Here is a 57,671-nt window from a genome sequence, read left to right on the forward strand (position 1 = left end):
CTTCTGCCTGTGGTTCAAGCGCCTGCAGGCTGAGCGCTTCAAGACCAAGCCCAATGCTGATGAGCCCATCGTGTTGACGGTGCGGGAACTGAATCAGCTGCTGGCCGGTTTCGACCTCTGGGGGAACCAGCCACACAAGGTGCTGACCCCGCGTTTTGTGAGCTGAGCCGGTATAATCCGGCGCCATGAAATCTGGCGCCGACAACCTTCCCGACGATCCCGTCCTACTCAAGGCCCTGGTTCTGCAATTGCAGGAGCAGGTCGCTCTGCTGCGCCACAAACTGTTCTCGCCAAAGTCCGAGCGCAGCCCCGAGGATGCCGACTCCCCGCAACTGGCCATGTTCAACGAGGCTGAAGAGCTGCTCGAAGAGCCTGCTGGCGGATCGATTGAGACCGAGGTCGAAGAAGTTGTCGCCCCCGTGAAACGACGTGGCAAGCGCAAGCCTCTTCCAGCCGAGCTGCCGCGCGTGGAAATCGTCCACGAACTACCTGAGCACGAGCGCACCTGTGCCTGCGGCGCCTGCAAGCAGGCCATCGGCGAAGAGACCAGCGAGCAATTGGAGATCATCCCGATGCAGGTACGGGTGATCCGCCATATCCGCAAGACCTACGCCTGCAAGGCCTGCGAAAGCGCCCCGGTCACGGCCGACAAGCCAGCCCAACTGATCGAGAAAAGCCTGGCCAGCCCCAGCGTGCTGGCCATGCTGCTGACCACCAAGTACGCCGATGGCATCCCGCTGTATCGTTTCGAGAAGATGCTCAGTCGCCATGGTATCGACATCCCCCGCCAGACGCTGGCGCGCTGGGTGATCCAGTCCGGCGAACAGTTGCAGCCCCTGCTCAACATCATGCGCGACCAGTTGCTGGGCTACCCGGTGTTGCACTGCGACGAAACCCGGCTGCAGGTATTGCATGAACCCGGGCGAGATCCCTCGGCGCAGTCCTGGATGTGGGTGCAGAGCGGCGGCCCGCCGGAGAAACCCGTCGTCCTGTTCGACTACAGCACCAGCCGTGCGCAGGACGTGCCGTTGCGCCTGCTCGAAGGCTATCGCGGCTACCTGATGACCGATGACTACGCCGGCTACAACACCGTGGCCGCGCAAGAGGGGATCGAGCGCTTGGCCTGCTGGGCCCACGCCCGACGCAAGTTCATCGACGCGCAGAAGGTGCAGCCCAAGGGCAAGATCGGACGCGCCGACATAGCCTTGAACCTGATCAACAAGCTCTACGGCATCGAGCGCGATCACAAGGACAGCGGCGACCTGGAACGCCATGCCGTACGACAGCAGCGCAGCCTGCTGGTCCTGGAGCAGCTCAAAGCCTGGCTGGACAAGACTCAGCCGCAGGTCGCCGTCCAGAACGCCCTGGGCAAAGCGGTGAACTACCTGGCCAGCAACTGGAACCGGCTCGTGCGCTATGTCGAAGGCGGGCATCTGCCCATCGACAACAACCGTGCCGAGAACGCCATTCGCCCCTTCGTGATCGGCCGCAAGAATTGGCTATTCAGCGACACACCCAAGGGCGCCACGGCCAGCGCGCAGATTTACAGCCTGATCGAAACCGCGAAAGCCAACGGGCAGGAGCCCTATGCCTGGCTGCGCTACATCCTCGAACGCGTGCCGCTGGCCAATAGCATCGAAGACTTCGAAGCCCTGCTGCCGTGGAACTGCCCACCGACAAACGCATCCTGATCACGGCAACTCGTCAAAGGAAGACGGGGTTTATGGAGCGGATACGTTGAACCTGGGATTGGCAAATCGATAAGTGCACGGAGTGTGCATTTGTAAAGTACATGAATCAGTTGCTTGCCCGCTGCCCGGCAAGGTCGGGAAGATAGAGATTGTTTGAGTTTGGATAAACCGATCGTCCGAATTTGAAGCTAATTTTGCTCATGCTTCTTGCTGTGGCTCGTCAATTAAATTTGATCTGGATCAAATTTGCAGAAGATATAACCCGTTATTTGCCGTGTGTCTGGTTTTGATAGTTTTTGTGGGGATAAGCCGGTTTGTGTGGGCGTGGTCTGATTATTATCCGCTCGTCATTTTTTACAGGGTGTATCGGTCGGTCGTGTCCTGCTGTTTTATAGTGCTGGGTCAGGAACATATCGATCACTGGTGTTGGCGGCGCTCCCTTTGAATATAGCCTTTCCGGCTGACTTTGGAGGGCGGCTTAGTATTGCCTTCAATAAGCGGAAGAGATCTTTTTGGGTCGCGGTGTCATGTTTTTGCAGTTGGTCTATCGGTTCGAATATTGCGTCTCGTTGCTGTTTGGTAATGTTTATTTGGATCTGCATAGTTTTCATTTTTTGATCTTCATCAAAATGTTTTTTTGGGTTGAGGTTGAAATGGATTTACAAGCAGGTGGGATGCGTGGCTCTGATGGCTTGATGGTTTTTGTCTGGTATCTCCGCGCCGAATCTTGTTTGTTGGTTTGGTTGTTCCAGGTCGCGTTGAATGTTAATTGCGATTACGTATGGGGATCGATTGTCGACTAACTAACTAACTAATTAATAAGCAAGTCGGAGGTTCTGATGTCCATTAAAAAATGTTTGCTGGCCCTGGCGATTGGTGGAGTGCTGTCGGCGTCCACCGTTCTTATTCCTGACTATATCTCCAGTGATTCCAGCGCTATCGCGAGTGAGAAAGGCGGGAAAGGCGGTGATCACGGCGGCAAGGGCGATCACGGTGGAAAGGGTGATCACGGCGGCAAGGGCGATCACGGCGGAAAAGGTGATCACGGTGGACGCGGCGATCATGGCGGAAAAGGTGATCACGGTGGTCGCGGCGATCACGGTGGAAAAGGTGGACACGGTGGACAAGGTGGACACGGTGGTTATGGCGGCGGGCGTGGCTAGCGACCTCATGGCCTGAAGGCGCTCCCCCGGGACCATGGAGGTGAGGGGAAGCGTTCTCGGGCGAGGATCAGCACTCGTCAAGGCAAAAGGCCCGAATTCGTTCGGGCCTCGTGCTTCTTGTCTTCAGCAAAGGAAACGGCGCGTTCATCCGCGCCGCGTCAGCACCTCGACCGCCCCCTGCACCTTGTTGGTGTACCAGATCACCCGGCTCACGCCCCGTGTAATAGCCACATAGGCCAGGCGCAGGCTCTCGTCCTGCATGGCCTGGTCGTAGCTGTTACGGAAGAAGCCCGAGTAGGCGTAGAGCGCATTGCGCAGCGGGTGTTTCTCCGGGGGCATGCAGTCGTCGACGATGATTGCCACTTCCGCCTGCAACCCCTTGGCCCGATGAATGCTGTAGGCCCGTACCGGCAGCGTCGAATCCAGTTGCGCCTGGATTTGCCGCAACGGTTCATTGCGCCGGCTCAGTACCAGCACGGCATTGCGGTCGGCACTGGCGCGGCTGGCGACGTGTGTGCACTGCGCCTGGATCTCCTTCACCAGTTCCGGCAGGCGCGCCTTGAGGTCGAAGCGGGTCACCAGCTTCACCCCATGGTCGCCCGGTTGCATGGCCTTGAACGCCTTGCTCGCTTTGGTTTGCTTGAAGGCCACGCCGTCCAGCACCGCCTCGCCGTCGCGCAGCACCGGCTCGATGGAGCGGTAGTTGGTTTCCAGCATCAGCACGGTGCTTTTCTTCGTCTTGCCCTTGCTGGGGAAGTGTTTGTCGAAGTCCATGAACAGCTCAGGCGAGCTGCCGCGCCAGCCGTAGATGGACTGCCAGTCGTCGCCGATGGCCATCAGGCTGACTGCCTCGCCGCGGCGCGCCAGGCTGCGATGCAAGGCCTGCAGCCACTGGACGATCTGCGGCGAGATGTCCTGAAACTCGTCGATCAGCAAATGGCAGAAGGGCATCAGGGCCTCGTTGGGCACGCTGTCGCCTTCGGCCAGGACTTCACCCAGGCGCTGGAAAGCGGCGTTGAAGGTCATCAACCCCTGCTCCCTGAGCCGCTCGTCGAAGTACTTCCAGAATTGCACCTGGGCTTCGACGAAGGTGCGCTCTCGTGGGGAGCAACTGAGCTCGCGTGGATTCAGCTGGTCGAGGCGTATGCCGATGCTCTCCATGAACCCGGCCTGCGCATGGAAGGCTTCGAACAGCGGTAGCGAGGTGAACTCGCCGGCCAGTTTGAAGCCATCCAGCGGCGCCTTGGGAATTTGCGGCGGCTGCCCTTCGGCGGGGGCGGGCAGGGGCGGCAGGTCCAGCAGGCTGTGTACCCGCTCGCGGAAGGCGGCGTCCGCCGTGTAGCACGCCTGATAGGCCTGTTGCAGCAGGCGCTGCTGGGCGGGGCGCAGGCGACCGGCGAGCAGCGGGTTGTCCAGCTCGCCCGTCGTGGCTTCGTCCAGTTGCTCGAACCAGCGCGGGTTGCCCAGCAGCTCCTTGGCCAGGGTGCCCATGGCGGAGTGAAACGTGCGCACGCACTGGCGCGCCTGGGCCGCGTCGAAGGGGAATTGCCAGAAGGCCAGGACCCTCAGCAATTGCTCGCGCAACTGGGCGCAGGAGGCGTTGGTAAATGAAATGACGGTCAGCTTCTCCGGCGCCACGCCCATATGGCACAGCATGAACACCACCCGCAGCACCAGGGTGGTGGACTTGCCGGAACCCGCGCCGGCGAAGATGCGGGTGAGCGGGGCGCGGCCGAGGATCATCGCCCATTGTTCGTCGGAGGGCGCGCTCACCACCCCGGCCGCCACTGCCTGGGCAACCCGTGCGCGCATGGCCTCTGCCTGCGCATCCGTCACCTTCATTCTGGCGCCGCTGTAGATACCGTCGTCATTGGCTGGGCGCGGTTTGGCGGGGCCGTCGCCAGCGGCGGTCTTGCGGGTGCCACCGGCCTTGGCTTTAGCGGCGGTGGCGGGTTTCTTGGCCCGAGGTTTCGGCTTTCTGAGCTGGGCGACCGCTTCGTTCTCGGCGCGCAGGTATTCAGTGGTTCGTGGGAAGTAACGCGCCAAGGCCCCCGACAGCAGCGACTTGTAGCGTTTCACAGCAGACAGCATGGGTTGATCCCTGTAACCACGACAAAGCGCGGAATCATAAGCGCTTTTGCGCGAAGACTGGATGATGGCGGATTGCTGTCGGCCAGGCCGGGGCGGCAGGGACTCCCGCACGGGGGATGGCTCGTCCCTGTCAAATTCGCTCACCCAGGTTGATGCCTTTCGACATTGCCGCCACCGGCCCCCGGCGCGACCATCCCGGCACTCCAACAAAAACAACCTGGGAGGCCACCCGATGCGCGATTACTTCACCGCTGCCCGCGAATTCGATTACGCCAGCGCCGCTTCTACCGCCCTGGCCGGGGAGCTCGACGCGCTCAACGCCTGTGTCGAATGCTGCGACCGCCATGCCGATTCGGGGCGCGTCGCCCTGGTCTGGGAGGGGCGCACCGGTGAACGCGCCACCTGGACCTTCGCCCAGCTCAAGGAAGCCGCCGCGCGCTTCGCCAATTTCCTGCAGGCCCGTGGCGTGCGCCCCGGGGACTGCGTTTCGGGCTTGCTGCCGCGTACCCCGGAACTCCTGATCACCATTCTCGGCACCTGGCGTGCCGGTGCCGTCTACCAGCCGCTGTTCACCGCCTTCGGGCCCAAGGCCATCGAGCACCGCGTCCAGGGTGCCGGCTCGAAGCTGGTGGTGACTGACCTGGCCAACCGTTCCAAGCTGGACGAGGTAGAGGGCGCACCGCCGGTACTGACTGTGGGCGAGGATTTCTGGCGCGAGCTGGGGCTTCAGCCGGACAGCTTCGAGCCGGTGCTGCGCAAGGCGTCCGATCCCTTCCTGCTGATGTTCACCTCTGGCACCACCGGCTTGGCAAAGCCGTTGTCCGTACCGCTCAAGGCCATCGTCGCCTTCGTCAGCTACATGCGTGATGCGGTGGACCTGCGCCCCGAGGACCGATTCTGGAACCTTGCCGATCCGGGCTGGGCCTACGGCCTCTACTACGCGGTGACCGGTCCGCTCGCCATGGGTCATGCCACCACCTTCTACGAAGGCGGGTTCACCGTTGAAAGTACCTGCCGCATCATCCGCGAGTACGGCATCACCAACCTGGCCGGCTCGCCGACCGCCTACCGCCTGCTGCTGGCTGCACGCGACGAGGTAGAGGGCGCCATCAAGGGCAGCCTGCGCGCCGTCAGCAGTGCCGGCGAGCCCCTCACGCCAGAGGTGATCCGCTGGTTCGCCGAAGGCCTGGGTTGCCCCATCCATGACCACTATGGGCAGACCGAGCTGGGCATGGTGCTGTGCAACCACCATGCGCTGGAGCACCCGGTGCGCCTGGGGGCAGCCGGCTTCGCCATGCCCGGTCACCGCGTGGTGGTGCTGGACGAGCAGCACCGCGAGCTGCCCTGCGGCCAGCCCGGCATCCTCGCCCTGGACATGCCGCGCTCGCCGCTGTTCTGGTTCCCCGGCTATCAGGGCATGGCCACCAAGGCGTTCGTCGGTGACTACTATCTGAGTGGTGACACCGTGGAGCTGAACGAGGACGGCAGCATCAGCTTCGTCGGCCGTTCCGACGACGTGATCACCACGTCCGGCTATCGGGTCGGCCCCTTCGATGTGGAGAGCGCGCTGATCGAGCATCCGGCGGTGATCGAGGCCGCGGTGATCGGCAAACCCGATCCGGAGCGCACCGAACTGGTCAAGGCCTTCGTCGTGCTGCACGCCGGCCACACCGCCGACGCCGCCCTGGCCGAGGCGCTGCAGCAATACGTGCGCAAGCGCCTGTCCGCCCATTCCTATCCGCGCGAGATCGAGTTCGTCGCGGAATTGCCCAAGACCCCGAGCGGCAAGATCCAGCGCTTCCTCCTGCGCAACCAGGAGATCGCCAAGGCCCAAGCGGCCGCCGCTCACTGATCCGAAGGAGTCGTAAACGTGCGTATCGAGAATTCCGTTTTCCTGGTGACCGGCGGTAGCTCCGGCCTTGGTCTGGCCACCGCCCGCGAGCTGGTGGGGCAGGGCGGCAAGGTGGTACTGGTGGACATCAACGCCGATGCCGGCGCCGCCCGTGCCGAAGAACTGGGTGCCAACGCCCGCTTCGTCAAGGCAGACATTACCCGTGATGAGGACGCCCGCGCGGCCGTGACCGCCGCCGTCGAGGCCTTTGGTGGCCTGCACGGGCTGGTCAATTGCGCTGGTGTCGCTCCGGCCGAGAAGGTCATCGGCCGCAACGGCGCGCATGCCCTGGACAGCTTCGCCCGGACGATCAGCATCAACCTGGTGGGCAGCTTCAACATGCTGCGCCTGGCCGCAGAAGCCATGGCCCAGGGCGAGCCGAATCAGGAAGGTGAGCGCGGCGTGATCATCAACACCGCCTCGGTCGCGGCCTTCGACGGGCAGATCGGCCAGGCGGCCTATTCCGCGTCGAAGAGCGGCGTGGTCGGCATGACCCTGCCAATCGCCCGCGAACTGGCGCGCCACGGTATTCGCGTGATGTGCATCGCGCCCGGCATCTTCGAAACCCCGATGATGGCCGGCATGCCCCAGGAAGTGCGGGATTCCCTCGGCGCAGCGGTACCGTTCCCACCGCGCCTGGGTCGCCCCTCCGAGTACGCCGCGCTGGTCCGCCATATCGTCGAGAACACCATGCTCAACGGTGAAGTCATCCGCCTCGACGGCGCCATTCGCATGGCTGCCAAGTAAGGAGAACGCCATGACCCAGAAAACCGATCCGATCGTTATCGTCAGTGCCGTGCGCACGCCCATGGGCGGCTTCCTCGGCGACTTCAAGGACGTGACTGCAGCGCAATTGGGCGCCGCTGCCAACCGCGCCGCGCTGGAACGCGTCGGCGTGCAAGGCGACGTCGTGGACGAAGTCATCATGGGCTGCGTGCTGCAGGCCGGCCAGGGCCAGGCCCCGGCACGGCAATCCGCGCTTGGTGCGGGCCTGCCGCAGGGCGTGGCCTGCTCCACGGTGAACAAAATGTGCGGCTCGGGCATGAAGTCCGTGATGCTGGCCCATGACCTGCTGCTCGCCGGCAGCGCCGACGTGGTGCTGGCCGGCGGCATGGAGAGCATGTCCAATGCACCGTACCTGCTGGAGCGTGCGCGCAGCGGCTACCGCATGGGCCACGGCAAGGTGCTGGACCACATGTTCCTCGACGGCCTGGAAGACGCCTACGACAAGGGCCGCCTGATGGGTACCTTCGCCGAGGACTGCGCCCAGGCCTATGGCTTCACCCGCGAACAGCAGGATGCCTTTGCCATCACCTCGCTGACCCGCGCCCAGAAGGCCATGGCCGACGGCCGCTTCACTGCCGAGATCGTGCCGGTGGAAGCCACGTCTGGCCGCGAAAGAGTGACCATCAGCCAGGACGAGCAACCGCCCAAGGCGCGCCTGGACAAGATCCCCACCCTGAAGCCGGCTTTCCGCGAGGGCGGCACCGTCACCGCGGCCAACGCCAGCTCCATTTCCGATGGCGCCGCGTCGCTGCTGCTGATGCGCCTGTCCGAGGCGGAAAAGCGCGGCCTGACCCCGCTGGCGCGTATCGCGGGTCATGCCTCCTTTGCCCATGCGCCGAACCTCTTCACCACGGCGCCGGTGGGTTCCATCCAGCGCCTTCTGGCCCGCACCGGCTGGGGCCTGAATGAGGTGGACTTGTTTGAAGTGAACGAAGCCTTTGCCGTGGTGCCCATGGTCGCCATGCGTGACCTGGACATCTCCCACGACAAGCTCAACGTCCACGGCGGCGCCTGCGCCCTGGGCCACCCCATCGGCGCATCCGGCGCCCGTGTGCTGGTGACCCTGCTCAGCGCCCTGACCCAGTACGACCTGAAGCGTGGCGTGGCGTCGCTGTGCATCGGTGGTGGTGAGGCGACTGCTGTCGCCATCGAGCGCATGAGCTGAGGAACGCGCAATGATCCCGAACGAAGACGAAATCCAGATCCGCGACATGGCCCGGCAGTTCGCTCAGGAACGGCTGAAACCCTTCGCCGCCGACTGGGACCGCGAGCACCGCTTCCCGGCCGAGGCCATCCGCGAAATGGCCCAGTTGGGCTTTCTCGGCATGCTGGTGCCGGAGGAGTGGGGCGGCGCGGCCACCGGCCACCTGGCCTACGCCATGGCCTTGGAGGAGATCGCTGCCGGTGATGGCGCCTGCTCCACCATCATGAGCGTGCACAACTCGGTGGGCTGCATGCCCATCCTCAAGTACGGCAGCCAGGAGCAGAAGGAACGCTTCCTGCGCCCGCTGGCCACGGGCGAGATGATCGGTGCCTTCGCCCTCACCGAGCCCCAGGCGGGTTCCGATGCCAGCGACCTGCGCACCCGTGCCCGCCGCGACGGCGACCACTATGTGCTGAACGGCGCCAAGCAGTTCATTACGTCGGGCAGCCATGCGGGGATGGTGATCGTCTTCGCCGTGACCGACCCGCAGGCCGGCAAGAAGGGCATCAGCGCCTTTATCGTGCCCACCGAAACGCCCGGTTATCAGGTCGTTCGGGTCGAGGAAAAACTCGGCCAGCACGCGTCGGACACCTGCCAGATCCAGCTGGACGAGGTGCGCATTCCGGCGTCCCTGCGCCTGGGCGAGGAGGGCGAGGGCTACCGCATCGCGCTGTCCAACCTGGAAGGCGGGCGCATCGGCATTGCCGCGCAGTCCATCGGCATGGCCCGCGCGGCCTTCGAAGCCGCACGTGATTACGCCCACGAGCGCAAGACCTTCGGCAAGGCGATCATCGAGCACCAGGCGGTGGCCTTCCGCCTGGCCGATATGGCCACCCAGATCGCCGTGGCGCGGCAGATGGTCCACCACGCCGCCAGCCTGCGTGAAGCCGGCATGCCCTGCCTGACCGAAGCCTCCATGGCCAAGCTGTTCGCCTCGGAAATGGCCGAGAAGGTGTGTTCGGCAGCCATCCAGACCCTGGGCGGCTACGGCTACCTGAAGGACTTCCCGGTGGAGCGGATCTACCGCGATGTGCGCGTGTGCCAGATATACGAAGGCACCTCCGACGTGCAGCGCATGGTGATCGCCCGCAGTCTCTGAGCTTTGGGGCAGCTGCGCTGCCCTTGGCGAATGAATTCGCCCCTACAAGGTTCCAGGGCGGGTTCATTCGCCAACCAGGCCGCAGGACTGGCCTACAAACATCTCCAGGAATTCGATATGACCTACCAGACCCTGCTGGTGGAGCAGGCCGGCGCTGTCGGCCTGGTCACCCTCAATCGCCCTGAGGCGCTGAACGCCATCAACACCCAGCTCATCGACGAGCTGAACCAGGTGCTCGACGGTTTTGAGCGTGACGCTGCCATCGGCTGCGTGCTTATCACCGGTTCCGCCAAGGCCTTCGCCGCGGGCGCCGATGTGAAGGAAATGGCCGGCCTGTGCTTTCCCGGCACTTACCTCGATGACTTCCTCGGCCGCTGGGATCGCGTGGCCCAACGGCGCAAGCCGATCATTGCCGCCGTGGCCGGCCACGCGCTGGGGGGCGGGTTCGAACTGGCGCTGATGTGCGATTTCATCATTGCCGCAGACACCGCGCGATTCGGATTGCCGGAAGTGAAGCTGGGCGTGATTCCGGGAGCCGGCGGCATTCAGCGCCTGACCCGCCTGGTGGGCCGTGCCAAGGCCATGGAAATGCTCCTGAGCGGCCGCAGCATGGACGCCACCGAGGCAGAACGCTGTGGCGTGGTGGCGCGGGTGGTGCCGGCGGCTGAATTGCTGGATGAGGCGATGGACAGCGCCAGCCGCATCGCCGCGCAATCGCGCACTGCGGTGATGATGCTCAAGGAGTGCGTCAACCGCGTGGACGAAGGCTCGCTGGCGGAGGGGCTGCGCTTCGAGCGGCGGCTGTTCCAGGCGGTGTTCGCCACGCCGGACCAGAAGGAAGGCATGGGCGCCTTCATCGAGAAGCGCAAGCCGGAGTTTGGTCGGTAGCCCCGGACGAATGTCGCGCTTGTAGGGACGATTTCAATCGCCAGGCAGATCGAAGACCTGCTCCGCAATGTTGAAGGGGGCAGCTTGGCTGCCCTAGGCGAATGAGTTCGCCCCTACAGGTCACTACGCCCGCTCTTTCTGCTCCTTCATTTCCTTCTGCTCCTGTGCCGTCACCTGCTGGCAGATTTCGATGATCTGCTCGCGCATCCAGCGGTTGGCCGGGTCCTGGTCGGTGCTTTCGTGCCAGTAGAGGTGGGTTTCCAGGGACGGCACGTCATGCACCGGGAGGTCCACATAGTGCAGGTCCTGGCGGCGGGCGAAGCGCTCCGGGACGGTGATGGCCAGGTCGGTGCCGTGCAACACGGTGGAGGCCATCAGGTAGTGCTGCGAACGCAGGGTCACCTTGCGTTGGATGCCCATCTTGCCGAGTGACAGGTCCACGTAGCCCAGGCCGCTGCGACGGCTGGAAATGTGGATGTGGGACAGCGACAGGTACTCGTCCAGGGTGATCTTTTCCTTGGCCAGCGGATGACCGCGGCGCATGGCGCAGACGTAGCGGTCCTCCATCAGTTTCACGTGGCGCACTTGCGGGTCGGTGTTGAGCGGGGCGTCCACGGCGAAGTCCAGGCGGCCGGCGGCCAGTTCCTTGGTGGTTTCGCGGCGCTTGGCCAGGAAGCTCTCGATCTGCACGGTTGGCGCCAGGCGGCGCAGGCGCTGGAACAGCGGCGGCAGGATCACCGTTTCGGTGAGGTCGGTCATGCTGATGCGGTAGGTCTTGTTCGCCTGGGCCGGGTTGAAGGTGCGGCTTTCCTGCACCGAGACCCGCAGCAACTGCAGGGCGTTGCGCACCGGGCCGATGATGTTCTGCGCCATGGGCGTGGGCACCATGCCTTGGGCGGTGCGCACGAAAAGGGGATCGTTGAAGGTTTCCCGCAGGCGGGCGAGGGCGTTGGAGACGGCGGGCTGGGTGATGCCGACGATCTGGCCGGCGCGGGTCAGGTTGGCCTCGGTATAGATGGCGTCGAAGACGATGAAGAGGTTGAGGTCTACCTTGTTCAGATTCATGCCGGGCGTGCTCCTCGAAGTTGTTTTTATCAGCGGATCATATATCGGTGATGAATGTTCATAGATGCCGAAAATAGACTAGGGAAATCTTACGCCCTGTTCTAGCATCCTTACCAGACCTCACCAAACAGCCCGTAAAAGGTAGCCCCGCATGGATTTCGCCTATTCCCCGAAGGTCCAGGAACTGCGTGAACGCGTCACCGCATTCATGGACGCCTATGTCTATCCGGCCGAGCCGGTATTCGAGCAGCAGGTCGCCGAAGGCGACCGCTGGCAGCCCACCGCGATCATGGAAGAGCTGAAAGCCAAGGCAAGGGCGGAAGGACTGTGGAACCTGTTCCTGCCGGAGTCCGAGTACGGCGCTGGCCTCACCAACATGGAATACGCGCCCCTGGCCGAGATCATGGGCCGCTCCCTGCTGGGCCCGGAGCCGTTCAACTGCTCCGCGCCGGATACCGGCAACATGGAAGTGCTGGTGCGCTACGCCAATGAAGAACAGAAGCGTCAATGGCTGGAGCCTCTGCTGCGTGGCGAGATCCGTTCGGCCTTCGCCATGACCGAGCCGGGCGTGGCTTCGTCCGATGCCACCAACATGGAAGCCCGCGCGGTGCGCCAGGGTGACGAGTGGGTCATCAACGGCCGCAAATGGTGGACGTCGGGCGCTTGCGATCCGCGCTGCAAGATCCTCATCTTCATGGGCTTGTCCAACCCGGACGCGCCGCGCCACCAGCAGCACTCGATGATCCTGGTTCCCATGGACACCCCCGGCGTGAAGGTCCTGCGCCCGCTGCCGGTATTCGGCTACGACGACGCACCTCACGGCCATGCCGAGGTGCTCTTCGAAGACGTGCGCGTGCCCTACGAGAACGTGCTGCTGGGTGAGGGTCGCGGCTTCGAGATCGCCCAGGGTCGTCTCGGCCCGGGCCGCATCCACCACTGCATGCGCTCCATCGGCATGGCTGAGCGCGCCCTGGAACTGATGTGCAAACGCGCCGTCAGCCGCACTGCCTTCGGTCGCCCGCTGGCGCGTCTGGGTGGCAACATCGACAAGATCGCCGACTCGCGGATGGAAATCGACATGGCCCGCCTGCTGACCCTGAAGGCGGCCTACATGATGGACAACGTGGGTAACAAGGTAGCCAAGAGCGAAATCGCGCAGATCAAGGTGGTGGCACCCAACGTCGCCCTGCGCGTGATCGACCGCGCCATCCAGATCCACGGCGGTGCCGGTGTTTCCAACGACTTCCCGCTGGCCTACATGTACGCCATGCAGCGCACCCTGCGCCTGGCCGACGGCCCGGATGAAGTGCACCGCGCGGCTATCGGCAAGTATGAAGTCGGCAAGTACGTACCCAAGGAAATGCTGCGCAGCGGTCAGTGATCGCCCGCAACGAAGAAGGCCCGCATTGCGCGGGCCTTCTTCGTTTCTCTGTTTCGTAGTTCGGGGTGGGGTAGCCCGGATGCAATCCGGGCTGCGGGCTATTCCTTCTTGGGACCATCCCCCTCGCGCAGCCAACCCATCCGCAGGTGCAACTGTGCCGCGAAGGTGCGCGCGGCCAGTTCCTCCTGAAAGGTCAGGCCGCGTTGCCCCAGGCGTACCCGCCAGTAGGTCCGGCCGCCTTTCTCGAAGGGCTCGATGCGCACTTCATCCATGTTTCTCCAGGTCTCCCGTTTTCTGGGCCGGGCGGTCGCGGGTTTTCAACAGGGACAGGAGCACGCCGCCGGCAAGGAGGCCGAAGGTTACGCCAAGGGACAGCAGCGGGGGAATCTTGCCGATGAAGCCGTGCAGGAAAATCTTGCCGCCAATGAAGATCAGCACCAGGGCCAGGGCGTACTTCAAGTAGACGAAGCGGTGCATCAGTGCCGCCAGGGCGAAGTAGAGGGCGCGCAGGCCGAGGATGGCGAAGATGTTCGAGGTGTAGACGATGAACGGGTCCTGGGTGATCGCGAAGATCGCCGGGACGCTGTCCACCGCGAACACCAGGTCGGCCAGTTCGATCAACACCAGGGCCAGGAACAGCGGGGTAGCGTAGAGCAGGGCCTTGCTCTCGCCGGCTTTCTTCAGGCGTACGAAGAAGTGCGCGCCGTGCAGGTCGTCGGTAACGCGGATATGACGGCGGACAAATTTGAGTACTGGATTGTTGGCCAGATCCGGGTGGGCTTCCTGGCGGGCGAAGAGCATCTTCACGCCAGTAAACAGCAGGAAGGCGCCGAACACGTAGAGGATCCAGTCGAACTCCTTCACCAGGGCGCTACCCAGGCCGATCATGATGGCGCGCAGCACCACCACCCCGAGGATGCCCCAGAACAGCACGCGGTGCTGGTAGCGGCGGGGGATGGCGAAGAAGCCGAAGATCATCGCCATGACGAAGACGTTGTCCATGGACAGCGACTGTTCGACCAAAAAGCCGGTGTAGAACTCCAGCGCACTCTGCGCGCCCAGCTCGAACCAGACCCAGACACCGAACAGCACGCCGACGCTGAAGTAGCCGCCGTAGAGCAGCAGGCTTTCGCGCATCTCGATTTCGTGCTGGTCGCGGTGAAGCACCCCGAGGTCGAAGACCAGCAAGGCAAGGACTATTGCGAGGAAGACAAGCCACAACCAGGTGGCGGTGCCGAGGAAGTCGGCGGTGAGAAATGCATGTAGAGCTGCCATGAGCCCCTCCTTCTGTCGTAGTTGAAGAAGTGACTCCGACATGGCGGCTGGCAAGCCGTCAGAGGGGCCCGGCGTCACAAAAGGAAGCCTAACCGTTGGTCGGGCAACGTAGATACGGGGCCGCTGTAACAAATCTTTGCCCTGTCTTTGGTCGAAATTTCCCAATACGCATGAGAAGTATCCGAATTTACATTTGTAAATAATTCTTATTCGATGGTAATTTCTGCATCCGCCGTCAGATGCGTTCCCGCCTGCACGGCCGCCAGGCGCCAGCCAAGGGCGCCGCACACAGCAGAAAAATAGAAAGCCAGTGGTTAGCCGGCTAACCAAGCAGACAGACCATTCAAGGGGTTTGAGAGTGCAACAGCAAAATGCGTTCAACGCGGCGAATACGGCTGGGGATGCCGTTGCCGCACGGCTCAAGCGTCATCCGTTGTCCGTGGCGATCCTGGGGGTGACCCTGGCATTGCAGGCGGGTGGGGCGCTTGCCGAAGAGCAGCAGAACGGCAATGGATCGCTGGAACTGGTGGCGACGTCCATCACCGACAACCGTCTGGGTGAAGCCACTGAAGGCACGGGTTCCTACACCACCGGTTCGACACGCACCGCCACCAAGCTATCGCTGTCGCCTCGCGAGACCCCGCAATCGGTCAGCGTCATCACTCGCCAGCAGATGGATGACCAGGGCCTCACCAGCATCGGTGACGTGCTTTCGAAAACACCGGGTATCACCGTCAACAAGCTGGATAGCAGCCGCGCCAGCTTCAAATCACGCGGCTTCGAGATCGACAACTTCCAGATCGATGGCATCCCCGCGGCCTTCCGCTTCGGCAATGGCATCGACCAGGCCGACATGGTCATCTACGACCGCGTGGAAGTGCTGAAGGGCTCCACCGGCCTGCTCAGCGGCTTCGGCAGCCCCTCGGCCACCGTCAACCTAGTGCGCAAGCGCCCGACCAAGGAACTCTCCGGCTACGTTTCCGCCGGTGCTGGCAGCTGGGACACCTACCGCACCGAGTTCGACATCGGTGGTTCGTTGACTCCCCAGGGCAATGTGCGTGGCCGCTTCGTTACCGCCTATGAAGACGGCCAGTCCTTCATGGACCACCTGTCCGAAACGAAGCAGGTCTTCTACGGCATCCTTGAAACCGACATCACCGAAGACACCTTGCTGAGTGCCGGCCTGAGCCGCCAGACCAACCGTCCGGAAGGCTCCTCCTGGGGGGCTTCGACCCCACTGGTGGACAGCAACGGTAACGAGTTCACCCTGTCCCGTTCGTTCAATCCGGGCACCAAGTGGAGCCAGTGGGACAACACCGCCGACAACGCCTTCGTGACCCTGGAACAGCGCCTCGCACACGACTGGATCGTAAAGGCTTCCATCAGCCGCACCGAGACCGATGCACCCATCACCCTGGGCTCCGCCGCCAGCGGCAACCCGAACCCGGTGGATGGCTCCGGCATGTTCATCTGGCGCGGCAAGTACCGCTACGAAACTGCCCAGAATGCATATGACCTCTACGCCAGCGGCCCCTTCCAGCTGCTCGGCCGCGAGCATGAGCTGGTGGTCGGCCTGTCGCACCGCGATATCGAATCCAAGTCCACCAACTGGCCCTTCTTCTTCGACAGCGTACCGACCATCAATGGCTGGACCGGTGACTTCCCTGAGCCGGCCTGGGGCAATCCGACCTCCAAGCAGGACGACGAGCTGAAAGAGTCCGCCGCCTACCTGACCGGCCGCTTCAAGCCCACCGATGATCTGTCGATCATCCTGGGCAGCCGCGTCTCCAACTGGGAACTGGACAGCACCGGTACCGACCTCAGCACCGGCCAGAGCGCCAAGCTGCAGGAGCTGCAGGAAAACGGCGTGGTGGTGCCCTATGCCGGCGTGGTCTACGACCTGAACGACACCTACTCGGTCTATGCCAGCTACACCAGCATCTTCAAGCCCCACGAGAGCGAACAGGATGCCAGCGGCACGGCCATCGAGCCGGAAGAGGGCGATGCCTACGAGTTGGGCCTGAAGGCAGAGTTCTTCGATGGTCGCCTGAACGCCAGCGCAGCCGTGTTCGAGGTCAAGCAGGACAACCTGCCGGAGCAGATCGGCTTCGATGCGGTCAACAACAAGTCCATCTACCGCGCCGTGCAGGGCGCCAAGACCAAGGGCTTCGAGCTCGAGGTCGCTGGCGAGCTGATGCCGGACTGGCAGGTGCAGGGTGGCTACACCCACCGCATTACCCGTGACGGTGATCACGACAAGATCTCCACCACCGAGCCGGAAGACATGTTCCGCCTGTCCACCAGCTACCGCCTGCCGGGCCAGTTCAACAAGCTGACCATCGGTGGCTCCGCCAGCTGGCAGAGCAAGATCTGGAAGGACGTGTGGAACCCGGCGACCAACGCCAGTGACTTCGAGTACACCCAGGAGAGCTACTGGCTGCTGGATGCGATGGCGAAGTACCAGGTCACCGAGCAGGTGTCGGTCACCCTCAACGCCAACAACCTCACCGACGAGAAGTACTTCAGCAACCTGGGCTTCTACGAAGGTGGTTTCTACGGCGATCCGCGCAACTACATGCTGACCACCCGATTCGACTTCTGATACGGCAAGGCCCCGCTCCCGAAAGGGGCGGGGCCTCCCCTGCTCCGTAGGATGGGTTGAGGTACGAAACCCATCGGCGGGGCTATCCGCCGGCTCAATACACCCAGACTTCCACCCGACGGTTGCGAATCCGTCCTTCCTCGGCCGTGTTGGCCGCTACTGGCAGCTCGTCGCCGAGGCCCGCGACGTCGCGTAGGCTCACGCCACCCTTGGCCAACTCCCGACGCACCGCCATGGCCCGCAGCTTGGACAGCAGCTCGGCACGTTGCGGGTCAGCCTTGGGATCGCCAAAGCCCACCAGAACCGCCTTCTGTTCCAGCTTGTTGGATTGCTTCAGGTAATCCAGCACCCGCTGCACGTCGCGCAGGGCCTTGTTGTCGAGGTTGGCGCTGCCTTCCTGGAAACGGAAGTTCACCGACAAGCGCTGGGCATGGGTGGCCAGGTCGCGGTAACGCTCGGGCATATCCTGCTGCGCCTGGACCTTGATCGCCTGGACCTGCTGGGCGACGAAACCGGTCTGGTCAACGATCGCCTGGCCGCGCGGGCTCTGGGCGAAATGCACCAGGGCCTGGGCCCAGCGGTTCTGTTCGCCCGGCTTGATATAGATGAACAGCCGGCGCGACAGCGGATAGTCCTCGGTGGCGATCAGTTCAACGCTGGGCGGCATCGCCTGGGAGTCGCCGTCGGCAATCGCCAGTGCGCGGGCCTGATTGATCGAGGCCAGGCCGACGAAGCCGATCCCCTGCGGGTCGCCACTGACAGCGGCAGACAGCTTGTCGTTGGATTCAAAGCGCTGGGCGGTACTGGCCAGGCTTTTGCCCTGGCGGGCCAGTACCAGTTCCTTGAAGGTGTCGTAGGTGCCGGACTGGTCATCGCGGGCATAGAGGTGAATGGCACCGCCCTTGCCGCCGAGTTCTTCCCAGGTCTTCGCTTCGCCAGCGAACACGGCGGCCAGCTGTGCGGTAGTGAGGGTGCGCAACGGGTTGTCCGGGTGCAGGATGATGGCCAGGCCGTCGATGGCGATCACCTGTTCGGCGTACTGGCTGCGCAGGTCACCGAAGGTGGACAGGTCCTTGGCTTCGGCGTCCTTGATCGGGCGCGAAGATGCGGCCAGGTCAGCGCTGCCCTCCTTGAGTGCGGTGAAGCCGGTGGACGAGCCATGGGCGGCCAGTTCCACGCGGATTTCCTTGCCCTGGGCATCGTGGCCGAGGATGTGCACTTCGTTTTCCCGATCCCCCGGCGTCTGGTGAATCGCGCGCATCCCTTCCTCTTCCAGCATCCCCTTGACCAGCGCCGGCCCCAACTTGGCGCCGATGGTGTTGGAGCCCTGGATACGCAGGACGGTCTCGGGCTCGGCGGCGAACACCGACCAGGGAAAGGCATAGCAGACGAAACCGAGCAGCAACATGCTGAGGGCACGGCCCCACAGGTCCTTGTCGCTGGCGGTCATGGCGCGCGGCATGGGCAGACACCTTGTTTCTAGGGAGTGGAAGGAGCCGCGAGATTAAGTCAGCCGGGTGACGGAGATATGACAGGAAGGCTCTGGCATGGGGCTTTGCTGTATACGGCGAAATTTCGCCTGAAGCGACGTGGCCGCTCCTACAGCTCAATAAGCCCGGTCCTGCTAGCCGGAAAAATGCAAAGGGGTAGGGTAGCCCGCTGCTTGAAATGCCCCGCCGGGGTGTTTCAAGCCGGCGCTTAAGCGCATCCCCTAATTGTTCGAGGAGTGTTGTGATGAGTGGTTGGTTCGAGCTGCGCAAGAATACGGGTGGCACCTGGCGCCTGCGTTTGAAGGCAGCCGATGCGCAGACCCTGCTGGATACCGGTGTCTATGAGGACCGTGGCGTCGCGGAGGCGACCATGGCCCTGTTCCGCGAGAACTGCGTGCATGAGGAGCGTTTCGTACGGCGCATCGATTCCAGCGGCAAGAACTACTTCAAGCTGCGCGCGGCCAACAAGGACATCATCGCCCGGAGCCACCTCTACGACTCCGAGCATGCCCTGCAGCGCGCTATCGAAACCATCATGCGAGTGGGTGCGACCCAGATGGTGAAAGAGGCCTGAGCGAACAGGCGATGAAAGAAGAAAGGCCCATCATCGATGGGCCTTTTTCGTGCTTGTGGCTGAGCGATGCGAAGCCCAACGCGCTTTCCGCACCAACCTGAGGCACCGGCGGCGTCCTGCGGGTTCGCTGACTCGAATCATCCGAGGCAGAGCCGATGACCCCGAACCGAGATGAACGACAGCACTCAACGGATGGAGCGGCGAAGCTGTTCGATGATCCGGCGAGCGCGGTTGGCGCCAGCGTCGACATGAATGTCGATCATGGGAAGCGCGCCGAAGCGACACATGTTCCGGTACTGCGCCTCGATCACGACCTTGTCTTCGTCAAACGTCAGCATGGTTTGCTCGACGACTTTGGCCTTGACTGTCTCCGGATCGCTTTTCGGATTAGTGGCAATGGTCCAGAAGTAGTGGCTGGTGGTTTCAGTTTCCGGCGTCACGCCGTGGAAGCCGCGCATGTGGAAACCGCCCCGATCCGGGTCATCCAGAGCCTCCGTATTCACATCCACCGCACCAGTCCAGATGCGCAGGTGGCTGACATGGAATTCAATCTCCTGCCACCGATCCACATTGCCCTTGAAGGGATAGGCCGCGCTATAGGTGGGGGGCGGAACGGAGTCCGGCATGTGGCGAACCACGCGGACCATTTCCCCGTTGTCTTCCACCTTCATCTGCGCATTCATGTGAATGCTGGCATTGCCACCGATGGTGCGCAGATGGACATAGCCCAGGTGGCTGAGGTCCATCAGGTTGTCATGGATGAGTTGGTAGGGGGCGTCGTAGTGGTAGACGTCGCCGTCGAACAGGTACTTGCCGCTGCTGTGAACGTCATAGATCGGAGGTTCGCACGTGGGCTCCGGATGAGCCTCGCTGCCGAACCAGATCCACACGATCTGGTCCTGCTCGCGAACGTGGTAAGCCGGTACCCTGGCCTTGCCGGGAATCTTTTCCTGGCCGGGAATCTCAAGGCACTTGCCTTCGCTGTTGAACAGCAGCCCGTGGTAACCGCAACGTACGCCGCGTTCTTCCAGGGTGCCATTGGACAAGGGCAATGCCCGATGGCAGCAGCGGTCTTCCAACGCTGCGACCTTGCCATCGGCGGTGCGGAATAGCACCACCGGCCTATTCAGCAGGGTCCGGCCAAGCGGCTGGTCCTTCAGTTCCCATCCCAGCGCCGCCACGTACCACTGATCCAGTGGGAAACAGGGGATAGATGGGGGCGCAATCTCACAGGCGAGCGGTTCAGCATTGGATGCACTCATGGTGGCCTCCAGGGTTCATGGTTGTTGTTTTTTTGGGGGGGTAGAGTTCGAAGCTGCAGATACCTTCTGCTTCATGGATTTTTCGGCTCACGCGAACCTGGAGCATGACTCAGCCCTCCACACTGAAGTGGCGTTTGAAAGAAGACGTTGAAGACCCGGGGGTGGGTAGTGACTCAGCCCGAGGCTGAGACGGGGAGAGCAAAAGTGCGGAAGTGTAGAGAGGGGTAGGCGTAATCCAGGTGGTTCATGACGAGGGCCTGATAATTATTTTTGTGAGGTTCTACGGCGGCATATCATGCGGACACCTGCCCGCGCCGTTTCGTTGAAGGTAATCCTCGGAGTAATTGGTTGCGGCGTCAACCAATTTCATCATGCACCTCGTCAGTAAGGCGCTTTGTTCATGCACACCGATTCTCAACTGAACCTTGCCCGCTATGTTCCCGGGCTGATCACCTTCCTCGCCAACAAGCTCGCAACCGGGGCCTCGCAGTGCTATCGCAAGCACTTTGGGGTGGGTGTCGTGGAGTGGCGAATGTTGTCCATGCTTGCTGTAGAGAACGGCATCACGGCCAACCGCATTTGCCAGGTGATTGGGTTGGACAAGAGCGCGGTCAGCCGATCACTTCAAGTGCTGGAGGCAGCGGGGCATGTCAGCAGTCAGGTGGACCCGCAGGACGCTCGGCGCAATACCGTGAGCCTCACCGCGAGTGGGCGGGAACTGCATGATCGAGTACTGAAAGTTGCGCTTGAGCGAGAGCGCCGATTACTGAGCGGATTGTCAGCCGAGGAAGTGGACACGCTCATCGAGCTGCTGGGACGCCTGCATACTCAAGTCGGCAACGTGAACGACTACGACCCTGGCACCGACTGACTTCACAAGGCACGCCCGCTGCCGAATGCCAGGCACGCCTGAGGGTATTACTACGCAATACCCTGGCTTCCCTCCTTCCTTTCCAACGCCGCGCCTAAGTGCCCCGGCGGAGGTTCGATCCTCCGCCGGCGGCTTTGTGCCGTGTCTTTTCTGCGTCTCTCAGGTATCGCGATTGCCGATAGGTCGCATCCCAACAAGCGATTAGTCAGAGCCAGCCCCTCACGTCAACCTTTGCCCGTCGCCTGGTCAATCCCGCCTGGCGATGCCACTCCGGCATTTCTGGCCCTACCGGCCCGGTCTGCCTTGATCCGGCCGGTCGTGGCTCACGAGAAGTTCGCCAACAAGAACAATAAGAGGGTTCGTTCGATGGCTATTCGCAATATCGCCGCTGCGCGGCGTGCGCCCTTCACCCTGACGCTCGCCGCGGCCCTGGTGTATGGCCTTCCCTCCGCCCAAGCATTCGAGATTCAGACCGGCAACCCCGACCTGAGTCTGCGCTGGGACAACACGCTCAAGTACAGCGCCGCCTGGCGCCTGAAGGACCAAAGCAGCAAGCTCACAGAAGGGCAGGTTGCCCGCAACCAGGACGACGGTGATCGCGCCTTCGACAAGGGGCTGATCTCCAACCGGCTCGACATCCTCTCTGAACTGGACATCGGCTACCGCGACTTCGGTGCTCGCGTCAGTGGTGCCGGCTGGTTTGACACCGAATACCAGAACGACAACGACAACGACGACCCGACCCGCGCCAACGCACGCTCGGTGGCCTTCGACGAGTTCACCGACGACACCCGCCACCTGCATGGTGGTGACGCCGAGTTGCTGGACGCCTTTGTCTACTGGAACGGCGCCCTGGCCGACAAGGCGACTTCCGTGCGGGTCGGCCGCCATGGCCTGATCTGGGGTGAAAGCCTGTTTTTCGGTGCCAACGGCATCGCCGGCGGCATGGCGCCGGTGGACGTGGTCAAGGCGGTGTCGGTGCCCAACACCCAGTTCAAGGAAATCACCCGCCCGGTCAACCAGCTTTCCACCACCTTCCAGATGACCGACGACCTGTCCCTCGGCGCGTTCTACCAGTTCGAATGGGAAGAAACCCGTCTGCCCGGTGCCGGCAGTTACTTCTCGGTCAGCGACACCATCGGCGAAGGCAACGAGCGGCTGGTCGTAGGGGCGCCGTTCCCGACCTTCCTGGGTGGCAACCCGGCCAGCCCGGCCGCCTTCTTCCACGGCAATGACAAGGAAGCCAAGAGCTCGGGGCAGGGCGGCCTGCAGCTGCGCTACACCGCCGACACCACCGAGTACGGCCTCTACGCCATCCAGTACCACGACAAGTCGCCGAAGCTGTACCTCAAGCCCAGCGCTACCGGTCCGAACTTCGCCACCGGCAAGATCGGCGAGTACTACTGGGTCTATCCGGAGGAGATCCGCGCCCTGGGTGCGAGCTTCGCCACCACGGTGGAAGAGTTCAGCTTCGCCGGTGAAGCCTCGATGCGCTGGAACATGCCGCTGGTTTCCAATGGGCAGACCGTGCTGCCTGGCGTGGTTGCCGACAACGATGACGATCCGCTCTACGCCGTGGGGCGCACCGCCCACGTCAACCTGAACATGCTGGCGTCCCTCGGCCCGTCGTTCATCTCCAACGAGGCCAGCCTGGTGGGCGAGATCGCCTGGAACCGGCTGCTCAGTGTGACCAAGAACCGCGCCGCGCTGGACCCGGGAGCCACCGACGATGGCGTGGGCATCAAACTGGTCTACAGCCCGACCTATCGGCAGGTGTTCCCCGGCATCGACCTCAGCGTGCCGCTGGGCATCAGCTACTTCCCCATGGGCAAATCGGCGGTGATCAGCAGCTTCGGGCCTGACAACGGCGGCGACTTCAACATCGGCGTCAGCGCCACCTACCTCGACCGGGTGACCTTCGGCCTCACCTACACCCACTACTACGGGCCGGAAGACACCAACCTCGACGCGCTCAACCACTTCACCTTCAAGCAGTCGCTGAAGGACCGGGATTACCTGGCCTTCTCCGTGAAAACCACCTTCTGAGGGACTTGCGCATGACCATCCCGTTCACTCTCAAGACCTTCTGCCTGGCCCTGGTCGGCGCCGCCGCACTGAGCCTGCAACCGGCGCTCGCCAGCACCGCCGCCGACCTCGGCAAAAGCCTGACCCCGCTGGGCGCCGAACGCGCCGGTAACGCCGACGGCAGCATCCCGGCCTGGGACGGCGGCTACACCCGGGTGGATGCCGGCTTCAAGGAAGGCGGCAAGCGCGGCGATCCGTTCGCCGCCGACAAGCCGCTGTTCAGCATCACTGCGAAGAATATGGACCAGTACGCCGACAAGCTCAGCGATGGCGTCAAGGCCATGTTCAAGCGCTACCCCGAGACCTACCGCCTCGACATCTACCCGACCCGCCGTACCGCCGCGGCGCCGCAGTGGGTGTACGACAACACGCTGAAGAACGCGCAGAGCGCCAGGCTGGTGGAGAGCAGCGCCGGCCCGGTGCCGGAAGGGGCCTACGGCGGTATTCCATTCCCGGTGCCAAAGAACGGCACCGAGGCCATGTGGAACCACGTGCTGAACTGGCGCGGCACTTCGGTGGCCATGGATTTCCGCCACTACCTGATGACCGCAGACGGCGCCCAGGTGCTGACCACCGACGGCAAGGCCGTACAGGAGATGCCCTACTACTACCCCGATGGCTCGGCCGCGACGTTCGAAGGCGATTACTGGCTGTTCCGCCTGCTCAACGTAGGGCCGCCGCTGCGGGCCGGCGAGCAGATCATGGGGCGCACCAACCTCAACGGCGACAAGTCCCAGGCCCACGTCTACCTGACTGGTCAGCGTCGCGTGCGCAAGCTGCCCAACGCCTGCTGCGACACCCCGACGCCCGCAACTGCCGGAGTCATGTCGTTCGATGAACTCAGTGTGTTCCAGGGTCGTCTGGATCGTTTCAACTGGAAGTTGGTGGGCAAGCAGGAGATCTACATCCCCTACAACACCAACAAGGTGCAGACGGCTGCCAAGCCCGAGGACCTGTTCGCCAAGCACCACATGAATCCCGACTACGTGCGCTGGGAACTGCACCGCGTCTGGGTGGTGGAGGCGGACCTCGCACCGGGCAAGCGCCACCAGTTGCCCAAGGGGCGCTACTACCTCGACGAAGACACCTGGCAGGCCATGCTCGGTGACCGCTGGGACGCCAACGGCCAGCTCGCCAAGACCCTCTGGTCACTGCCGGCAGTCATGCCTGACCTGCCTGCCGTGGCTCAGCTGTCCTCCGGGTTCTACGACCTGATCTCCGGCACCTGGTTCATCCAGAACCTTTACGCCGGCAAGGACCAGCAATACGCGGTGGTCGATCGCTACAAGGCGGCGGAGTTCTCCCCGGCGGCGATGGCCGGGCGTGGCGTGCGCTGAAGCCTTACCGGGAGGGCGCGCGCCGTCCTCCCGCTTGCGTAATGAGATCGAGGTAGAACATGAACAGATTGCGTCAGGTGGGCGGCCTGCTGTTGGTCCTCGCCCTGCCGATCACCCCCGCGTGCTTCGCCGCTGGCCAGGCCGCCGGGGATGTGCTGGAAAGCCCGGCCATGCGTGTGTCCAATCCTGAGCGTGCGGTCTTCATCGACCTGGCCCGCGCGGGCGACCGCCTGGTGGCCGTGGGTGAACGCGGGCTGGTGCTCCTGTCCGATGACAACGGCCAGCACTGGCGCCAGGCTCAAGTGCCGGTGTCGGTGGGGCTGACCGCCGTGCAGTTCGTCGATGCCCAACAGGGCTGGGCGGTGGGACACGCTGGTGTGATCCTGGCCAGCCGTGACGGCGGGGAAACCTGGCAGTTGCAGCTCGACGGCCGCCGCGCCGCGCAGCTGGAGCTCGATGCCGCACGCCATGAGTTGCCGGCGTCGGCCGATGCCGAGGCTGCAGAGGCACGCGTGCAGACGGCCGGACGTATGGTGGAGGAGGGGGCCGACAAACCGTTCCTCGCCCTGGCCTTCACCGACGCTCAGCATGGCCTGGTGGTGGGTGCCTACGGCCTTGCCTTCCGTACCGAGGACGGCGGCGCCACCTGGCGCTCTGTCGTCGGTGCCATCGACAACCCGATGGGCTTGCACCTTTACGCCGTGGCACAGCGGGGCGAGCGTTGGTTTCTCGCTGGCGAGCAGGGCTACCTGGCGCGCTCGCCGGACGGCGAGCACTTCCAGCAACTGGAAAGCCCCTACAGCGGCACCCTGTTCACCTTGGCGAGCCGCGCCGATGGTGCCCTGCTGATCGGCGGCCTGAAAGGGCATGCCTTCCTCCTGGCGCCGGGTGCCGATAGCGCTGAAGCGCTACCGGTGCTGGCGCCGGTGTCCTTCAGCGATGCCATCCGCCTGGCCGATGACCGCGTGCTGCTGGCCAATCAGGCCGGCGGCCTGTTCACCAGTGCGACGGGCACCATTGCCCCCGCCGCCAAACCCCAGGGCAGACCGGTGTCGGGTGTGATCCAGGCCGCCGACGGCAGCCTGGTCGTCGCCGGCTTCACCGGCTTGTCCCGCCTGGCGTTGCCCGCCGTTTCCGCCTCGGAGTGAGTTCATGAATTCCGCTCGCCAACCCTCGCTGCCCGAGCCGGGCGACTTCGATCCGCGCTCCGGTTCGCTGGTCGAACGCGCCCTGTTCAACCACCGCCATTGGGTGCTGCTGCTGTGCCTGCTGACCACCGTGCTGCTCGGCTGGCAGTCCAGTCGTATCGAACTGAACGCCAGCTTCGAGAAGATGATCCCCACCGGGCATCCCTACATCGCCAACTACCTGGACAACCAGAAGGAACTGTCGGGCCTGGGCAACGCCCTGCGCATCGCCGTGGCCAACCGCAAGGGCGACATCTATGACGCCGACTACCTGAAGACCCTTCAGGCCCTGAGCGACCAGATCTACCTGCTGCCTGGGGTCGACCGCGCCTATATGAAGTCGCTGTGGACGCCGGCCACGCGCTGGGTTTCGGTGACCGAAGAGGGCCTGGATGGTGGGCCGGTGATCCCGGACGAGTACGACGGCAGCGCGACGTCCCTGGCGGAGCTGCGGCGCAATGTGCAGCTGTCCAACGAAATCGGTCAGCTGGTGGCCTTCGACCAGCGCTCCAGCATCATCTACGTGCCGCTGTTGTCGCGTACGCCGGATGGCCAGCCGCTCGACTACGCCACCCTGTCCGAGCAGCTCGACGCCCTGCGGGCGCAGCTCCAGAGCGACAACGTCGACATCCACATCACCGGCTTCGCCAAGAAGGTCGGCGACCTGATCGAGGGCCTGGAGCAGATCCTGCTGTTCTTCGCCGTCGCCATCCTCATCACCACCGCCGTGCTCTACGGCTACACCCGTTGCGTGCGCAGCACCGTACTGGTGGTGCTGTGCTCCCTGGTGGCAGTGGTCTGGCAACTCGGCCTGCTGCCGCTCCTGGGCTACGAGCTGGACCCGTACTCGGTGCTGGTGCCCTTCCTGGTGTTCGCCATCGGCATGAGCCACGGCGCGCAGAAGATGAACGGCATCATGCAGGACATCGGCCGCGGCATGCACCGCGTGGTGGCCGCGCGCTTCACCTTCCGCCGCCTGTTCCTCGCCGGCCTCACCGCGCTGCTGTGCGATGCGGTCGGCTTCGCCGTGCTGATGATCATCCAGATCCAGGTGATCCAGGACCTGGCGATCATCGCCAGCATCGGCGTCGCCGTGCTGATCTTCACCAACCTGATCCTGCTGCCGGTGCTGCTCTCCTACGTCGGCGTCAGTCCGCGCGCTGCCGAGCTGAGCCTCAAGAGCGAGCGCGCGGAGGAGGTCGGTCAGGCCCGTCATCCGTTCTGGCGTTTTCTCGACCTGTTTACCCGCAAGCCCTGGGCCGCCCTTTGCGTCGGCATCAGCCTGGTGATGGCGGTGTTCGGATTCATGGTCAGCCTGCACCTGGCCATCGGCGACCTCGATGCGGGCGCCCCCGAGCTGCGCCCGGACTCGCGCTACAACCAGGACGACGCCTTCATGACCCGCAGCTTTGGTGCCAGCAGCGACCTCTTCGCGATCATGGTGCGCACGCCGGACAACGCCTGCGCGCGCTACGACATCCTGCGCAAGGTGGACGAACTGGACTGGCAGCTGCGCAGCCTGCCGGGGGTGGATTCGACCAATTCGCTGGCGCTGCTCAACCGCCGCATGCTGGTGGGCCTCTCCGAAGGCAGCCCGAAGTGGTACGAGCTGCAGAACAACCAGGCGATGCTCAACATGATCACCGCCAGCGCACCGCGCGGGCTCTACAACGAGTCCTGCAACCTGCTGACACTCTACGTCTACCTCACCGACCACAAGGCCGAGACCTTGACCCGCCTGGTCGAGCACGTCGAAGCCTTCGCCGCCGCCAACGACACCGACGAGGTGAGGTTCCAGCTCGCCGCCGGCAACGCCGGGATCGAGGCGGCCACCAACATCGTGGTCAAGGAAGCCAACCGCGAGATGCTGTTCTGGGTCTACGGCGCGGTGATCCTGCTGTGCCTGGTCACCTTCCGCTCCTGGCGCGCGACCCTCTGCGCGGTGATTCCGCTGATGCTCACCTCGATCCTCTGCGAGGCGCTGATGGTCTGGCTCGGTATCGGCGTCAAGGTCGCCACCCTGCCGGTGATCGCGCTGGGCGTGGGCATCGGCGTCGACTACGCGCTGTACGTGATGAGCATCATGCTCGGCCATCTGCGCCAGGGCAGTAGCCTCTCCGAGGCCTATTACCGTGCGCTGGTCTCCACCGGCAAGGTGGTGATGCTCACTGGCGTCACCCTGGCGATCGGCGTGGGCACCTGGATCCTCTCACCCATCAAGTTCCAGGCCGACATGGGCGTGCTGCTGGCCTTCATGTTCGTCTGGAACATGGTCGGCGCCCTGGTCCTGCTGCCGGCGCTGGCCTACTTCCTGCTGCCTGCCACCCGGCGCCGCGACGCCGCCTCCGACGAGGCGGCGGTGCCGGCGAAACGGAACGCGACCGCCAGCCGCCCGCTGCTGCTGGATGCCATCAATCCCTGAACCGCCACTACAACAACAAGAGCACATCGGCATGACACGACTGATCGAGACCTTGCAAGCCCTCTGGAATGGCTTGCCCGACGCTGTCGGGCACTACGCAGAGGGCGCCTACGGACTGTTGCCGGAGGTGCGCCGTGACCTCCACTGAACGTCAGGCCGGACTGCCGCAATCCCTGCTGCTGCTACTCGGCAGTTGCCTGCCGGTACTGGGTGCGGTGCTCCTGGCACCGGTACTGCCGCGCATGCAGGCGCACTTTGCCGACACGCCGGGCGCCGAGGTGTTGGTGCCCATCAGCCTGACCATCCCGGCCCTGGTGATCGCACTGCTCGCGCCCTTTGCCGGCGTGATCGCCGACCGCCTCGGGCGCAAGCCGCTGCTGCTGGCCTCGATGCTGCTGTACGCCGCCTGCGGTTTGCTGCCGCTGTGGCTGGATTCGCTGGCGGGCATCGTGGCCAGCCGTGCCGGACTGGGGCTGGCGGAGGCCGGCATCATGACCTGCTGCACCACCCTGATGGGCGACTACTACCAGGGCGCGCGCCGCGAGCGGCTGTTTGCCCTGCAGATGGTCGCCACCTCGCTGTCGGCAGCGGTGTTCATCGCCCTGGGCGGCGCCCTGGGGCAAGACGACTGGCGCGTACCCTTCGTGCTCTACGCGTCCGGCCTGTTGTTCCTGCCGCTGATGGCGGCGCTGCTCTGGGAGCCGCAGGCTGGTTCGGTCGACGTGCAGCCTTCGAACACCGAGCGCTTTCCCTGGAGCGCGCTACTGCCGCTCTACGGGCTCACGGTGCTGGCGGGCATCAGTCTGTTCATCGTGCCGGTGCAGGCGGGCTTCCTGCTCACCCTGCTGCACGTGGATTCACCGCAGCAGATCGGCATGACCATGGGGGCCAACCAGCTCGGTGTGCTTGCCGGCGCCTTGAGCTTCCGCTTGTTGGGCGGCCTGCGGCGGCAGAACCTGCTGCTCATCGCCTTCGCCACGGCGGGGGCTGGCGGGCTGCTGATGGCCGAGGCCGGCAACCACGCCCTCGTCATCATTGCCGTGCTGGTCAATGGCTTAGGTATTGGCCTGATGCTGCCGACGCTGATCACCTGGGTGATGAGCCAGGTCAGCTTCGCCCAGCGCGGTCGTGCCACGGGCGGCTTCACCGCCGCGCTGTTCGCCGGCGAATTCATCAGTCCGCTGGTGGTGCTGGGCCTCAACGGTGGCGCCGTGAGCGAGCTGCCGTCCGCCCTGGCACTGGTGGCCATCGCGCAACTCGTGCTGGCGGTCGCCTGCCTGGCATTGCCCTGGCTGTTCCGCCCGCTGGCCAGCACCGCGCCGTCCATTTCCTGATTCCATCTGGAGCATTCCATGGCCCATCCCCTGGATTCCGCCGCGCTCGACCAGTTGTTCCTGAAAGCGCGCTCGCACAACCTCTGGCAGGACCGCGACGTACCCGACGCGCTGCTGCACCAGCTCTATCAGACCCTGCGCCAGGGCCCGACCAGCAACAACTGCTGCCCGGCGCGCTTCGTCTTCGTGCGCAGTGCCGAGGCCAAGCAGAAGCTGCTGCCGGCCCTAAAGGGCCACAACGGCGACAAGATGCTGCAGGCGCCGGTGACGGCCATCGTTGCCTGGGACAGTCGCTTTTTCGAGTTTCTGCCCGAGCTGTTCCCCATCTATGACGCGGGCGCGGCCTACCGCGACAACCCGCAGGCGGCCTCCAGCGCGGCACTGCGCAACAGCAGCCTGCAGGGCGCCTACCTGATGCTTGCCGCTCGCGCCCTCGGGCTTGATTGCGGCCCCATGTCCGGCTTCGACAACGCCCAGGTGGACGCAGCGTTCTTCCCCGATGGCCGATGGCGCAGCAATTTCCTCTGTTGCCTGGGTTACGGCGAGCCCACCGGCCTGCGCCCGGCCGGCCCGCGCCTGTCCTTCGAACAGGGCTGCCGCATCCTATGAGCAGCCCCTTGTTCTCATTGGCGGGCCAGGTCGCCCTGATCGCCGGTGCTACCCGTGGCATCGGCCTGGCCATCGCCCGCGAATATGGTCGCGCCGGCGCGCGGCTGGTGATCAGCAGCGAGAGCGCCGAGGACTGCCAGCGCGTGGCGGCGCAGCTGCGCGGCGAAGGTTTCGAGGCGGAAGGCCTCTCCGCCGACCTTGGTTGCGAGCGCCAGGTCCGCCAACTCGCCAGCCTTGCCCTGGCACTGCATGGCCGGATCGACGTGCTGGTGTGCAATGCCGGTGTCGCCCCGCACCTGGGGCCGCTGGCCAGCGCCAATGCCGCGCAGTGGCGGCTGACCCTGAGCGTGAACCTGGAAAGCGCGGCCTGGCTCACCGGCGCGCTGCTGCCGGTCATGGCGGAGCAGGGTGGGGGCAGCGTGGTGCTGATGGCCAGCATCGCCGGCGTGCGCGGCAACAAGGGCTTGGGGCTCTACGGCCTGTCCAAGGCGGCGCTGGCGCAACTGGCGCGCAACCTCGCGGTGGAGTGGGGGCCCATGAACATCCGCGTCAACGCCATCAGCCCCGGCGTGATCCAGACCGAATTCGCCCGACCGCTCACCGACAACCCCGAGGTCATGCAGCGGCGTCTTGCGCTCACCCCGTTGCGCCGTGTCGGCCGGCCCGAGGAGGTGGCAGCCCTGGCGCTGCTGCTGGCCGCACCCGGCGGCGCTTTCATCAGCGGTCAGAACATCATCGTCGACGGTGGCACCACCATCGGCGACGGCAATTGAAAGGAGTTCCCATGCAAGCACTTCCCCCCTTCAAGCGCGTGGTCACCGGTCACGATGCCGCTGGCCAGGCCGTGGTCGCCATGGCCGGCCCGACGCCGAACATCTTTCCCCTGAAAGCGGTGCCCGGCACCCTGTTCCACGAGGTATGGAACAGCGCGACCTGCCCGGCAGCGCTGGACAATGGCGGCGACCCCACCGACAAACCGCTGCAGCTCAGCCCCGGTTCGCTGGGCAGCGTGATCCGCGTGGTCGATATCCCGCCGGACAGCCTGCAGAACCAGGTCAGCGCGGAGGATGCTGCCGCCTGCTTCGCGGAAATCGGCGAGGCCCATGCCGGAACCGGCAAGGCCGATTCCAGGCACAAGCTGATGCACCGCACCGAAACCCTGGACTACGGCATCGTCACCGAAGGTGAGGTCTGGCTGGTTCTGGATGGCGAGGACGTCCACCTCAAGCGTGGCGACATCGTGGTGCAGCGCGGCACCAATCATGCCTGGAGCAATCGCACCGAACAGATGGCGCGGATGGTCTTCATCCTGCTGGACGGGCGCTATGCGCCGGAGCTGGCGGAGGTGCTGAAATGAAGCTTGCCACCCTCGCCGACGGCAGCCGTGACGGCCGCTTGCTGCTGGTGTCCCGTGACCTGACCCGCGCAGTGGACGCCAGCGACATCGCGCCGACCCTGCAAGCCGCCGTGGACCAGTGGCAGCGCGTGGAGGCCGGGCTGCTCAGTCGCTACGACGCCCTCAACCGGGGCGAAGCCGCCGGTGCTTTCGACTTCGACCCGAGCCGGGTCATGGCGCCGCTGCCGCGTGCCTGGCAGTGGCTCGACGGCTCCTGCTTCCTCAGCCATGGCGAACTGATGCAGCGTGCCTTTCACCTCGATCCCATCGAGGGCGTCGAAACCACGCCGCTGATGTACCAGGGCGCCGGTGACGACTTCCTCGGTGCGCGGCAGGACATCCCGCTGCCCAGCGAGGCTCACGGCATCGACTTTGAAGGCGAGTTTGCCGTGCTGGTGGACGAGGTGCCGATGGGCTGCACGGCCGAGCAGGCGCTTGCGCACATCCGCCTGGTACTGCAGGTCAACGATGTCAGCCTGCGCGCCCTGGCGCCGCGGGAAATGAAGACCGGCTTCGGCTTCGTCCAGGCCAAGTCCTCCTCCAGCTTCGCCCCGGTGGCCGTGACCCCGGACGAACTGGGCGATGCCTGGCGTGACGGCCGCGTGCACCTGCCGCTCGAGGTCGAGTGGAACGGCCAGTGGTTCGGTCACCCGCACGGCGGCGCCATGCACTTCGGCTTCCACCAGTTGATCGCCCATGCGGCGCTGACTCGCCGCCTCGGCGCTGGCAGCATCCTGGGCTCCGGCACCGTTTCCAACGCCGACCGCAGTTTGGGCTCTGCCTGCATTGCCGAGCGCCGTGCCATCGAGATGATCGAGCACGGCGCGCCGCGTACCGGTTTCATGCGCTTCGGTGATCGCGTGCGCATGGAAGCGCGCAATGCCGACGGCTCGCCGCTGTTCGGCGCCATCGATCAGTGCGTGGTCCGGGGAGGTGCGCCATGCGCGTGATGGTTACCGGTGCCGGTGGCTTTCTCGGCCGGCTGCTGGTCCAGCGCCTGCTGGAGCGGGGCACTCTGCGCGGCCAGCCGCTGGACACCCTGGTGCTGCTGGACCAGAAGCTCGATGGATTTGCGCAGGACCCGCGCCTGCGCCTGCTCGCCGGCAGCATCACCGATCCGGCGCTGCAGCGTCGCGCCCTCGCCGACGGCGCTGACGTGGTGTTTCACTTGGTGAGCATCCCCGGTGGCGCGGCCGAACAGCAGTACGGCCTGGGCCATCAGGTCAACCTGTTGGCGAGCCTCGAATTGCTCGACCAGTTGCGCCGCTGCGCCCGGCCGCCGGTGTTGGTCTATGCCAGCAGCGTGGCCGTCTACGGTGCCGAGTTGCCGGCGCGCATGGACGAGCAACTGGCACCCCGTCCGGTGCTCTCCTACGGCGCCCACAAGCTGATGGTGGAGACCCAGCTAAGCGACCTGGCCCGGCGGGGCGAGGTGGATGGCCGCGCCCTGCGCCTGCCCGGCATCGTCGCCCGGCCACGGGAGCCCAACGGCCTGCGCTCGGCCTTCATGAGCGACCTGATGCACGCGCTCGCTGCCGGCCAGGCCTACGAATGCCCGGTGTCATCGCAAGCCAGCGCCTGGTGGATGTCCGCCCACTGCTGCCTGGATAACCTGCTGCACGCTGCCGAACTGGACAACCCTGGCGAGTCCCGCGTCTGGCAACTCCCGGTGCTGCACCTGTCCATCGGCCAGGTGGTGGACGCTCTGGTCGGCGCGTTCGGCGAAGACCGGCGCGCCCTGGTCAACTACCGGCCCGATGCCGAGCTGGAGCGCCTGTTCGGTCGCTATCCGTCACTGCGTACCCCCCAGGCCCGCGCGCTGGGCTTCCGTCACGACGGCTCCGCCCTCGCCCTGGTACGCAATGCCCTGAACCTCAATCAACGGCCGCGCCGCCTGCGCGCTGCGCCACAAACCGCCTGAGATCGCCCGCCATGACCCTTGCCCGCAAACGCCGCCTCATCGACCTGTCGGTAACGCTCGATAACAACCCGTACACGGACCCACCGCCGCTGCTGCCGAAAATCGACTACATGGACCACCAACAGGGCTGGCCGGAGATGGCGGCCATGTTCCCCGGCCTGTCCATCGACCAGATGCCGGGTCGGGAGTCCTGGGCCGCCGAGCGCCTGTCGATCACCACCCATAGCGGCACCCACATGGATGCGCCCTGGCATTACGCATCGACCACCGACGGTGGCAAGCCGGCCTTCGGTATCGACGAGCTGCCGCTGGAGTGGTGCCTGCAGCCGGGCGTGAAGCTGGATTTTCGCCACCTGCCGGACGGCCACGTGGTGACGGCCGCAGAGGTGGAAGCGGAGTTGGCGCGCATCGGCCATGACCTGCAGCCGCTGGACATTGTGCTGGTGAACACCCGCGCCGGCAGCCTGTTCGGCCAGCCGGGCTATCTGGACGCCGGCGTCGGCATGGGCCGCGAGGCTACGCTTTATCTGCTGGAGCGCGGCGTGCGCGTGGTAGGCACTGATGCCTGGAGCTGGGACGCGCCGTTCAAGTACACCCGCGAGCGCTTCGCCGAGAGTGGCGACGCGTCCATCATCTGGGAAGGGCACAAGGCCGGGCGCGACATCGGTTACGGGCAGATGGAGAAACTGGCCAACCTCGACAGCCTGCCGGCCAGCGGTTTCCTGGTGTCCTGCTTCCCCTACAAGATCAAACATGCCTCTGCCGGCTTCGTTCGCGCCGTGGCGATTTTCGAAGAATAAGAACAGGAGTTCCTCATGCGCCTCCCCATCCTGCTGGCTGCGTTGGCTTGCCTTGCGCCGGCCTTGGCCAGCGCTGCCGATCGCCCCAATATCCTGTTGGTCGTTGCCGACGACCTGGGTTACTCGGACCTGGGCGCTTTCGGCGGCGAAATCGAGACGCCGAACCTGGATCGCCTCGCCGCCAGCGGCCTGCAACTGACCAGCATGTATGCCGCGCCGACCTGTTCGCCAACGCGTGCGATGCTGATGTCCGGTACCGACAACCACCTGGCGGGCCTGGGCACCATGGGAGAGGCCATCCAGCCCTTCCAGCGCGGCAAACCGGGCTACGAGGGCTACCTGAATCAGCAGGCCCATTCCATTGCCGAACTGCTGCGCGATGGCGGCTACCGCACCAGCATGGTGGGCAAGTGGCATCTGGGCTTGACCCCCGAACAGGGGCCGGACAAACGCGGCTTCGAGCGTTCCTTCACGCTGCTGGAAGGTGGCGGCGTGCACTACAAGCCGAAGCCGGGCTCGACCGCGAAGATCGAACAGATCACCTACCGCGAGAATGGCCAGCCGGTGGAGCTGCCAGAGGATTTCTATTCCACCGATTTCTACACCGACAAGCTGCTCGCCTACCTTAAAGAAGGTGAGGGCAGTGGCAAGCCTTTCTTCGCCTACGCTGCCTACACCTCGCCCCACTGGCCGTTGCAGGCGCCGGATGCCTATCGGGACAAATACCGGGGGCGCTACGACGGCGGTTACGACGCGGTGCGCCTGGCGCGCATCGAGCGCATGAAAAAGAGCGGTCTGCTGCCGGCCGACTTCCAGAGCGCCGCACCGCTGCCGGCGACCCCGCAGCTCCCGGCCTGGGACGGGCTGGACGAAGCGCAGAAGCGCGTGGAGGCGCGCAAGATGGAAATTTATGCGGCGATGGTCGACAACCTCGACCACAACATCGGCCGCTTGCTGGACTACCTGCGCCAGAGCGGCCAGCTCGACAACACGCTGGTGGTCTTCATGTCCGACAACGGTGCTGCCGGCGAGCGTCACGAGATCTTCTATCCGGCCGCACCGGGAACTGACAACCGCCTGGAGAACCTCGGCAAACGCGGCTCGCAAATCGACTATGGATTGCGCTGGGCCGAGGTGAGCGCGGCGCCGCTACGTCTGTTCAAGGGCACCACTGCCGAAGGGGGTATCAGTGTCCCGGCCATCATCCGCCTGCCGGCCAACCTGCATCGCCAGGGGCTGGAGCGCGCCGTGGCGCGCGTGGATGACCTGGCGCCGACCTTCCTCGCCCTGGCCGGGCTGTCCGATCCGGGCGATTCGTACAAGGGACAGCCGAAGCACCCCATTACCGGCCGCTCCATGCTGCCGATGCTGGAGGGCCAGGGCCGCGCCGAGCCGGTCATGGCCGGGGAGCTGTTCGGCAGCCGCTACTTCCGCGAAGGCAACCTGAAGCTGCTTGGCCTGGTGCCCTGGAGCCTGCCGGGCCAACCCCAGCCGCCGCTGCGTTGGCAGTTGTTCGACCTCTCGCAGGACCGCGCCGAACAGCACGACCTTGCCGCCAGCCAGCCTCAGACCCTGGAACGCCTGCAGCGTGCCTGGCAGGACTACGCACGCCAGGTCGGCGTGGTGGCTCCGCCGTCGGCAGCCAAGGCGCCTTGACGCCAGGCCAACTGCCGGCAACCACCCGGCGTCCGCGCACCACGCGGCGCCGGTCTCCTTTCTCTTCACTCTATGGAGCGACCGCCATGCGTTTGATCGCCTTGCTGTGGGGCGCGTTCGCGCTCCTGATCACCCCCGCAACCGTCCAGGCCGACGAGGAACAACGGGCACGCCAACTGCTGCTGCGTGCCGTCGAGTACTACCAGCTGCAGGGCGACGCGGCCTTCGCCGCATTCAGCCGTCAGGGCGAGTTCATCGACGGCGAGCACTACGTGTTCGTCGTGGACACCCACGGCACCATGCTCGCCAGCGGCGGCACCTCGGCGGTGCTGATCGGTCGTGACGTCACCGAAGCCCTGGAGCCAGAATTGCGCGACGGCTTCCGCCAGGCCCTGCAGGGGGCCGAGGGCGAGGTACGGGTGGCCGAATACCGCTGGATGAACGCACGCGACGGCCGTGTGGAACGCAAGCGGGTGTTCTTCCAGCGGGTGGGAGACCGGGTCATCGCCGTCGGCCTCTACCTGCCCCGGGCCACGCCCCAGCAGGCCGAGCACCTGCTGCAACGCGCGGTGACCGCCCTGGAACAGGACCCGCAAGCCGGCATCGCCGCGATCAATGCGCTGTCGCCGCGCTTTCGCGAGGACGACCTGTATGTCTTCGTCATCGACCTCGACACCGGGCGCTACCTCGCCCACGGCTACAACCTGCGCCTGCTCGGTGTGGAGTTTGCCAGCGTGCGAGATCCCGACGGCAAGCCGGTCGGCGCGCCGATCCTGGCGCTGATGAAGGACCGCCGCGAGGGTGGTTACGACTACCGCTGGAAGAACCCGGTGACCGGCAAGGTGGAGGACAAGTACGCCCTGCTGCGCAAGACCGGGCACCTGCTGGTTGCGGTGGGGTACTACAAGAAGCCCGAGTGAGCGCGCACATCGGGGAAGCTGCCGGAACGCTTTTGTTGGGTTGGGCTCGCCGAAGCCCAACGCTCGACAAGCGTTCTGCTTCCTTTTGAGCGACTGCAAAAGGACGTCGCCTGGGAAAGCGAAACCAGAAATATCCGCAGAACCCGGCAAGCAGATTGGCTCAAGTCGTTCCCGCGACACGTGATGCAGGCATCGCCACTTCAATCGCTGAGCAGGCCATAGGGCTGCACCAATACCCCATTTCCCATGCGGTGTGACCAGCACTTCCCGGTGTATCGCAAGACCCAAAAAAGACTCCCGGGCCAGCCGGTTCCCGGGAGTTGAGGCGGCAGGTTCCCCTTACCCGGGGCGTGCGGCTCCGGGGGGGTGCCTGCCGATGACGACGGAGCGCGTCAATGCTTGGGCGGCGGGCCGCCCGGGGCCCATTTCTCCTGATAGCGGAACAGGAAGTACTGCGAGGTATCCGCGCCGGGTGGCGACACGCGGGCGTTCCAGCTGTCGTCGTGCAGGTCCATGTCGGCGTCGTACTCCACATGGCAACCCATGGGGCTGTTGAAGTACCAGAACCAGTTGGAGCCGAGCTGGTGGCGGCCCGGCCCCCAGAAGGACTCGTAGCCTTTCTCGACAAAGCGGGTACCGGCCAGCATCACCTCGGTCGGTCCGCCCATGTGGAAGGTGAAGTGCTCGATGCCCTTCATGAACGGCGGCGTCTGGATCAGGAACAGGGTGTGATGGTCCAGGGTGCCACCCGGCCGCAGGAACGGTCCGGTGTCGATGAAACGGTCGGTGCAGACGAAGCCCAGGCGGGTGTAGAAGGCTTCGGCCTTGGCGTGGTCCGGCACGAAATAGACGACATGGGACAGGCTGCGGGGCAGCGCGGCCATGTCGTCGCTGGCGCCCAGGCTGTTGACCACGCGGCTGGTGCTGGCGCCGGGCGCGTTGCTGATCTCGCCGGGCAGGTCGAGGGGGCGCCGGCAGGTGATCTGGAAGCCCAGGGCGAAGCCCATGTCATCCACTGTGCGCAGGACACCGTCTTCGCCACGGATGACGTCGCGGTCCGTCGACAGTTCGGCCTCGATGGCCTGCAGGGTGTCTTCGTCGGCCACACCGTAAACGGTTTCGCGCAGGGTGTTGGCAGTTTCCATGGCTTTGGGCAGGCGCGGGTCGTCGCGGTGGCGAATCTCGATGCCGGTACCGTCCAGGGCTTCCAGGTAGCCGCCGGTGTGGTCGATGGCGCGCGGCTTGAGGCCGTAGTCGGTGAGGTATTGCACGCAGGCGTCGACGTTGTCGACGCCGAACACCAGGTAATCAGGTCCGATGATCTTCATGGTCAGGTTCTCGTCTCGCTCGTCAGGCGGTGCGGCCGCCGAGGGTCTCGGCGACCCAGTCGGCGATGTAGTGGCCGGCATTGATGGAGTTGTCGAAGCTGGAGTGCTGCACGCCACCTTCGCGGGGGGTGAAGATCTTCAGTTCACGCTTGGGGCTGTTGACCAGTTGCTCGTAGGTGCGATGGGCCCATTTCAGCGGAATCTGCGAGTCTTGCTCGCCGTGTGTGACCAGGAACGGCACCTTGATGCGCTCGACCACGCCGTCCAGGTGGACGTTCTCGGCGATGGCCATGAACTCCTCGACGTTCTTGCCACCCCAGACCCAGCGCACATGCTCCCAGTAATGCGGCACCGGGAAGCTGCCTTCGCGCTCCAGGCGGCGCTTCTGCACTTCGCGCCAGTCATGGTTGGCGCCCCAGACCACGCCACAGGCGAAGCGCGGCTCGAAGGCGACTACGCGCGGGCAGTAGTAGCCGCCGAGGGACACGCCCTCGCAACCGATGCGCTTGGGGTCGACGTCGGCACGGGTTTCCAGCCAGTCGAACACGCGGCTGCCCCAGTGCTCGGCGTCATACCGGGCCTTGAGGTCATGCAGGCGCAGGGCCTCGCCGGTGCCCGGCTGGTCGAGTACCAGCGAGGACACGCCGCGCCTGGCGAGCCAGGCGGGCAGGCCAACGCGGTATTTCATCTCCTTGGTGGAATCCAGGCCATTGAGCTGGACCAGCAGCGGCGCCGGGCCTTTCACGCCTTCGGCGCGCACGAAGAGGCCGGAGATGACCTTGCCCTCGTAGGGAATCTCGACCCGCTCGCAATTCTCGCCGGACAGGTCGATGCCCCGGGCGAAGGTGTCGAGGAAACGCTGGTACAGCTCCAGGCGGCCGGGAGCACCGTGGGCCTGCAGGCGTTCGCAGGTCAGGTAGTAGGTGGCAGCGCGGTTGTATTTCTCCCCGGCGGAGAGCAGGCGACCACGCGCCTCGTCCTCACCTGCCAGGTCGCAGAGCTTGTCGGCCATCTTCGACCAGGTTTCGCGGAAAGCGCGGGTGCCGGCGGCATCGGGCTGCTTGGCGGCCTCCTGCAGGGGCTCGCACATCTCGACGATCTCGCCGATGCGCGCGCCCATTTCCAGGGCGAGGTCAACGGAGAGGTTCCAGACGTAGTTGGTGGGGAAGTAACGGAACATGTTGTTGTTTTCCTTCTTCTGATCCGGGGCGCCATCTTCCCCGGCTCTCGGGGCTTACCGCTCGGGTCGGCATGGGCAGGGCGCAAGGCAGGCGAGCCCGGAGTGACTGCTCCCGCAGCAGGCAGTTGCGCGGGCGCCGACCGCCCGGTGGGGCGGCCATGGCAAGCTCGCATGGGGCCAGGAATTGAACAAATCGCTTGTTCGGATGCCAGCTATCGGCAAGCGAGATACCTCGTCCCCGGCGCTCCTGTGTCATGGCGAATGACGATGCCTTGCATCGCCAGTCTCGATTGGTGGCCCCCGGGACCGGGCGGCTAGCGTACGCGCCCCTGTTTCTGGCCCGGACCACGAGGAAGGACGCCCATGTCGAATCACCCCCATCGCCCGTTCATGCCCCTTGCCAGCGTCACGCGCTGGCTGGGCCACCGCTCCGTCGGCAGCAAGCTGTCGCTCGGCTTCGGCCTGGTGCTGCTGGCCACCCTGGGCATGGCGCTGGCCACCGTCCAGGCATTGCAGGTGCTGCAGGCCCGCGTCTCCGAACTGCGTGCGCTGGACGCGTTGCAGCTGCACCTGGCAGGGGCCCGCCTGGCGGAGCGGGACTTCGCGCTCGATCTTGCACCGGAGTCGGCCGAGCGGGTCGGCACAGGGTTGGACCAACTGCGTAAGGGGCTGGCCGCCAGCGGTTCCGACGCGGATTTCCGCACGACCCTGGATGACACCGCCCAGGCCTACCGCAGTGCCTTTCAGGACTATGCGCAGGCGTTGGAAACAGCACATGCGGCGCGGCTGCGTATGCAGGCCCAGGCGGAGACGGTGGGGCAGCGTTTCAGCAGCCTGTTCCTCGACCAGCTCGATGGCATCAACCTCGGCCTGGAGGCCGGTACGCCGCCGGGTACGTCGCAGATGCAGGTGCTGGAGGAGGCCGTGAGCCTACGCGAACGGTTGGCCAACCTGCGCGACAGCGAGCTGTATTTCACCCTTGATGCGCAAAAACGCTACCGCGACGACTGGGAGAACCGCATGAACGAGCTGGCTACCGCACTGGCCAGTCTCGCCGCGCGCCTGGACGGCGAGCAGCGTGCGGCGCTGGAGGAGGCGCGCCAGGCGCTGGAGGTGTATCGCCAGGCCTTCCTGAGCTTTGTCCGGGGCGGCCAACTGGCTCGCGCTGCCGAGACGCAGATGAGCCAGGTGGCGGGCATGGTGGCGCAGCAGCTGGATACGCAGCGCGCATTGCGCAGCGGGGCCTATGCAGAAACCCGGCGGCAGCTCCACGGAGCGCTGGGGCTGCTGGCGCTCCTGGCCTTACTGGTCAGTGCCGGAGCGGCGCTGGCGATTCATCGGGCACTGGTCGTGCCGCTGCGGCGCATGCTGGCCCTGGCGGGGCGTATCGCCGCCGGGGATCTCGGCGAGATGGCGGCCCCGCCTGCGCGGCGCGATGAACTGGGGCAGTTGCAGGATGCTGTGGGAGAAATGCTCGCTGCCCTGCGCAAGCTGGTGGGCCGCATCGGTGGCGATGTCGATCAACTGGATGGCGCCGCCGGCACCCTGGTGGCGATGGTCGGGCGTACGGCGGCGGGGGTGAGCGCGCAGCGCCAGCAGGCCGAGCGGGTCGCCGAGGCCATGGCGGACATGACGCGCTCGGCGGCGCAGGTCAGCGAGCAGGTGGCCGGCAGCGGTGCGGTGCTGGCCGATGCGGGTGCCCTGATCCACGAGGGAGATGCGTTGGTGCGCCAGGCCAGCGAGAGCCTGGAGCACCTCGCTGAGGAAATGCGCGCCAGCGCCGGATCGATGCAGGTGCTCAAGGCGCAGAGCGAGGCCATCAATGGTGTGCTCGACGTGATCAATGCCCTGGCCGAGCAGACCAACCTGCTGGCGCTGAACGCGGCCATCGAGGCGGCGCGGGCCGGTGACCATGGTCGCGGTTTCGCCGTGGTCGCCGACGAGGTGCGCGCCCTGGCCAGTCGCACCCGCGCCTCGACCGGGGAGATCGAGGCGATGATCCAGCGCCTCGGCGAGCTGACCCGGGCTACCGCCGATGGGCTGGCAGGCAGTCAGCGGCTGACCGAGGAAGGCGTCGAGCTGGCAGGACGGGCGACCGAGGTGCTGGCGGCGATCACTGCTGCGATGGCACGGGTCGAGCGCAGCGGGCGGAACATCGCCGAGGCGTCCGCAATGCAGCAGGCCGTGGCACGCCAGGTCGACGAGGTGGTGCTGCAAGTGGCGCGTGTGGTGGAACAGAACGCCGAGGACTGCCGGCGCCTGGAATCGGCCACGGACAGCCTGCAGACGCTGGGGGCGAGCCTGGGCGAGGCGGTCGGCGCCTTCCGTGGCGCGCGCTGAGGCTCAGGCGAGGACCGGTGAGTCCGGCCGCTGTACGATCTGCGCCAGCTTCTGGCGCAACCAGCGCAGCATGGGGTCGCGGTCCAGGCTGCGGTGCCAGCTCATGTATTCCTGCATCGCGGGCAGCTCCACTGGCGGCGGCAGGATGCGCAGCGGCAGGTTGCGCGCATAGAGCCGCGCCAGGCGGCTGTGCATGGTGGCGATGCGCTGCGTGCCGACGACCAGTTGCGGCAGGGTGTTGAAGTCATGGGTGATGACTTCGAGCCGGCGCTTGCAACCGTACTGGGACATGAACCATTCCTCGATGCCCGGCGTGCGGCTGCGACCGAAAGCGACGCCCACGTGGCCCATGTCCAGGTACTGCTCCAGCGTGATCCGTTCGCCGATGCTGTCGTTGTCTGCCCACACCACACAAACGTGCTGCTCTTCGAACAGCAGCTCGGAAGGGTGTTCTTTCACGATGTAGTGCTCGGGCGCGATCATCAGGTCCACCTCGCCGCGCATGAGCATCTCGACGGCGGTTTCGCCGGGGCTGATCAGCTCGAAGGTCATCAGCGGCGCTTCCTGGTTGATCTCTCGGATCACTTCGGCGAACACCACGCTGATCAGATAGTCCGACGCCATGATGCGGAAATGCCTCTTGCTCTCGGCGATGTCGTAGACCGGCTTGGCGGTGATGGAGGTCTGGATTTTCAGCAGGACTTCACGAACCGGGATCTCCAGTTCCTTGGCCAGGGGGGTGGGCATCATCTTGCGTCCCACCTGTACCAGCAGATCGTCCTCGAAGTAGGTGCGCAGGCGCCCCAGCACGCCGCTGGTGGCTGATTGGGTCATGTGCAGGCGGGCGGCGGCGCGGGTGATGTTCTGCTCTTCCAGCAGCACATCCAGCGCCACCAGGAGGTTCAGGTCCAGGTGTTTGAAGCGCATGGCAGCAGGCTCTTGTTGTATTTATTTTCGCGATACCCTGCATCCCGACTAACGATTAGTCAAATTGTTCCCGCCTTCCTAGCCTGTGCTCCCAAGGGGCGCTCACCGGCTGCCGTGCTGCCTGCCGAGCCTGCGCGGCCCCTCCTGAAAAAACCTTCCCGCCCGGGCCGCCGCGCTCGCGTTCGCCCGTGCGCCAACAACAAGAACAAGGATTCATCCATGAGCGATATCAGCAAGGTACTCATCGTCGGTGGTGGCATCGGTGGACTCTGCGCGGCCATCGCGCTGTGCCGCCAGGGCGTGTCGGTCGACCTGGTGGAAATCAAGTCCGAGTGGACCGTCTACGGCGTTGGCATCATCCAGCAGAGCAACGTGGTGCGGGAGATGGCCCGTCTCGGCGTACTCGACCGTTACCTGGATGCCGCCTACGCCTTCGAGGATGTCGGCATCTACGACTTGCAGGGCAATGCCCTGGCGCGCATTCCCGGCCAGCGCCTGGCCGGCCCGGAGTATCCGGCCAACGTCGGCATTTCGCGCCTGGCGCTGCACCAGGTGCTGAGCGGAACGGCCATCGATCTGGGCGCGCAGGTACGCCTCGGCCTCAGCGTGGAACGCCTTGAGCAGGATGCCGACGGCGTGGACGTGACCTTCACCGACGGCAGTGCCGGGCGCTACGACCTGGTGGTGGGAGCCGACGGCGTGTATTCGAAGATTCGCGGCATGCTCTTCGGCGACACCTACACGCCGCGCTTCACCGGCCAGGCCGTGTGGCGCTACAACTTCCCGCGCCACCCCTCCATCGACCACCTGGCGAGCTACGTCGGCTCCGAGGGCAATGCTGGCCTGGTGCCGCTGGCCGACGACTTGATGTACATGTTCTCCACCTCCCACGAGCCGGGTAACCCCTGGCACGAGCCCAAGGATTTCGCCGAACTGATGCGCGACCGCATCCAGCACATCGGCGGCCTGGTGGGCGAGCTGCGCGAGCAGATCACCGACAGCAGCCAGGTGGTCTACAAACCGATGGAGGTGGTGTTCGTCGACGAGCCCTGGTTCAAGGGCCGCGTCCTCCTGATCGGCGACGCCGCTCACGCGACCACCCCGCACCTGGGGCAGGGCGCCGGCATGGCCATCGAAGATGCGTTGGTGCTGAGCCTGGAACTGGCCGGCGAAGGCTCGCTTCAGGAGCGCCTGAACCGCTTCATGGCACGTCGTTTCGAGCGCTGCAAATACATCAGCGAGAACTCCATCCTCGCCGGTGATCGCGAGATGGCCCAAGACCGCAGCTTCGACCGTGTCGGCCTGACCAAGGCGATGCTCGCACGCACAGCCGAGCCCATCTGAAGGCCGTGGCCGGTCGCCGGACCGGCCGTCTCACCTGTCTTTTCCACGTTCCGCACCCGGCCTGGCCGGGTGCGAAGCCGTGCTCTTTCCACGAGGTCAGCGTCCATGATTGAGGTCAGGGTCACCCGCAAACACCCGGAAGCCGAGGGCATCTTCAGCTTCGAACTCGCTCGTGCCGATGGCGGTCCGCTGCCGCCGTTCAGCGCTGGGTCCCATGTCGACGTGCATCTACCGGGCGGGCAGGTGCGTCAGTACTCGCTGTGCAACCACCCGGACGAGCAGCACCGTTATCAGATCGCAGTGTTGCTGGACCCGTCGTCCCGGGGCGGGTCGCGTGCCATGCACGAGCAGGTTGAGGCCGGCAGCCACATCCGCATCAGCGAACCGCGCAACCTGTTCCCGCTCGTTCACGGCGCGCGGCGCACACGGCTGTTCGCCGGCGGTATCGGCATCACCCCGATCCTCTGCATGGCCGAGCGCCTGGCCGCCACCGGGGCGGCATTCGATATGCACTACTGCAGCCGCTCGGCGGAACGTACCGCGTTTCTCCAGCGCATTCGCGAATCGGCGTTCGCCGCGCAGGTGACGTTCCATTTCGATGACCAGCGGTTGAAAGCGGCCGAGGTGCTGGCGGGTTACGCCGATGGGGATCATCTCTACGTCTGTGGCCCCGGCGGCTTCATGGCCCACGTGCTGGAGGAAGCGCGCCTGGCGGGCTGGCCGGAGTCGAGCCTGCACCGCGAATACTTCGCCGCCGAGCCGCAGGATCACGCGGATGACGGGGCCTTCGAAGTGCAGCTGGCCAGCGATGGACGCTGCTTCCAGGTCCCGGCGGATCGCAGCGTGGCCGACGTGCTACTGGAGGCGGGGATCGACCTGCCGCTGTCCTGCGAGCAGGGCATCTGCGGCACCTGTCTGACCCGCGTGCTGGAGGGCGAACCGGAGCACCGCGACATGTTCCTCACAGTCGAGGAGCAGGGGCGCAACGACCAGTTCACGCCCTGCTGCTCGCGTTCGCGCAGCTCCCGCTTGGTGCTGGATCTCTGAGCATTGATGCCAGGCCCGGGCTCGCGGGTGGATGTGAAAAGCGACATTCACCCTACGGATTCGGTAACGGGCCGATGGCGGCGGCGATCACCGCCGCTTCGGTCTGCTCGCGGGTCAGCGAGCCCAGCATGTAGGGCTTGAGCATGTTGCTCTGGCGCAGGCGGGCGTAGCCGTAGAGGGTCGACCACATGGCGATCAGGCGCGCCTGCAGGCGGTCGTCGTCGGTCTCTTCCAGGGCTTCGCGCAGCGTCGCCGCGATGCCCGCGTAGACACTTTGGAGCAGGGTGCCCAGTTCGTCTTCGTCCTCGGCCTGTTGCAGCAGGCCCGAGTCGTACATCAGCAGGAACAACCCCGGCTGCGCCTCGGCGAAGGCGAGGAAGGCGCGGCAGGCCGCCCGCGCTTTGTCCTGCGCAGTGCCCGTGCCCGCTGCCACCTCGCGGTGGGCTTCCAGCAGGCGGCGGAACCCTTCGCTCGCGCACGCGCGCAACAGCGCATCACGGTCGGCGAAGTGCCGGTAGGGCGCGCCCCTGGAAACTTCCAACACCTGTGCCAGGTCGCGTAGCGACAACCCCTGGTAGCCGTTCTGTTCAACCGCGTCGAGGGCGGCGTCGATCAGCGATTGCCGCAGGTTTCCGTGGTGATACGCACGTGTCTCGTTCATGGAATAAGCCATTGACCGGAGTGGGGGGGATGACTAATGTGAGCGCTGCTTACATGCCTTCGATCAGTCGTCCCTCGAGTCTGTCCGCCGCAGCCACGGCGCAAAGGCGCGAGCATATCAGGGGGACGGGCAATCGATGCAGGTAGCCCTGTCGAAACGCCCATGAGGACAAGAACAAGATGAACTTCCTGAAAAACGCCTGGTACGTCGCCGCCTGGGACGATGAGGTCAAACCCGGCGAACTCTTCGCCCGGACCCTGTTGAACGAGTCCGTGCTCTTCTTCCGCGATGAGGCGGGCAAGGTGCAGGCCATCCACAACCGCTGCCCGCATCGCTTCGCCCCGCTGTCCATGGGCAAGCTGTGCGGCTCCCATGTGCAATGCGCCTACCACGGCCTGGAGTTCGATGGCAGCGGCGCCTGCACCCGCAATCCGCATGGCGAGGGCGCGATTCCGCGCGCGGCGAAGGTCCGCGCCTATCCGGTGGCGGAGAAGTACAGCGTCATCTGGATCTGGATGGGCGACGCCGTTGCAGCGGATGAAGCGCTGATCCCGGACTTCGGCTGCATGGAGCCGTCGCGCGCCTACGTCGCCAAGCGCTATCTGCACGCGCGCGCGAATTACGTGCTGGAGTCGGACAACATTCTCGACCTTTCGCATATCCAGTACCTGCATCCGAGCACCCTGGGCAGCAGCGATGTCAGCCGCGCCATCACCAGCGTCGAGCAGCAGGGCGATACCGTCTGGTCCTACCGCCAGACCGTCGCCGAGATCATGCCGGACTTCCTCTACACGGCCATGGGCATCCCCCACGGCACGTCGGTGGATCGCTGGATCGATGTGCGCTGGGACGCGCCGGCTAACATGCTCCTGATCGCCGGGGCGGTGCCCACCGGCCGCCCGCGTGCCGAGGGCCGGGAAACGCCGTTGCCGCACCTGTTCACTCCGGAAACCGAGACCACCACTCACTACTGGTTCTCCTTCCCGATCCCTCGGGAGATGGGCGAGTTGGGGGAGCAGATCGCCGAGCAACAGGTTTCCGCCCTCAACCAGCCGTTCAGCACCGAGGACCTGCCCATGCTCGAAGCCCAGCAGCGGATGATCGGCGACGCCGATTTCTGGTCCCTCAAGCCGATCCTGCTGCCTGGTGATGCCGCGGCGGTGCGCGCGCGCCGGGTGCTGGACAAGCTGATCGCCGACGAGCAGGCGGCTCAGATCAGCATGAGCGTGGTGCAGGGCTGAGTATCCCTCCAGGCGATACCTCGCATCTCCAATCGCGATTGGTTGGGCCGGCGAGGGCCGTGGCAGCCTGCGCCCTCACTTGAGACTCAGAGACGGGCCGTGCTTCAGGACATGACATTTCTCTGTTACGAGGATCACTTGGAAGAGGGCGTTGCGCGGGGCTTCGATCCCTGGGGCGAGGGGCGCGACACCGTGCTCGCCCTGCGCTGGCGCGGGCAGGTGCGGGTTTACCGCAACCTGTGCCCGCACCTGGCTGTCGCCATGCAGTACCGCAAGGATCGCTTCATGTCCGGCGACGGCCAGCACATCGTCTGCTTCGCCCACGGCGCGCTGTTCCGTCCCGACAACGGTTTTTGCGTGCTCGGCCCTTGCCTTGGCCAGTCTTTGCAGGCACTGGATGTGCGCGCCGAGGCGGATGGCGGCCTGTGGCTGGACGAGGTCCGCCGTGCGGCCCGCGAAGGAGCGCATCCATGCGTTTCCACGGTCTCGACCTGAACCTGCTGGTGGTTCTCGATGCGCTCGTCGTCGAGCAGCATGTAACCCGCGCCGCTACCCGCCTGCACTTGACGCAATCGGCCGTGAGTGCCGCCCTTGGCAGGCTGCGGGAGCATTTCGCAGATCCGCTGTTCGTCCTGGTCGGTGGCCGGATGCTGCCGACGGCGCTGATGCAGCGATTGCATCCGCGCATCCAGGGCGTGCTGGACGGCGCACGGGGCATCGCTTTCGCCAATGCCGGTTTCGAGCCACGGGAAACCCGGCGGCGCTTTCGCATCATGGCGTCGGACTATGTGATCGCCGTGCTCATGCCGAGGTTCCGACGCCGCCTGGCGGACCTCGCGCCGCAGGTCGACCTGCAACTGCTCACCCTGCTACCGCACCGTGGCGCCGAGCCGGGTAGCCTGGTGGACGAGGCCCTGGAGCATCGCCATTGCGACCTGGTGATCCTGCCTCATGTCCACCGCTCCACACGGCATCCGGAGCAAGCGGTGTTCGAGGATGGATTCAGTGTCATCGCCTGTCGCGAGAATCCCGATGTGGTCAGGGGGCTGAGCTTGGAACGCTACCTGGGGTCGCCCCACGTGGTGCGCGAGACGGGGGCAAGCGCCCTGGGCAGCATGGAGGCGGAGTTCCTCGCCAGCCAGGGCCTGGAGCGACGGGTAGCGGTAGCCGTGGAGCAGTTTGGGCTGGTCCCTGAGTTCGTAGTCGGCGGGCCTTGCCTGGCTACGCTGCACAGTCGATTGGCAACGCTTTACGCGAGCCGCTTCCCGCTGCGGTTGCTGGAGCCGCCGCTCGTGTTTCCGCCCACCGCGCAGGTGATGCAGTGGCACGCCTATCAGGATGGCGATCCGGCGTTGGCCTGGTTGCGTCAGGTGCTGCTGGAGGCGGCCGCCTGACTCCCGGCGCTATCAATTTTCGTCATGGCCTGCGACCACTATCTTTCACTTCCTCGCGCTTGGGGCGCTGGGTAGCGTGACGGCACGACAACAAGAGACCCGACCGCCATGCCCAGACACCACGTTCACTGCAAGACGCTCTTCACCGGGCTGGAAGACCATGCCCGCCACGATCAGGTGCTGACTATCGAGGACGGTCTGTTCACCTATGTTGGCCCCCGCGAGGGCGCGCCGCAGCCGCAGCCGGGTGAGGCCCGGCTGGACACCGGTGAGCACTTCGTCATGCCCGGTCTGGTGGATGTCCACACCCATCTGGTGTTCGGCAATGCCAAGAGCGAGGAAGACATCGACCTGCACGTCTCGCCGGAATTCCGTGCGCTGCGGGGGCTGTTCTTCACCCAGCATGTGCTTGCCGCCGGTTACACCTCGGTGGTGGTGCCGGGGGACGCCGGCCAGTGCAGCATCGCCGTGCGCAACGCCATCAACGGTGGCCTGTTCAGCGGTCCGCGTATTGCCGCCAGCAGCAATGTGATCGCCAACCGGCAGAGCCTCAACGACTGGTTTCCCAGCTGGGTCGGCACCCCCGACTACTTCACCGGACGCCTCTGCGCCACCCGCGAGGAGCAGATCGGCGAGATTCGCCGGCAGGCCAAGGATGGCGTCGACCTGATCAAGATCGCCATGGACGGGACCCACTTGCGCCCCAACGGCGAGCACATTGCCGCCTTCACCCAGGACGAGACATACACGATGGTCGAGGAGATCCACCGCCTCGGGAAAAGGGTGGCGGTGCATGCCTATGGACGCGAGGCGGTGCTCTACGCGGCAAAGGCCGGGGTCGATGTGATCTTCCACGGTTTCTTCATGGACGATGCCTGCATCGAGGCGATGCTCGAATCGGGCAGCCACCTGGCGCCGACCCTCACCATGCTGGCCAACAACGTCGAGTTCGCCGAGGCCTACGAACCGTCTACCCGCTGCGGCTATGCGGCGATGCAGCGGCGGGTGATCGATGCCGGCTGCCGCAACCTGCGCCGCGCCCGAGAGGCCGGTGTGCCCTTCATGACCGGTAGCGACAGCGGCTTCGCCATCACCCCCTACGGCGAATGGCATGCGCGGGAACTCGAGATCCTCGTCGACTGGCTTGGCTTCACGCCGGCGCAGGCGCTACGCGCAGCGACCTCGGTGTCGGCGCGGATGATGCCTGCCACGCAACCGGTCGGCGCCCTTGAGGTGGGGCGTCGCGCCGACTTCATCCTGGTGGACGGCTTGCCGCTGGCCAATGTGTCGATCCTCCAGGAGCGCGAACGCATCCGCGGCGTGTACCTCGGTGGGCGGCGCGTCGACGCGCAGGTGCCGGGCTACGACCCCTTCAAGGTCAGTGATTTCAACACGCTGAAATGGTCTGAGTTGCATACCCGCCAGCGTGCCATTGAGATGGGCAAGCGCCCGGCCCGCCAACTGGTCTGAGGAGAGATTGCAATGAACCGACTGACCCTGGAAGCCGCCTCCATCATGGTCGATGCCGCCCTGGAGGAAGGACGTCGCCTGGGCTTGCAGCCCCTGTGCGTAGCGGTGCTGGACGCCGGCGGCCACCTGTTGGCGCTCAAGCGCGACGAGCGCGCGAGCCTGCTGCGCCCGCAGATCGCCAACGGCAAGGCGGCTTCCGTGCTCGGCATGGGCTTCGGCGGCCGTGAACTGGCACGGCGCGCGGCAGCCCTGCCGGCCTTCTTCAACGCCTTGAGCGACCTGTCCGGCGGCAACATGCTGCCCGTCCCCGGCGGGGTGCTCATCCGCAATCAGCGGGAGGAGTTGCTGGGCGCCATCGGTATCAGTGGCGATACCTCCGACAACGACGAACGCTGCGCCATCGCCAGTGTGCTGGCGGCGAACCTGGTGCCGGATACCGGCGAATCCTGATCCCGCTGCAACGAAGGAATATCCATGGCAAAGGGCTTTCAGCGCTACCTCCGCGCTTCGTGAAAGAAGAAAGGCCCATCATCGATGGGCCTTTCTCGTGCTCGAACTCGAGGCTGGCGCATTGCGGCGACAGCCTGCGGATTCACGCCAGTTCCAGCCAGATCGGCGCATGGTCCGACGGCTTTTCCATGCCGCGCAGGTCGTAGTCGATGCCTGCGTCCTTGAGACGTGCCTGCAGCGGTTGGCTGGCGAGGATCACGTCGATGCGCAGGCCGCGCTTGGGGGTGTCTTCGAAGCCGCGGCTGCGGTAGTCGAACCAGCTGAAGCGGTCATTCACCTCGGGGTTGAGCTGGCGGAAGCTGTCCACCAGTCCCCAGCTCTTCAGGCGCGCCAGCCACTCGCGCTCTTCCGGCAGGAAGCTGCACTTGCCGGTCTTCAGCCAACGCTTGCGGTTTTCTTCGCCGATGCCGATGTCACAGTCTTCCGGCGAGATGTTGATGTCGCCCATCACCACCAGCGACTGGCTTGGCTGGAACTGCTGCTCCAGCAAAACCTGCAGGTCGGCGTAGAAGCGCTCCTTGGCCGGGAACTTGACCGGGTGATCGCGGCTTTCGCCCTGGGGGAAGTAGCCGTTCATCACGGTCACCGGGTTGCCCTGGGCGTCGGCGAAGGTGCCATAGATGAAGCGACGCTGGGCGTCCTCGGTGTCGCCGGGGAAGCCCTTGGAAAGGGACAGCGGTTCCTGGCGGGAGAGCAGGGCGACGCCGTAATGGCCCTTCTGCCCGTGGTAGTGCACGTGGTAGCCGAGCTGGCGGATTTCGGCTTCGGGGAACTGCTCGTCGGAGACCTTGGTTTCCTGCAGGCCGATCACGTCGGGCTGGTGCTTGGCGATCAGTGCTTCAAGCTGGTGAGGACGTGCCCGCAGGCCATTGATATTGAAAGAAACGATCTTCATCGCGAAGGCATCCTGGCAAAAAGGCGATGCTAGCCGAAGGCAACGACCCCGGCCAGTCGCATGGCCGGGCTGGGGAACTGGTGCTAATTTCCCTCATGGCCCGATAGAACCCATAACAAATGAGGTGCCGTGAATGCCCGGTTACATCCCTACTGCGCCGGTCGAAGTGCGCATGCTGGACGGTGGCTATGCCCGCGAGGCTCGCTCCCTGCTGTTCCACGCCTATCGTCATGAACCCACATTCGCCTATCTGTTCGAGGCGGAGCGCCCGGGCTATGAGCAGCGGGTACGCGCCACGGTGCGGGAACTGGTCCAGCAGCATTTCCTGGAGGACCTGCCAGCCATTGGCCTGCTGATCGAAGAGCGCCTGGTGGGGGTCGCCCTGATCGCACCGCCGCAGCGCCGTATGGATATCACCGAAAGTTGGGGCTGGCGCCTGCGCATGCTGCTCACCACCGGCTTCCGCTGCACGCGCCGCTACCTCGACTACCACGACGCTGTGCTCGCTTGCCTGCCGCCGGGGCCGTACCACGTGCTGCCGCTGTTGGGTATCCACCCTGAGTTCCAGGGGCGTCACCTGGGTGAACAGTTGCTTGAGGCCCTGCACAACTGGTGCGCCGAGGATGATGGCTCCCAGGGCGTTGTGCTGGACACCGGCAACGTTCGCTATCTGGAGTTCTACAAGCGCCAAGGCTACGAAGAGGTGGGGGAGGTGGCCCTTGGACCGGTGGTCGAGCATGTGTTCTTCCACCCCAATCCACGACCGCTGATGCGCGCCAACGTCTGACAGAACTTGGGCACGGAAAGGCCGGAATGCCGTGCTAGCATGCCGCGCATGAATTACCGCCAAGGATTGCGCGGGCCGCTGCTGCTAGGCCTGCTTTGCACAAGTAGTCTGGCGCTGGCCAAGGCCACGCTGGACGTGAAGGTCGAACCTGCCAATGCGGCGCTGAAGGCCAATATCGAGGCCTACATCGGCGCCCTTGGCGATCGCAATGAAGAAGCCTTGCGACGTTTCCGGCGTTCCGCGGAGGAGCAGGCGCACCAGGCCGCCCAGGCACTTGGCTATTACCAGTCCGAGATCGACAGCCGTGTCGACGGTGGCAAGGACCCTTCTCTGCATGTGCTGGTGGTGCCCGGCGAGCCGGTACGCCTGCGCAACGTCGTGGTGAGGATTGATGGCGAGGCCAGCGCCCTCGTGGTCTTTCGCGTCCCCGAAAGCAAGGCGCTGAAGCAGGGCGCCCAGCTCAATCACGGCGCCTATGAGGATGCCAAGAAGCTGATCCAGAACCAGGCCCTGCGCTACGGCTTCTTCGACGGACGCTTCACCCGGCAGCGGCTGGACGTCGACCCGCGCGCTGGCGTCGCCGATATCGAGCTGGTCTATGAAAGCGGCCCACGCTACAGCCTGGGCGCGGTCAGTTTCGACGGTGACACGCCTTTCGACCCGGACCTGCTGGCGCGACTGGTGCCGTTTGCGGCCAACACGCCCTACGACTCCGACCAGGTCGCCAAGCTCAGCCAGAACCTCCAGGCCAGCGGCTATTTCGATGAAGTGCGGGTGGATGCCAGCCCGGTGAAGGGCGCCGGCCGGCTGATACCGGTCAAGGTCAGGCTGGCAGCGGTGAAGCCGCGCACCGTGGGGCTGGGGGTCGGCATTTCCACCGACGTGGGACCTCGCGCCCGAGCCAACTGGACTCGCCACTGGATCAACCCCCAGGGCCATCGTCTGGGTGCGGAGACCGAAGTTTCCCCGGTACGACAGAACGTCGGCACCTGGTACGAGATTCCCCTGGACCCGCCCCTCACCGACACCCTGCGTTTTTCCACCGGTCTGCAGCGCGAGGACCTGGTGGATGTGGAAAGCCGCCGCTTCACCCTCGGTGGCCAGTGGCAGTCGAAGCTGCCCAATGACTGGCAGCGGGTGGTGTCCCTGCGCTGGGAGCAGGAGACGTTCGACTTCGGTGATGGCAGCGACGATGGTCGCAGCAGCTTCCTGATTCCCGGCATCAGTTACGGCGTGACCCGCAGCGACAACAAACTCGATCCCAATCGCGGCTATTCGCTGCAGTTCGATGTGCGTGGCGCCAAGGAGGGCATCCTCTCCGACACCGATTTCACCTACGCCAGCGCCATGGCCAAGGGACTCTACACCCTGCCTGGCGGCCATCGCGTGCTGGGCCGTGTGCAGGCCGGTGGGATTGCCACGACCGACTTCGATGCCATTCCGCCGTCCCTGCGCTTCTTCGCCGGTGGTGACCAGAGCGTGAGGGGTTACGACTACCAGACCCTCTCGCCGGAAGACAACAATGGCAAGAAGGTGGGCGGTCGCTACCTGCTGGTGGGGAGTGCCGAATACCAATTCCCCCTCACAGAAAAATGGCGCCTGGCAGCTTTCGTCGACCGCGGCAACGCCATGGACTCTCTCAACGCGGCCATGAAGACGGGCGCCGGCCTGGGCGTGCGCTGGGTCTCGCCGGTGGGGCCGATTCGCCTGGACGTGGCGAAGGCGCTGGATGACCCGGGCGGCTATCGACTCCACTTCTCCATGGGGCCGGAACTGTGAGGCGCGCGCTGAAATTTGGCCTCGCAGGGCTGGCCGCCATCCTGGCAGGCATCGTGGCGATTCCGGCCGTGCTGCTGTTCACGGAGGTCGGCGGGCGCTGGTTGCTGGGCCATGTACCCGGGCTCGAAGTGGACGGCTTCAGCGGCACGCTCGGTAGCCGGTGGAGCGCGACGCGCCTGTCCTGGCAGCAGGATGGCACCGTCCTGAAGCTGGATGCGCCACGGCTGGATTGGTCGCTCGCCTGCCTGATGCGTCGCACCCTCTGCATCAACGAACTGGCCAGCGACAGCATCCAGCTCGATCTGCCGCCGTCGCAATCCGACGAAGCGACTGGCCCGATCAGCCTGCCGGAGTTGCGCCTGCCGCTGGCGCTGGAGGTCGGGCAGGTGCGCGTCGGTCGCTTCGTCCTCGATGGCGGCGATCAGTTCCAGCAACTGGACCTGGTGGCGCGCTGGCAGGCTGATGGTCTTCAGTTGGAGCGCCTCAGCGTGCGTCGCGATGATCTCGCGCTGGAACTGCAAGGTTCCCTGCGCCCCGAAGGCGATTGGCCCATGACGGTGCAGGGCAGCCTGCAGTTGCCCGCGCCGGGCGAGGGGCCCTGGAGGCTGGCGCTGAAGGCGAAGGGCGATCTGCAGGGCGTGCTCACGCTCCAGGCTGACAGCAGCGGTTACCTCAGCGGCCGCCTGGACGGCGAACTCCGCCCGCTGGCAGACAACCTGCCGGCCAGTGCTACGTTGCGGGCCGATGGCTTCAAGGCCAGCGCCGGCTTGCCGGATACCCTGGCCCTCAATCAGGTGGAGCTGACTGCAAAAGGCGATCTCAAGGACGGCTACGTCGTACAGGGGAAGGCCAGCCTGCCGGGTGAAGGCGGCGCAGTGGCACTCGGCCTGGATGGCCGGGTCGATGCCCAGGGTGCGGATATCCGGCAGCTTCTGCTCACGGGCGAACCGCAACAGACCCTGGCATTGCAGGGGCGGGTCGACTGGCAGCGGGAACTCGCCATCGACAGCCGCCTGCAATGGCGCGACTTCCCCTGGCAACGCCTGTTCCCCCAGGAACAGCCGCCGCCCGTGGAGTTGCACCAGTTGGACGCCGAGGTGCGTTACGCCGGCAGTCGCTATGACGGCAAGTTCGACGCCCGCCTCAAGGGGCCGGCCGGTGACTTCAGCGTCGGCAGCCCGATGACGGGTGACCTGGCCAGCGTCACCCTGGCCGATCTGCAACTCAAGGCCGGGCAGGGCCGTGCCCAGGGTCGGGTGAAAATCGATTTCGCCAGTGGCGTCGGCTGGGACAGCCAGTTGGCCTTGAGCGAGCTCGACCCTTCCTACTGGCTGGCCGAACTGCCGGGCAAGCTGGCCGGCAATCTGCAATCCAGGGGCGCCTGGCGTGACCAACGCCTGGACCTGAATGCCGATCTCGACCTCAAGGGCCAGCTGCGGGGCCAGCCTGCACTGCTCCAGGCCAAGGCTGTAGGTGCGGGCGAACGATGGCAGCTCCATGCGCTGCAGGTGCGCCTGGGCGACAACAGGATCGAAGGCCGGGGCCAGTTGGACCAGACGCTCAGCGGCCGCCTCGACCTGGCCCTGAATCGCCTTGGCCAGCTTTGGCCAAAACTCTTCGGCAAGGTCCAGGGGCGCCTGGATCTGGCCGGCACGCTGCAGGCACCGCAAGGCAAGCTGGTGCTGACCGGCGAACGCGTGGGGCAGGGCGACAACCGCCTCGACAGTTTCAAGCTGGATGCCCAGTTGGACGCTGCCCAGCGTGGTCGAGTGCAACTGCAAGCGGACGGGTTGGCCTCTGGTGACAACGAGTTAGGGACCCTGACAGCCGAAGGCTCAGGTGATCGTGTTCGTCAGCAACTGGAACTCAACCTCAAGGGGCCCTTGCTCGACCTGTTGCTGGCCCTGGACGGCAAGCTGGAGGGCGGCAACTGGCGCGGGCGGCTGGCGCGGGGCGAGGTCCAGGCCAGTGGACAGGACTGGCGCCTGGAAGCACCGGCGCGGCTGGAACGGCTGGCCGACGGCAAGCTGAACTTCGGTGCGCATTGTTGGCGCTCCGGGCCGGCGAGCCTGTGCGGCGGCGAGCAGCGCCTGATGCCCGAGCCGAAGCTGGACTACCGCCTGCGCGACTTCCCCCTGGCCAGCCTGGCGCGCTGGCTGCCTGAAGACTTCGCCTGGCAGGGCGAGCTGAATGCTGATCTCAAGCTCGACTTGCCGGCCAGCGGACCCAACGGTCGCATCACCCTGGACGCCGGCAGCGGGGTGCTGCGATTGAAGGAGGAGGATCGCTGGGTCGACTTCCCCTACCGGCGCCTGCTGTTGGACAGCACCCTGCGCCCGCAACGCATCGACAGCCAACTGAGCTTTCAGGGCCAGGGCCTTGGTGAGTTACAACTGGACGCACTGATCGATCCGCGCCCGGCGAACAAACCATTGTCCGGTCAGTTCCGTCTGGATGGGCTGGACCTCGCCGTGCTGCGCCCGTTCGTGCCCAAGGTGGAAACGCTGGAAGGCCGCTTGCAAGGGGCCGGCAGCCTGAGCGGCACCCTGCAGGCGCCCTATGTACTGGGCAACTTGCGGCTGGCCGATGGCCGCATCGGCGGTGGCGACCTGCCCATGAGCTTCGAGTCCCTCGGCCTCGATGCGCGTATCGCTGGCGAAAGCCTCGAGCTGAGCGGGCAGTGGCGCAGCGGCGAACAGGGGCAGGGCAGCCTGTCGGGCAACCTGGCCTGGGCACGTGGCCTGGACCTCGACCTGGCGCTACGTGGTTCGCGCCTGCCGCTGGTGGTGGAACCGTACGCGAACCTGGAAGTGGAACCCGACCTTCGCATCGGGCTCGCCAGCGGCCGTCTGGCGCTGACCGGCAAGGTGCTGGTGCCGCGCGGCAAGATCAAGGTGCGCGAGCTACCGCCCCAGGCAGTCAAGGTCTCACCGGATGCGCGCCTGGTGGGCGAGCAAGACGCCGAGCAGCAGCCGCTGGAAATGGCCATGAACGTGGACGTGGAAGTCGGCCAGGATCGCCTGCAGTTCTCTGGCTTCGGCCTGACCGCGGACCTCCAGGGCCACCTCAAGGTCGGCGACAACCTCACGGGGAACGGGGAGCTGGTATTGAAGAACGGTCGTTATCGTGCCTACGGCCAACGCCTTGACCTGCGCCGTGCGCGCCTGCTGTTCGCCGGTCCGCTGGACCAGCCCTATCTGGACATTGAAGCCGTCCGCACGGTGGGTGACGTCACCGCTGGCCTGCGCCTGAATGGCCGTGCCGATGAGCCCAGCACCGAAGTCTTCTCCAATCCAGCCATGAGCCAGGAACAGGCGCTGTCCTACCTGATTCTTGGCCGGCCATTGAACACCAGCGAGGGCGACGGTAATGCAGTGGGCCGAGCCGCTCTGGCCATGGGCCTGTCCGGCAGTGCGCCGCTGACCAGCGAATTGGCCCAGCGCCTCGGCCTCAAGGATCTGCAGCTCGATGACGACGGCGCCCTGGGGCAGATCACCGACCGCCTGAGCATTCGCTACGGCCTCGGCGTGGTGGATTCCACCAGTGTCGTGGCGCTGCGCTACGAGCTGACCAAGCGGCTCTACCTGGAAGCCGCCAGTGGTCTGGCCAGCTCGCTTGACCTGTTTTACAAGAAGGATTTCTGAGGTAGGAGATAGCCTTTCTGGCTGGCGGAAATCGCCTGGGATCGTGCTAGCATCCGCGCCGCGGTCTGCCTCAGGCCTTTCCAGTGCCCGTCCTGCAGTCCTTATGTCCTGGTTGGCGACGTCA

General features: G+C 65.2%; 47 protein-coding genes. 36 read left to right on the forward strand and 11 right to left on the reverse strand.

Features of this window, described 5'->3' with window-relative positions:
* The first annotated feature begins 7 nt into the window (after positions 1-7).
* The 3 genes from G559_RS31065 (at position 8) to G559_RS31190 (ending at position 2,870) form a co-directional block, all read left to right on the forward strand.
* Complete coding sequence (locus G559_RS31065; RefSeq protein WP_276325054.1) at positions 8-166, forward strand: hypothetical protein; 159 nt, start codon at positions 8-10, stop codon at positions 164-166.
* 19 nt (positions 167-185) lie between these two features.
* Positions 186-1,691: an IS66 family transposase gene (gene tnpC, locus G559_RS0126790; protein WP_028626748.1), complete on the forward strand. Its 1,506-nt coding sequence runs from the start codon at positions 186-188 to the stop codon at positions 1,689-1,691.
* 966 nt (positions 1,692-2,657) lie between these two features.
* Entirely contained in the window at positions 2,658-2,870 is a 213-nt protein-coding gene (locus G559_RS31190) for a hypothetical protein (RefSeq protein WP_028631183.1), read from the forward strand.
* Between the two features lie 128 nt (positions 2,871-2,998).
* Here the strand turns inward: G559_RS31190 and G559_RS0126805 are convergent, their stop codons facing one another.
* On the reverse strand, positions 2,999-4,945 hold the full coding sequence (locus G559_RS0126805) for a DEAD/DEAH box helicase (protein WP_028631184.1): 1,947 nt from the start codon (positions 4,943-4,945) through the stop codon (positions 2,999-3,001).
* Positions 4,946-5,177: 232 nt separating this feature from the next.
* Between G559_RS0126805 and G559_RS0126810 the strand changes: the two genes are divergently transcribed.
* The 5 genes from G559_RS0126810 to G559_RS0126830 all read left to right on the forward strand — a co-directional run bounded on the left by G559_RS0126810 (position 5,178) and on the right by G559_RS0126830 (position 10,813).
* Entirely contained in the window at positions 5,178-6,797 is a 1,620-nt protein-coding gene (locus G559_RS0126810; protein ID WP_028631185.1) for an acyl-CoA synthetase, read from the forward strand.
* 18 nt (positions 6,798-6,815) lie between these two features.
* Positions 6,816-7,583: a 3-hydroxyacyl-CoA dehydrogenase gene (locus G559_RS0126815; RefSeq protein ID WP_028631186.1), complete on the forward strand. Its 768-nt coding sequence runs from the start codon at positions 6,816-6,818 to the stop codon at positions 7,581-7,583.
* Between the two features lie 10 nt (positions 7,584-7,593).
* Positions 7,594-8,787, forward strand: a complete 1,194-nt coding sequence (locus G559_RS0126820) for an acetyl-CoA C-acyltransferase (RefSeq protein ID WP_028631187.1) — start codon at positions 7,594-7,596, stop codon at positions 8,785-8,787.
* A 10-nt stretch (positions 8,788-8,797) separates the two neighbouring features.
* On the forward strand, positions 8,798-9,925 hold the full coding sequence (locus tag G559_RS0126825) for an acyl-CoA dehydrogenase family protein (RefSeq protein WP_028631188.1): 1,128 nt from the start codon (positions 8,798-8,800) through the stop codon (positions 9,923-9,925).
* Between the two features lie 117 nt (positions 9,926-10,042).
* Positions 10,043-10,813 (forward strand): enoyl-CoA hydratase, encoded by a 771-nt coding sequence (locus tag G559_RS0126830; RefSeq protein ID WP_028631189.1) that lies wholly within the window; start codon positions 10,043-10,045, stop codon positions 10,811-10,813.
* A gap of 123 nt (positions 10,814-10,936) precedes the next feature.
* Here G559_RS0126830 and G559_RS0126835 read toward each other — a convergent pair whose 3' ends face one another.
* Positions 10,937-11,878: a LysR family transcriptional regulator gene (locus tag G559_RS0126835; RefSeq protein ID WP_028631190.1), complete on the reverse strand. Its 942-nt coding sequence runs from the start codon at positions 11,876-11,878 to the stop codon at positions 10,937-10,939.
* 151 nt (positions 11,879-12,029) lie between these two features.
* Here G559_RS0126835 and G559_RS0126840 point away from each other — a divergent pair, with 151 nt between their 5' ends.
* Positions 12,030-13,259 carry an acyl-CoA dehydrogenase gene (locus tag G559_RS0126840; protein WP_028631191.1) on the forward strand — a complete coding sequence of 410 codons (1,230 nt, stop codon included), beginning with the start codon at positions 12,030-12,032 and terminating at the stop codon, positions 13,257-13,259.
* Between the two features lie 98 nt (positions 13,260-13,357).
* Here G559_RS0126840 and G559_RS30745 read toward each other — a convergent pair whose 3' ends face one another.
* Both G559_RS30745 and G559_RS0126850 read right to left on the reverse strand, forming a co-directional pair.
* On the reverse strand, positions 13,358-13,531 hold the full coding sequence (locus G559_RS30745; RefSeq protein ID WP_169338785.1) for a hypothetical protein: 174 nt from the start codon (positions 13,529-13,531) through the stop codon (positions 13,358-13,360).
* A complete protein-coding gene (locus tag G559_RS0126850; RefSeq protein WP_028631192.1) occupies positions 13,524-14,534 on the reverse strand; it encodes a TerC family protein in 1,011 nt (336 codons plus the stop codon). Before G559_RS0126850 ends, G559_RS30745 begins: the two co-directional genes overlap by 8 nt.
* Before the next feature lie 358 nt (positions 14,535-14,892).
* Here G559_RS0126850 and G559_RS0126855 point away from each other — a divergent pair, with 358 nt between their 5' ends.
* Positions 14,893-17,136 (forward strand): TonB-dependent siderophore receptor, encoded by a 2,244-nt coding sequence (locus tag G559_RS0126855; RefSeq protein ID WP_081668174.1) that lies wholly within the window; start codon positions 14,893-14,895, stop codon positions 17,134-17,136.
* Between the two features lie 94 nt (positions 17,137-17,230).
* Here G559_RS0126855 and G559_RS0126860 read toward each other — a convergent pair whose 3' ends face one another.
* Positions 17,231-18,598 carry a substrate-binding domain-containing protein gene (locus G559_RS0126860; protein WP_028631194.1) on the reverse strand — a complete coding sequence of 456 codons (1,368 nt, stop codon included), beginning with the start codon at positions 18,596-18,598 and terminating at the stop codon, positions 17,231-17,233.
* A gap of 272 nt (positions 18,599-18,870) precedes the next feature.
* Here G559_RS0126860 and G559_RS0126865 point away from each other — a divergent pair, with 272 nt between their 5' ends.
* Positions 18,871-19,200 carry a YegP family protein gene (locus G559_RS0126865; RefSeq protein ID WP_028631195.1) on the forward strand — a complete coding sequence of 110 codons (330 nt, stop codon included), beginning with the start codon at positions 18,871-18,873 and terminating at the stop codon, positions 19,198-19,200.
* A gap of 185 nt (positions 19,201-19,385) precedes the next feature.
* Here the strand turns inward: G559_RS0126865 and G559_RS0126870 are convergent, their stop codons facing one another.
* Complete coding sequence (locus G559_RS0126870; RefSeq protein WP_028631196.1) at positions 19,386-20,462, reverse strand: aromatic ring-hydroxylating dioxygenase subunit alpha; 1,077 nt, start codon at positions 20,460-20,462, stop codon at positions 19,386-19,388.
* Positions 20,463-20,862: 400 nt separating this feature from the next.
* Here G559_RS0126870 and G559_RS0126875 point away from each other — a divergent pair, with 400 nt between their 5' ends.
* The 14 genes from G559_RS0126875 (at position 20,863) to G559_RS0126945 (ending at position 37,000) form a co-directional block, all read left to right on the forward strand.
* A complete protein-coding gene (locus G559_RS0126875; RefSeq protein ID WP_028631197.1) occupies positions 20,863-21,333 on the forward strand; it encodes a MarR family winged helix-turn-helix transcriptional regulator in 471 nt (156 codons plus the stop codon).
* 366 nt (positions 21,334-21,699) lie between these two features.
* Complete coding sequence (locus tag G559_RS0126880; protein WP_028631198.1) at positions 21,700-23,379, forward strand: DUF1302 domain-containing protein; 1,680 nt, start codon at positions 21,700-21,702, stop codon at positions 23,377-23,379.
* Positions 23,380-23,390: 11 nt separating this feature from the next.
* Entirely contained in the window at positions 23,391-24,755 is a 1,365-nt protein-coding gene (locus G559_RS0126885) for a DUF1329 domain-containing protein (RefSeq protein ID WP_028631199.1), read from the forward strand.
* A gap of 59 nt (positions 24,756-24,814) precedes the next feature.
* Positions 24,815-25,903, forward strand: a complete 1,089-nt coding sequence (locus G559_RS0126890) for a WD40/YVTN/BNR-like repeat-containing protein (protein WP_028631200.1) — start codon at positions 24,815-24,817, stop codon at positions 25,901-25,903.
* 4 nt (positions 25,904-25,907) lie between these two features.
* Positions 25,908-28,364, forward strand: coding sequence for an efflux RND transporter permease subunit (locus G559_RS29420; protein WP_051246925.1), 2,457 nt, complete (start codon positions 25,908-25,910; stop codon positions 28,362-28,364).
* Positions 28,365-28,498: 134 nt separating this feature from the next.
* Entirely contained in the window at positions 28,499-29,698 is a 1,200-nt protein-coding gene (locus G559_RS29425) for an MFS transporter (RefSeq protein WP_036997939.1), read from the forward strand.
* A gap of 18 nt (positions 29,699-29,716) precedes the next feature.
* Positions 29,717-30,307, forward strand: coding sequence for a malonic semialdehyde reductase (locus G559_RS0126910; protein WP_028631201.1), 591 nt, complete (start codon positions 29,717-29,719; stop codon positions 30,305-30,307).
* Positions 30,304-31,080 (forward strand): SDR family NAD(P)-dependent oxidoreductase, encoded by a 777-nt coding sequence (locus G559_RS0126915; RefSeq protein WP_028631202.1) that lies wholly within the window; start codon positions 30,304-30,306, stop codon positions 31,078-31,080. The genes G559_RS0126910 and G559_RS0126915 overlap by 4 nt, the downstream gene beginning before the upstream one ends.
* Before the next feature lie 11 nt (positions 31,081-31,091).
* Positions 31,092-31,664 (forward strand): cupin domain-containing protein, encoded by a 573-nt coding sequence (locus G559_RS0126920; protein ID WP_028631203.1) that lies wholly within the window; start codon positions 31,092-31,094, stop codon positions 31,662-31,664.
* Positions 31,661-32,653: a fumarylacetoacetate hydrolase family protein gene (locus G559_RS0126925; protein ID WP_028631204.1), complete on the forward strand. Its 993-nt coding sequence runs from the start codon at positions 31,661-31,663 to the stop codon at positions 32,651-32,653. The genes G559_RS0126920 and G559_RS0126925 overlap by 4 nt, the downstream gene beginning before the upstream one ends.
* Positions 32,644-33,624: an NAD-dependent epimerase/dehydratase family protein gene (locus G559_RS0126930; protein WP_028631205.1), complete on the forward strand. Its 981-nt coding sequence runs from the start codon at positions 32,644-32,646 to the stop codon at positions 33,622-33,624. Before G559_RS0126925 ends, G559_RS0126930 begins: the two co-directional genes overlap by 10 nt.
* An 11-nt stretch (positions 33,625-33,635) precedes the next feature.
* On the forward strand, positions 33,636-34,424 hold the full coding sequence (locus tag G559_RS0126935; RefSeq protein WP_028631206.1) for a cyclase family protein: 789 nt from the start codon (positions 33,636-33,638) through the stop codon (positions 34,422-34,424).
* Between the two features lie 15 nt (positions 34,425-34,439).
* Positions 34,440-36,080, forward strand: coding sequence for an arylsulfatase (locus G559_RS0126940; RefSeq protein ID WP_028631207.1), 1,641 nt, complete (start codon positions 34,440-34,442; stop codon positions 36,078-36,080).
* A gap of 86 nt (positions 36,081-36,166) precedes the next feature.
* Positions 36,167-37,000 (forward strand): cache domain-containing protein, encoded by an 834-nt coding sequence (locus tag G559_RS0126945; protein WP_028631208.1) that lies wholly within the window; start codon positions 36,167-36,169, stop codon positions 36,998-37,000.
* A gap of 392 nt (positions 37,001-37,392) precedes the next feature.
* On the opposite strand, the gene G559_RS0126950 is transcribed toward G559_RS0126945, so the two are convergent.
* Together G559_RS0126950 and G559_RS0126955 are read right to left on the reverse strand one after the other, a co-directional pair.
* A complete protein-coding gene (locus G559_RS0126950; RefSeq protein ID WP_028631209.1) occupies positions 37,393-38,328 on the reverse strand; it encodes a VOC family protein in 936 nt (311 codons plus the stop codon).
* 22 nt (positions 38,329-38,350) lie between these two features.
* A complete protein-coding gene (locus G559_RS0126955; RefSeq protein ID WP_028631210.1) occupies positions 38,351-39,508 on the reverse strand; it encodes an alpha/beta hydrolase family protein in 1,158 nt (385 codons plus the stop codon).
* A gap of 363 nt (positions 39,509-39,871) precedes the next feature.
* Between G559_RS0126955 and G559_RS0126960 the strand changes: the two genes are divergently transcribed.
* Entirely contained in the window at positions 39,872-41,848 is a 1,977-nt protein-coding gene (locus G559_RS0126960; RefSeq protein WP_155945766.1) for a methyl-accepting chemotaxis protein, read from the forward strand.
* A 3-nt stretch (positions 41,849-41,851) separates the two neighbouring features.
* On the opposite strand, the gene G559_RS0126965 is transcribed toward G559_RS0126960, so the two are convergent.
* Entirely contained in the window at positions 41,852-42,775 is a 924-nt protein-coding gene (locus G559_RS0126965) for a LysR family transcriptional regulator (protein ID WP_028631212.1), read from the reverse strand.
* A gap of 219 nt (positions 42,776-42,994) precedes the next feature.
* Between G559_RS0126965 and G559_RS0126970 the strand changes: the two genes are divergently transcribed.
* Together G559_RS0126970 and G559_RS0126975 are read left to right on the forward strand one after the other, a co-directional pair.
* A complete protein-coding gene (locus G559_RS0126970; RefSeq protein WP_028631213.1) occupies positions 42,995-44,119 on the forward strand; it encodes an FAD-dependent oxidoreductase in 1,125 nt (374 codons plus the stop codon).
* A 105-nt stretch (positions 44,120-44,224) separates the two neighbouring features.
* The gene (locus tag G559_RS0126975) at positions 44,225-45,166 is read left to right on the forward strand and encodes a PDR/VanB family oxidoreductase (RefSeq protein ID WP_028631214.1); all 942 of its coding nucleotides are present in this window, start codon (positions 44,225-44,227) and stop codon (positions 45,164-45,166) included.
* Positions 45,167-45,218: 52 nt separating this feature from the next.
* Here the strand turns inward: G559_RS0126975 and G559_RS29670 are convergent, their stop codons facing one another.
* Entirely contained in the window at positions 45,219-45,827 is a 609-nt protein-coding gene (locus G559_RS29670) for a TetR/AcrR family transcriptional regulator (protein WP_051246927.1), read from the reverse strand.
* A 179-nt stretch (positions 45,828-46,006) separates the two neighbouring features.
* Between G559_RS29670 and G559_RS0126985 the strand changes: the two genes are divergently transcribed.
* The 5 genes from G559_RS0126985 to G559_RS0127005 all read left to right on the forward strand — a co-directional run bounded on the left by G559_RS0126985 (position 46,007) and on the right by G559_RS0127005 (position 50,382).
* Positions 46,007-47,068 carry an aromatic ring-hydroxylating dioxygenase subunit alpha gene (locus G559_RS0126985; protein ID WP_028631215.1) on the forward strand — a complete coding sequence of 354 codons (1,062 nt, stop codon included), beginning with the start codon at positions 46,007-46,009 and terminating at the stop codon, positions 47,066-47,068.
* Positions 47,069-47,179: 111 nt separating this feature from the next.
* Positions 47,180-47,563: a Rieske (2Fe-2S) protein gene (locus G559_RS0126990; RefSeq protein WP_036997941.1), complete on the forward strand. Its 384-nt coding sequence runs from the start codon at positions 47,180-47,182 to the stop codon at positions 47,561-47,563.
* The gene (locus G559_RS0126995) at positions 47,539-48,462 is read left to right on the forward strand and encodes a LysR family transcriptional regulator (RefSeq protein ID WP_028631217.1); all 924 of its coding nucleotides are present in this window, start codon (positions 47,539-47,541) and stop codon (positions 48,460-48,462) included. Before G559_RS0126990 ends, G559_RS0126995 begins: the two co-directional genes overlap by 25 nt.
* Positions 48,463-48,570: 108 nt before the next feature.
* Positions 48,571-49,932 carry a metal-dependent hydrolase family protein gene (locus G559_RS0127000; protein WP_028631218.1) on the forward strand — a complete coding sequence of 454 codons (1,362 nt, stop codon included), beginning with the start codon at positions 48,571-48,573 and terminating at the stop codon, positions 49,930-49,932.
* Positions 49,933-49,944: 12 nt separating this feature from the next.
* Positions 49,945-50,382 (forward strand): GlcG/HbpS family heme-binding protein, encoded by a 438-nt coding sequence (locus G559_RS0127005; RefSeq protein ID WP_028631219.1) that lies wholly within the window; start codon positions 49,945-49,947, stop codon positions 50,380-50,382.
* Positions 50,383-50,524: 142 nt separating this feature from the next.
* On the opposite strand, the gene xthA is transcribed toward G559_RS0127005, so the two are convergent.
* Complete coding sequence (xthA, locus tag G559_RS0127010; RefSeq protein WP_028631220.1) at positions 50,525-51,337, reverse strand: exodeoxyribonuclease III; 813 nt, start codon at positions 51,335-51,337, stop codon at positions 50,525-50,527.
* Positions 51,338-51,470: 133 nt separating this feature from the next.
* Between xthA and G559_RS0127015 the strand changes: the two genes are divergently transcribed.
* Genes G559_RS0127015 through G559_RS0127025 form a run of 3 tightly spaced genes read left to right on the forward strand, consistent with a single transcriptional unit; the run spans position 51,471 to position 57,547 of the window.
* Complete coding sequence (locus G559_RS0127015) at positions 51,471-52,124, forward strand: GNAT family N-acetyltransferase (protein WP_028631221.1); 654 nt, start codon at positions 51,471-51,473, stop codon at positions 52,122-52,124.
* Between the two features lie 48 nt (positions 52,125-52,172).
* Positions 52,173-53,903, forward strand: coding sequence for an autotransporter assembly complex protein TamA (locus G559_RS0127020; protein ID WP_028631222.1), 1,731 nt, complete (start codon positions 52,173-52,175; stop codon positions 53,901-53,903).
* The gene (locus tag G559_RS0127025; RefSeq protein WP_028631223.1) at positions 53,900-57,547 is read left to right on the forward strand and encodes a translocation/assembly module TamB domain-containing protein; all 3,648 of its coding nucleotides are present in this window, start codon (positions 53,900-53,902) and stop codon (positions 57,545-57,547) included. Before G559_RS0127020 ends, G559_RS0127025 begins: the two co-directional genes overlap by 4 nt.
* Positions 57,548-57,671 lie beyond the last annotated feature (124 nt).

Source organism: Metapseudomonas resinovorans DSM 21078 (assembly GCF_000423545.1).
Classification (GTDB): Bacteria; Pseudomonadota; Gammaproteobacteria; order Pseudomonadales; family Pseudomonadaceae; genus Metapseudomonas; species Metapseudomonas resinovorans.

Coding starts and splice junctions, on each gene's coding strand:
- G559_RS0126960 (WP_155945766.1), top strand. CDS start 39,872: ATGTCGAATCACCCCCATCGCCCGTTCATGCCCCTTGCCAGCGTCACG.
- G559_RS0126825 (WP_028631188.1), top strand. CDS start 8,798: ATGATCCCGAACGAAGACGAAATCCAGATCCGCGACATGGCCCGGCAG.
- G559_RS0126805 (WP_028631184.1), bottom strand. CDS start 4,945: ATGCTGTCTGCTGTGAAACGCTACAAGTCGCTGCTGTCGGGGGCCTTG.
- G559_RS0127020 (WP_028631222.1), top strand. CDS start 52,173: ATGAATTACCGCCAAGGATTGCGCGGGCCGCTGCTGCTAGGCCTGCTT.
- G559_RS0126810 (WP_028631185.1), top strand. CDS start 5,178: ATGCGCGATTACTTCACCGCTGCCCGCGAATTCGATTACGCCAGCGCC.
- G559_RS0126885 (WP_028631199.1), top strand. CDS start 23,391: ATGACCATCCCGTTCACTCTCAAGACCTTCTGCCTGGCCCTGGTCGGC.
- G559_RS0126820 (WP_028631187.1), top strand. CDS start 7,594: ATGACCCAGAAAACCGATCCGATCGTTATCGTCAGTGCCGTGCGCACG.
- G559_RS0126985 (WP_028631215.1), top strand. CDS start 46,007: ATGAACTTCCTGAAAAACGCCTGGTACGTCGCCGCCTGGGACGATGAG.
- G559_RS0126890 (WP_028631200.1), top strand. CDS start 24,815: ATGAACAGATTGCGTCAGGTGGGCGGCCTGCTGTTGGTCCTCGCCCTG.
- G559_RS0126950 (WP_028631209.1), bottom strand. CDS start 38,328: ATGAAGATCATCGGACCTGATTACCTGGTGTTCGGCGTCGACAACGTC.
- G559_RS0126975 (WP_028631214.1), top strand. CDS start 44,225: ATGATTGAGGTCAGGGTCACCCGCAAACACCCGGAAGCCGAGGGCATC.
- G559_RS0127015 (WP_028631221.1), top strand. CDS start 51,471: ATGCCCGGTTACATCCCTACTGCGCCGGTCGAAGTGCGCATGCTGGAC.
- G559_RS0126920 (WP_028631203.1), top strand. CDS start 31,092: ATGCAAGCACTTCCCCCCTTCAAGCGCGTGGTCACCGGTCACGATGCC.
- G559_RS0126870 (WP_028631196.1), bottom strand. CDS start 20,462: ATGAGTGCATCCAATGCTGAACCGCTCGCCTGTGAGATTGCGCCCCCA.
- G559_RS0126990 (WP_036997941.1), top strand. CDS start 47,180: ATGACATTTCTCTGTTACGAGGATCACTTGGAAGAGGGCGTTGCGCGG.
- G559_RS0126930 (WP_028631205.1), top strand. CDS start 32,644: ATGCGCGTGATGGTTACCGGTGCCGGTGGCTTTCTCGGCCGGCTGCTG.
- G559_RS0126940 (WP_028631207.1), top strand. CDS start 34,440: ATGCGCCTCCCCATCCTGCTGGCTGCGTTGGCTTGCCTTGCGCCGGCC.
- G559_RS0126970 (WP_028631213.1), top strand. CDS start 42,995: ATGAGCGATATCAGCAAGGTACTCATCGTCGGTGGTGGCATCGGTGGA.
- G559_RS0126850 (WP_028631192.1), bottom strand. CDS start 14,534: ATGGCAGCTCTACATGCATTTCTCACCGCCGACTTCCTCGGCACCGCC.
- tnpC (WP_028626748.1), top strand. CDS start 186: ATGAAATCTGGCGCCGACAACCTTCCCGACGATCCCGTCCTACTCAAG.
- G559_RS0126880 (WP_028631198.1), top strand. CDS start 21,700: ATGGCTATTCGCAATATCGCCGCTGCGCGGCGTGCGCCCTTCACCCTG.
- G559_RS0127005 (WP_028631219.1), top strand. CDS start 49,945: ATGAACCGACTGACCCTGGAAGCCGCCTCCATCATGGTCGATGCCGCC.
- G559_RS0126865 (WP_028631195.1), top strand. CDS start 18,871: ATGAGTGGTTGGTTCGAGCTGCGCAAGAATACGGGTGGCACCTGGCGC.
- G559_RS0126910 (WP_028631201.1), top strand. CDS start 29,717: ATGGCCCATCCCCTGGATTCCGCCGCGCTCGACCAGTTGTTCCTGAAA.
- G559_RS0126915 (WP_028631202.1), top strand. CDS start 30,304: ATGAGCAGCCCCTTGTTCTCATTGGCGGGCCAGGTCGCCCTGATCGCC.
- G559_RS0126860 (WP_028631194.1), bottom strand. CDS start 18,598: ATGCCGCGCGCCATGACCGCCAGCGACAAGGACCTGTGGGGCCGTGCC.
- G559_RS30745 (WP_169338785.1), bottom strand. CDS start 13,531: ATGGATGAAGTGCGCATCGAGCCCTTCGAGAAAGGCGGCCGGACCTAC.
- G559_RS0126875 (WP_028631197.1), top strand. CDS start 20,863: ATGCACACCGATTCTCAACTGAACCTTGCCCGCTATGTTCCCGGGCTG.
- G559_RS0126835 (WP_028631190.1), bottom strand. CDS start 11,878: ATGAATCTGAACAAGGTAGACCTCAACCTCTTCATCGTCTTCGACGCC.
- G559_RS29420 (WP_051246925.1), top strand. CDS start 25,908: ATGAATTCCGCTCGCCAACCCTCGCTGCCCGAGCCGGGCGACTTCGAT.
- G559_RS0126955 (WP_028631210.1), bottom strand. CDS start 39,508: ATGTTCCGTTACTTCCCCACCAACTACGTCTGGAACCTCTCCGTTGAC.
- G559_RS0126840 (WP_028631191.1), top strand. CDS start 12,030: ATGGATTTCGCCTATTCCCCGAAGGTCCAGGAACTGCGTGAACGCGTC.
- G559_RS0126945 (WP_028631208.1), top strand. CDS start 36,167: ATGCGTTTGATCGCCTTGCTGTGGGGCGCGTTCGCGCTCCTGATCACC.
- G559_RS0126935 (WP_028631206.1), top strand. CDS start 33,636: ATGACCCTTGCCCGCAAACGCCGCCTCATCGACCTGTCGGTAACGCTC.
- G559_RS0126925 (WP_028631204.1), top strand. CDS start 31,661: ATGAAGCTTGCCACCCTCGCCGACGGCAGCCGTGACGGCCGCTTGCTG.
- G559_RS0126995 (WP_028631217.1), top strand. CDS start 47,539: ATGCGTTTCCACGGTCTCGACCTGAACCTGCTGGTGGTTCTCGATGCG.
- G559_RS0126830 (WP_028631189.1), top strand. CDS start 10,043: ATGACCTACCAGACCCTGCTGGTGGAGCAGGCCGGCGCTGTCGGCCTG.
- G559_RS0127000 (WP_028631218.1), top strand. CDS start 48,571: ATGCCCAGACACCACGTTCACTGCAAGACGCTCTTCACCGGGCTGGAA.
- G559_RS0126965 (WP_028631212.1), bottom strand. CDS start 42,775: ATGCGCTTCAAACACCTGGACCTGAACCTCCTGGTGGCGCTGGATGTG.
- xthA (WP_028631220.1), bottom strand. CDS start 51,337: ATGAAGATCGTTTCTTTCAATATCAATGGCCTGCGGGCACGTCCTCAC.
- G559_RS29670 (WP_051246927.1), bottom strand. CDS start 45,827: ATGAACGAGACACGTGCGTATCACCACGGAAACCTGCGGCAATCGCTG.